Origin of the sequence: Sinomicrobium pectinilyticum (assembly GCF_003725735.1) — a bacterium.
GTDB classification, from domain to species: domain Bacteria; phylum Bacteroidota; class Bacteroidia; order Flavobacteriales; family Flavobacteriaceae; genus Sinomicrobium; species Sinomicrobium pectinilyticum.
Map to the genome: position 1 here is coordinate 288358 of NZ_RJTM01000002.1, position 51998 is coordinate 340355.

The window sequence follows — 51998 nt, forward strand, 5'->3', positions numbered from 1 at the left end:
ATAAAACCGGGTTTTAGTAAAGAATATCTGGATATCCTTCTGAAGGAAACGGGGACAGAACTTGACGGTGCCGTTGCGGACATACTCTTTAATGATGCCGATGCCAAAAAAGTAAACCTGGATGCTTCCAAAGGCCTGATAAAGGGATCGGCAATAAATTTCTACGGTGAGGACATCAGCGCGGATGAAGTAGATGCCTTCTATGCGAAGATGAAATCTCCCGACCCGGCAAAACCGCTTTCTTTCGGCCTTAATTCAAAACTGGTTAAGGAAAATGGTAAGCTGGTAGAGAAAGTCTGGAAAAGCGGCGGAATGTATGGTAAAGCCATTGACAAGATCATTTACTGGCTTGAGAAGGCTAAAGGAGTGGCAGAAAATAAAAAACAGGGAGAAGCCCTCGGTTTACTTATAGATTATTACAAAACTGGGGACCTGCGAACCTGGGATGAGTATAATGTAGCCTGGACCGAAGCCACGGAAGGCAATATCGATTATATCAACAGTTTCATAGAGGTGTACAACGATCCCAAGGGATATCGCGGTTCATATGAATCCATTGTACAAATCAAGGATTTTGAGATGTCTAAAAAGATGGAAGTTCTGGCCCATAATGCACAATGGTTTGAAGACAATTCGCCTTTAATGCCCGAACACAAAAAGGAAAATGTAGTGGGAGTGTCTTACAAAACCGTGATCGTAGCCGGTGAGGCCGGAGATGCATCTCCCAGCACTCCCATAGGGGTAAATCTTCCCAATGCAAACTGGATCCGCACAGCACATGGCTCCAAATCCGTGTCTTTGGGAAATATCATAGAGGCATATAACAATGCCGGAAGCGGGGATCGTTTAAAAGAATTTGTCAATGATGAGGAAGAACTGGAATTGGCCAGAAAGTACGGCGACCTGGGAGGAAAACTGCATACGGCCCTCCATGAAGTGATAGGACATGCTTCCGGAAAACTGAATCCGGGTGTCGGGGAAACCAAGGAAACTCTTAAAAACTATGCCTCTACGCTCGAAGAAGGAAGAGCGGACCTGGTAGGGCTGTATTATATTATGGACCCTAAAATACAGGAACTTGGCCTGGCTGATGATTATCGAAAGGTCGCCATGGCAGAATATGACGGCTACATACGCAATGGTTTGCTCACACAGCTTGTTCGCCTGGAACTTGGCAAGGATGTGGAAGAAGCACATATGCGAAACCGCCAGTGGGTAGCTGCCTGGGTCTACGAAAAAGGTAAGAAGGACAATGTCATAGAAAAGATAAACAGGGATGGTAAGACCTATTACAATATTAACGATTACGATAAACTGAGAGAATTATTCGGGGAATTGCTTCGCGAGACCCAGCGCATAAAGTCCGAAGGGGATTACGAAGCGGCCAAAGCGCTTGTGGAAGGATACGGGGTGAAGGTAGACCCGGAGGTGCACAAGGAAGTCCTGGACAGGAACAAAGTATTTAAATCGGCTCCTTACAGTGGTTTTGTAAACCCTGTGCTGGTACCGGAAACCGATGATGCCGGTGAGATTACCGCTATTAAAGTAACGCAGCCGGAGAGCTTTGAAGCACAGATGCTGGATTATTCCGAAAATTACGGATTTCTGCCGCTTAAAAATTAGGCGAAGAGATTGATAAATTGATAAGCAGGGCCTGCCGGATCATTCGTCCGGCAGGCTTTTTCTATAATGCCTTCGGGTACTTAATGCGGCAATTTATCTTTGAGCAGTCCGTATGCAAAAGTTCCGGCCAGGGCACCCACGATAACGATACCCATACTCCAGAAACCTGCCCCGAAAAGAATGTACATGGGCCCGGGACATGCCCCGGCCAGTGCCCATCCGAGCCCGAAGAGAATGCCCCCCAAAAGATAACGGGTGATACCTTTGTCCTTATCCGGAATCCGGATGATCTCCCCTTCCGTATTTTTCATCTTTTTGCGTTTGTAAACCTGTATGCCCATAACCCCGGTACCTATGGCTACCATGATAATACCGTACATGTGAAAGGACTGAAAGTGGAACATTTCATATATCCTGTACCACGAAACCGCCTCGGACTTGGTGAGTACAATTCCGAAAAAGATACCTACGAGCAAGAACTTGATAAATTTCATATAACAATTGTTTTTAGGCTGATCTCTTGTCAAAAGATAAGCGGGAGTATAAAATGGGACATCAGCAATCCGCCCAGGAAAAAACCGATAACAGCGATCACCGAGGGCAGTTGCAGGTTGCTTATGCCGCTTATGGCATGTCCGGAAGTGCATCCTCCCGCATAACGGGCCCCGAATCCCACAAGAAAACCTCCCCCCAGCAATATCAGTAGGCCTTTCGGAGTGAAAGCATTCTCCATACCGAATATGGCATCCGGTAGCAGTTTTCCTTCCGGTGCATCAATATTCATTCGGCCCAGTTGAGCAACCGTCTCCGGGTTCAGGTTTACACCGCTGCCGTCCGACAGAAAATGAACTGCGATAAATCCGCCGATCATCGCTCCCAGAACAACGAGAAGGTTCCACCGCTGGGCTTTCCAGTCAAAACGAAAAAATCCGGAATATTTACCGCCCCCGAAAACAGAACAAAGGGTACGGAGGTTCGAAGACATACCAAAATTTTTACCCATGTATATTAACAGGAGCATCACGGCTCCGATAAGCACCCCGGAGAGGTACCACGGAAATGGTTTAAAGATAAAATCCATAATCTGCATAAAATTATGGAACAAAAGTACGTACAACTTTCCGGAACTGTGTAACAGTGGTTACAGAGAAGAAAAGGCGTGCGCGTACCATCGTAGTACCTAACCTGCTTTTCTATACAAACCGTGGTTTTAGGCGGCGAATCCCTTTTAAATAAGTATCTTTGCCGCATGGAAATTCTTAGTGAACAGGAATTGCATAACCTCGCTATGAACGTTGTCGGGAAAGACCTGGAAGCAAAGGGTTTTGAGTTTATCGCTGTAAACAGCAAGCTCAAAAAAGACCCCCAGTTTGTATGCCTGAAGAACAAAAAACTGCACTTTGTGGTGGTAAAGGCCGTGCTTTATCCTGAAAACCCCAAAGAGTTCGATGTGGTATATATGGAGATTATGAGAGAGCACGCTCTTAAGTTCAAGGCGAGGACGTACTATGCCGGTGTGGGTATAGCCAATGCGGAAAATTATGAAGAACCGGTTGTAAGAGACCGTAATTATGTTATAAACTATGATGGTATCCAGGAGATTGTTTAACATAGCAGCAGTATTATTTATAACAGGTGCCGGACTTACGGGCTGCCAGCCGGCTACCAAGCCCGAAGCGGTAATTATCCGTGGAGAGGCGCAGGGGAGTACTTATAATATAAAATATATAACGGACCGTAAAGGAGAAGATCTTAAACCCGCGATAGATTCCATATTGCTGTCCATAGACATGTCCATGTCCACGTACCGGCCGGATTCGGATATATCCAAAATCAATTCCGGCGACAGTACCGTAGTGGTGGACGAGAATTTCCGGAATGTTTTCCTGGCCTCACAGAGCGTATGGGAGGAATCGGGGGGAAGCTTCGATCCTACAATAGGTACTTTGGTCAGGGCCTGGGGATTTGGTCCCGATCATCACAGGATACCTCTGGACAGCACCAAGGTGGACAGCCTGTTGCAATATTGTGGTTTTGATAAGGTGGCCCTTACTTCCCGTAATACCATTCGCAAGAAAAACAAAAACATATATTTTGATTTTAATGCCATTGCGCAGGGATATACGGTAGATGTTATCGTTGATTTTTTTCTCGACAGGGGGATTGACAATTTTATAGCCGAAGTAGGGGGTGAGCTCGCCACACGTGGCAGGAATACGGCCAAGGACAGGGAATGGGTGGTTGCCATAGATGATCCTTTACAGGAGGAGGAAGAGCGTTCTTTTATAGCTAAAATTCACCTGAAAGACATGGGAATGGCCACTTCCGGAAATTATCGCAAGACTATTACCGATACCATCACCGGTGAAAAATATGTGCATACCATAGACCCGGTCACCGGATATACCAAAAAGGGAAATGTATTAAGTACCACAATAGTTGCCAGAACCTGTATGGAGGCCGATGCCTATGCGACCACATTTATGGTGACGGGATTGGAAAAAGCTAAAGAATTGCTGAAAAAGAAACCCGACGTACATGCATTCATCCTGTATATGGATGAAAATAACAAAATGCAGAGATATATGACAGAAGGGTTTAAATCCCTTATTGTGGAGTAAAAAATTGAAAAGGTTCCGGACTTCTTCTTATTTGAAACAAACGGGAATGATTTCTCCCGGGGCCAAGACATGGCGTTGTACTGCTTCCGGAGGAAGTTGTCGGGTATAATCCACTTCTTTGACCTTAAAGCCTATGCTGCGCAGTTTGTCGAAATAATCCCGTCCGTATACCCTTACATGATCGTACTGGCCGAAAATCGCCGCCCTTTCCCTGGGATCGGTGATGGAGTTGTCCTCAAAGGTGTCTTCCCGGTTAAGGTCCTGCGGTATCTGGAAAATTCCCATTCCGCCCGGTTTCAGTACGCGATATAGCTCACGCATGGCTGTAGTGTCATCCGGAATATGTTCCAGAACATGGTTACAGAGAATAATGTCGAAACTGTTGTCCTCGAAAGGGAGATGACAGATATCCGCCTTTACATCGGCCAACGGTGATTCCAGGTCGGTGGTGGTATAATCAAGGTTCTGCTGTTTGCGGAAGCGTTTATAGAAAGCCTGCTCCGGGGCAAAATGCAATACTTTTTTCGGAGCGGTGAAAAAATCTGTCTCATGCTTCAGGTAAAGCCACAGGAGCCGGTGCCTCTCCAGGGAAAGCGTACCGGGCGACAGGACGTTTTCCCGCTGTTTTTCATATCCGTAAGGGAGAAAAGACCGGTAGCTTCTGCCGTCTATGGGATCGGTGTAAGTATTTCCACGCATGGCAACGGCCATCACAGGACTCACCCAGTAACTCGCCCGTATAAGCCAGGGCCTGGGTATAAAACGCAATATGGCTTTAAACAACCTTTTCATTACGGGGGCTTCCGGGACAAACGGGATTGGGATATTGGAAAAAAGGCATATTACAGTACGAGGGCCTCTTTCCGGAATTCGTCTTCTTCATTGCTTTGAATTCCCAGGGCCTCGTAAATATAGGCAAAAGTGGAAAGCAGTTCGGGCTTACCGTTTACAATAGCTACATCATGTTCAAAATGCGCACTGGGTTTGCCATCGGCAGTGAGGATGGTCCAGCCGTCCCTCAGTTGTTTGATGCGCTGTGTGCCCATATTTATCATCGGTTCGATAGCGACCACCATACCTTCGGCAAATTTCTTTCCCCGGCCCCGTTTGCCGTAATTGGGCATTTCCGGATCTTCGTGCATTTTAGAGCCCAGTCCGTGGCCAACCAGTTCGCGTACCACACCATAACCGTGGTTTTCACAGTATTGCTGTATGGCAAACCCCACATCACCTACCCTGTTACCGGCACGGAATTGTCTTATTCCCTCGTAGAGTGATTCTTTGGTGATACGGAGTAGATTTTTTATATCGTCACTCACTTCGCCGACTTCGAAAGTATAGGCATGGTCTCCGTAGAATCCGTTTTTCACTGCTCCGCAATCGATAGAAATAATATCGCCTTCTTCCATAGGAGTGTCGTTCGGAATACCATGAACTACCTGGGCATTGGGGCTCATACAAAGTGTATTCGGAAAGTCATACAATCCCAGGAAGCCCGGTTCGGCCCCGTGATCGCGAATGAACTCTTCCGCCAGTTTGTCGAGATATAAAGTAGTAACACCGGGTTTTACTTCTTTGGCCAGCATACCCAGTGTCCTGGATACGATCAGGGCACTTTCCCGCATCAGCTCTATTTGTTCCGGTGATTTGATCTGTATCATTTTCTTTCGGTATTATAAGTTGTTCGCCAAAAATGAGCAAACCATATGTGCCGCAAAAATAGGAATTAATATGGAAACATTGTTAGTTTGGTCTCACAGGTTCGTTACAGGGGTTTTTCTCCCGGTGCTTTGCGGATTGAAATAGCGGGGCACCTGCCGTTAACGGATAATATCCGTATCAACCGGAATATATCCCAGGTGCCTGCTCAGGGAAAGTACCTGCCCTTTATGGTGAAATTCATGGGTAATGACATGGGTGAACAGCTGTAGTGGCCGGATATTTTCGGTCTCTCCCTTTTTACGAACGGTTATGGCCTTGCTGAAGTCGGGCAGATAGCGGTTGAGAAATTCCTCCATGAGCATGTCGATGTCTTTGTAAAAAAGCCGTAATTCGTTCACCGCAGGGATGGCATGATAGGGAGTGGGCACCTTCACTTTCTGCAATGCCTGTTCCCCTATCCAGAATTCATAGGTGTTACCTGTATGTACCAGCAGGTTCCGGATGCTTCCCCTGCCAAATGTGCTGTTTTCTGCCGTAAAGTCTTTCGGGGAAATGCCGGCGCAGTAATCCAGCAATATCTCCCGCGATTGCTTTACCAGTTCGTACTGGGTGTGGATCATATTCTTCATGGGCTAAAAGGTTTGAACATGCCGTTGGTGTTTTTTTTTCTTTTTTTCCAGGTAGGCATCTGCCGAATATTTTCCTGCATGGGCAAAATATATCAGGAAGGCTACAACCAGCATATGGATAGCAGGAGCTGTTTGTATATAAGAATCTCCGTGCCACAGGTGTACCTGTATAATGGCAATGGTAAAGTTAAGCAGCATCAACAGGCTGAAAACCCTGACCTTATATCCGATGATCCAGCTTATACCTGCAAATAATTGAGTATACACGGAAATAAGGCCGCATATCAGGGGGAAGGGAAAGCCGTTTTCGAGAAGAAAATCACGGAATTCCAGCATCCGGTCCCAGTGCATGATATTATCCGATACGCCGTATATCAGTCGGAAGCCAAAAGCCAGCCGTATTGCCAGCAGGGCTATATCCATTCGTTTCTTTCGGTTCATGTGGGGAGTTTAGCGGGGTTTTCCATAAAGATAAGAATTAATAAGGAATCGCGGGGCAGGCAGAAGAAGAGGAGCGGGACTATGCGAAATTCTTTTTATCTTTAACCGTAAACCACGTTATATGGAAAAAATCAAGACTTCGCACTACAGGATAGAAGAAACTGTCCGGTTAAAAGACATCCCTACCCTGAATACGCTGGGGGCAACGGAGGAAGAGCTGGAAGAAGCCCTTTCGGGAGAACGGAAGAAACTGGCAGAGTTTCAGAACCGGATGTATGCCCACGGAAAATACGGCGTACTGATCTGTATCCAGGGAATGGACACTGCCGGAAAGGATAGCCTTATCCGCGAGGTTTTCAAGGACCTCAATGCCCGTGGTGTAGTGGTGCACAGTTTTAAAATCCCCTCAATGCTGGAATTGCGGCACGATTATCTGTGGCGGCATTATCTCGCATTGCCGGAACGCGGGAAATTCAGCGTGTTCAACCGCACTCATTACGAAAACGTACTGGTAACACGGGTCCACCCGGAGTATGTGCTGAATGAAAATATTCCCGGTATCGAAAGTGTGAACGACATAGGCCCGGAATTCTGGGACAAACGTTTTGAACAGATCAATAACTTCGAAAAGCTCGTGGCGGAGAACGGTACGCTGATCTTTAAATTTTTTCTGCATATTTCCAAGGAAGAGCAAAGGCAACGCCTGCTCCGCCGGCTGAACAAAAAGAGCAAGAACTGGAAATTTTCCCCGGGCGACCTGGAGGAACGCAAACTTTGGGATGAGTACCTGAAATATTACGAGGAAGCTATAAACCGTACTTCAACGGCGCATGCCCCCTGGTATGTGCTTCCGGCCGATAATAAAAAAGCCTGTAGGCTTATCCTCGCGGACATTCTGTATGACGAACTCAAAAAGTACAAAAACATAAAGGAGCCGCAACTGGATGAAGATACCATGGCAAACCTGGAATATTATAAAAAACAGTTGGAGGGGGAATAGGATATTGTGAGCAATAGTTCTTATTTTTGAATCGTCAGGGTAGAAAAGCAGTAAAGGTAAACACCGTTCCCGTATTTTCTCACCTTAACTGCCTTCCCGGACATCATGTTAATCCTAAACCACCTGTTTCACGTATGAGGAAATTGATCTTTTTAGTCTTTTTAATAGCTTTGGGCCCGGTTTTCGGGCAAAATAAAGATGAAAAACAAATAAGGGCCATATACGATACTGCCCTGCTGGACGCGAAGGGATATGACTGGCTGGAGTACCTGTCCAATCAGATAGGAGGAAGGCTTTCCGGTTCCCTGAATGCGGAAATGGCCGTAAACTATACCAAAAAACAACTGGATTCCCTCGGGCTGGATAACGTATGGCTGCAGCCCGTAATGGTCCCGAAATGGGTAAGAGGCACTCCCGAAATAGCATACATAGAAACATCCCCGGGAAAAACTACCAATGTCCCGGTATGTGCACTCGGAGGTTCCGTAGCCACCCCGGCCACCGGAATTAAGGCACAGGTAGTGGAGGTACAGGGGCTCGAGGACCTTGAAAAACTCGGAAGAGAAAAGGTAGAAGGAAAGATCGTTTTTTACAACCGGCCCATGCAGGCCAACCTGATACAAACTTTTGAGGCTTATGGCGGATGTGTGGACCAACGTTACTCCGGGGCTATGGAAGCCGGGAAATACGGTGCAGTCGGGGTTATCGTCCGTTCTATGAACCTGCGCCTGGACGATTATCCGCATGCCGGGGCCATGAGCTATGGAGATATGCCCGAGTCACAACGCATTCCGGCTGCGGCGATCAGCACAAACGGTGCCGAGTTGCTGAGCGGTATGCTGAAACTCAATCCGGATATACGCTTTTACCTCAAACAAACCTGCCGGCAGTACGAAGATGTAAAATCCTATAATGTAATCGGTGAGATAAAGGGAAGTGAACGTCCTGATGAGATCATGGTTGTAGGCGGACACCTGGATTCCTGGGATCTCGGTGATGGCGCTCACGATGATGGCGCGGGTTGCGTGCAAAGCATGGAAGTGCTGCGGCTTTTAAAAAAAACCGGGTATAAACCCAAACGCACCCTTCGCGTGGTATTGTTCATGAATGAAGAAAACGGACTGAGAGGAGGAAACAAATACGCCGAAGTGGCCAGAGCGAAAAACGAAAAACACGTATTTGCCCTTGAAAGTGATGCCGGAGGATTTACCCCGCGGGGGTTCAACCTGGAATGCAATGACAGCCAATACAATCTTATAAATAGCTGGAAACCTTTATTTGAGCCTTACCTGATCCATCTTTTCCGGAAAGGACATAGCGGGGCAGATATCAGGCCGCTGAAAGAAAATGATATTGTACTGGCCGGACTAATGCCTGATTCACAGCGTTATTTTGACCACCACCATGCTGCAAACGATACCTTCGAACATGTAAACAAGCGCGAATTGCAATTGGGGGCAGCGACCATGGCTTCGCTGGTTTACCTGGTGGACAAATACCTGAAATAGGAAATACGGTACGGGGACCGGAGGAATATGCAGGGTTTCCCATTGTTTACAGAAAGCCGGGACCTGTAGTTCGTAACGGTCTGGCATATAAATTCAACAATATCTAAAAACATGTCATCCGGTCGGGGTTGTGCTACAGTTCTCCGTAAGTATACTTCACAACTCCGTTCCGTATGGCGCCCTTTCCTGTAAGGGTTGTCGGGTTTGTTGCCCGGATGGAAAACTTAAAACTTAACGGGCTTCTGTTCTGTAAATCCCGGATTTTAAAACAGGTGTTTTCCACATCGTTCCCCGCTATTTTCGAAATCACCCTTTTTTCCGGTTGTTTTTCCTTTTTTCCGGACCTGTGTTTTTTGCCGGTAAACGGGAATTCGTAATACATTTCACAAACTTTACAAAATCTTTTAGAAAACCGTTATTGACAGGAAGAAAATATTTGATAGTTTTGTGAATTAGCTATTATAGCTTGTGCTTTTTATTAAAAAAATGTTTCTATTGTTGAAAAAAACAAAAATTATTAAGTACAAGCAAATTTTTATTTTATATTTGTGTAATCGATTGCATTAACCAAAAATACATTTGTTCAAATGACTACAGCAGAATTCAGATATGCGGCCAGCCCAAAGGACGCAAAAACGTATGACACACAAAAACTGAGAGATGAATTTCTAATTGACCCTGTTTTCTCGGGAGATGAAATAAAACTCACTTATTCCATGTATGACAGGTATATTGTCGGAGGTGCCATGCCGGTAAAAAAAGATCTGGTTCTGGAGACCATACCTTATCTGAAATCCGAGAATTTTCTTGATCGCAGGGAAATGGGGGTTATCAATGTAGGGGCAACCGGTAAAGTAATTGTGGACGGGGTAGAGTATACCCTGCACAAAAAAGAGGCCCTTTATATAGGTAAAGAGAGCAAGGAAGTGATCTTTTCCGCTTCTGTGGAAGGACAGCCGCTTTTCTATATAAATTCCGCGCCGGCACATAAAAAGTTCCCCACTAAAAAAGTGGGTAAGGATGAGGCTGAAATCATACCGCTCGGTGATGACAAATCCGCAAACAAAAGGATACTCAATAAGCTGATCGTAAACAGTATAGTAGAAACCTGCCAGTTGCAAATGGGGTTGACGGAACTTGTAGAGGGCAATATATGGAACACCATGCCGGCACATACACACGAAAGAAGGATGGAAGCATATTTCTATTTTGACCTGGCCGAAGGGCATGCCGTATGTCATTTTATGGGACAACCGCAGGAAACCAGGCATATATTTATGCACAACCACCAGGCAGTATTGTCGCCGGAATGGTCTATCCACTCCGGGGCAGGCACTTCCAATTACTCCTTTATCTGGGGAATGGCAGGGGAGAACCTCGATTATGGGGACATGGATGTATGCCCGCCGAACGAAATGAAATAAAAAAGAAGATAACAATGGCCGCATAAACGGAAACGCCTCCGGGAACAATCGTTCCGGGTTTCGGTTTATGTGACCGGTCTAAAAATATAATACCATATGGATTTATTCAGTTTAGCGAACAAACGCGCAATGGTTACGGGAGGGACACATGGCCTGGGAATGGCTATGGCAGAAGGTCTCGGCGAAGCGGGGGCGGAACTGGTAATCACCAGCACAACTCCTTCCAAACTGGAAAGCGCCCTGAAACATTACACTTCCAAAGGATATAAAACGTCGGGATATATTTTTGACGTAACCGATGAGAAAGCTGCTGCCGAAAATGTGGAGAAGATAGAAAGAGAAGTCGGTCCTGTCGACATCCTGGTCAACAATGCGGGAATCATCAAACGCGAACTGGCACTGGATATGGCCGTGGAAGATTTTCGAAGGGTCATAGATGTGGATCTTGTAGGGCCTTTTATAATGAGCAGACTTGTGGCAAAAGGAATGGTAGAAAGAAAAGCCGGAAAGATTATTAATATCTGCTCAATGATGAGTGAACTGGGAAGGAACAATGTAAGTGCTTATGCGGCGGCCAAAGGAGGCCTGAAAATGCTTACCCGCAACCTGGCTACGGAATGGGCCAAATACAATATCCAGGTGAATGGTATTGGTCCGGGGTATTTTGCCACGTCCCAGACGGCACCTATACGTGTGGATGGCAACCCCTTCAACGAGTTTATTATTAACCGTACCCCCACCGGCAGATGGGGCGATCCGGAAGATCTGGCCGGGACCGTGGTTTTCCTGGCATCCAGGGCGAGTGATTTTGTCAACGGACAGATCGTTTATGTGGACGGGGGTATACTGGCCACCATAGGAAAACCCGCAAATGAAAAATAGAAGAACAGGAGATAGGGGAAAACCCTAACCTGTTCACAGAGATAGAACATATTCAGATAATATCTTACCATGAGTTTTATTAAGGACGAAAGCTTTTTACTGAGCAACGATTACGCTAGGGAACTGTATTTTAACTATGCGGAAAAACAACCCATTATCGATTACCATTGCCATTTGCCTCCCGATCAGATCGCCGGGGACAAGGTTTTTGAGAACCTTACACAGATATGGATCTATGGAGATCATTACAAGTGGCGTGCCATGCGTACCCTGGGTATCGATGAGAAGTACATAACCGGGAACGGAACAGATGAGGAAAAATTCCGGGCATGGGCAGAAACAGTGCCTTACACGCTGCGCAATCCCCTTTACCACTGGACACACCTGGAGCTCAAAAGATATTTCGGTATAGAGACATTACTGAGCGAAAAAACGGCAGATGAGATATACAGGCAGGCCAATGAGAAACTGAATACGACGGCATACAGTTGTCGCGGCTTGCTGACCAAAATGAACGTGGAAGTGGTTTGTACTACGGAAGACCCTACGGATTCGCTGGAACATCACCAAAAGCTGGCAGGAAGTGACTACCCGGTGAAAGTGACCACTTCTTTCCGCCCCGATAAGGCTATTATGATCACCAACGAAGGGTTTAATGACTATGTGGAAAAACTCGGGGAAGCGGCGGGAATGGCTATAGGGAATTACAATGATCTTCTGGAAGTGCTGAAAAAAAGGATACAGTACTTCCACGATAACGGAAGCAGGGTTTCCGATCACGGATTGGAACAGATATACAGTGAAGATTATACCGAGGCGGAAGTAAAAGCTGTTTTTGAAAAGAAAAGAAACGGGAAAACAATAACTCGTGAAGAAGCTTTGAAATTCCAGAGTGCCGTATTGTACTTCCTGGCGGAAACTTATTGTGAATTTGGTTGGGTGCAGCAGTTTCACCTGGGAGCACTGAGAAATAACAACAGCAGGATGAACCGCCTTCTCGGACCTGACACCGGATGGGATTCTATTGGTGATTTTACGCAATCGGTAGCGTTGTCCCGTTTTCTGAATAAACTGGACAGTAAAAACAAGCTTGCCAAAACCATTTTGTACAACCTTAACCCTGCAGATAATGAGGTTATGGCCAGTATGATAGGTAATTTTAACGACGGCAGTGTAAAGGGAAAGGTACAGTTCGGTTCCGGATGGTGGTTCCTGGATCAGAAAGACGGAATGACCAAACAGATGAACGCCCTCTCCAATATGGGACTTATCAGTTGTTTTGTGGGCATGCTTACCGATTCGAGAAGCTTTCTGTCATTCCCGAGACATGAGTATTTCCGAAGACTGGTATGTAACCTCTTCGGGGAAGAGATCGAAAACGGGGAACTGCCCGCCGATATGGAGTGGATAGGAAAAATAGTTTCGGATATCTGCTACAATAATGCGAAAGACTATTTCGGGTTCTGATCAGGTAGTAAGATGTCGGATTTCCGCCTCTATGTTACAGGGAAGATTTAACAGTTACCTCGGGTACTTCTGTTTTGTTCCTGACGATATATTAAAACAAACAGCCGATTACCGGGTGAGATTAAACCAGGTTGATTATTCGGGATAAATAAAAAACGGTTTCGGATTCGGGACGGAACAGGGAGGAAGAAAAACCAAAGATCACTATATTGCCAATAAAAAGAATTTTATGGATAAAACGGTTACTTTCGGAGAAGTACTTATGAGGCTGTCCCCGGAAGGGTATAAAAAGATAAGCCAGAGTAATAAACTGGAATTTTACTTCGGGGGAACCGAAATGAACGTGGGAGCCTCACTGGCAAATTTCGGGAATGAAGTAAAGCATGTAACCTGTGTTTCCGATGATATCGTAGGGCAGGCGGCAATAGGTACGATGAAACGGTATGGCATAAATACTTCCGGGGTGGTAAAACGCAATGCTCCTCTGGGACTTTATTTTCTCGAAGTCGGTGCGGTTATGCGTTCCAGTACCATAGCATATAACAGGGCCCATTCCGCATTTGCCGGAATACAGCCGGAGATGGTAAACTGGGAAGAGATAATGGAGGGCGCCGGCTGGTTTCACTGGACAGGGATAACTCCCGCGATTTCCGAAGGAGCGTGGTTAACGCTGCAGGAAGGGCTGAAACAGGCCCGGAAGAACGGAATGAACGTCACGGCAGATCCTACCTACAGGAAAGACCTCTGGAATTATGGTAAAGATGCCCGCAGGATACTGACAGATATGCTGGAATATTCGACGATTTTTATCGGTGGTGTAAACGAGATCAATGAAATACTCGGAACAACCCACACAAGTGATAAAGATGGCTTTACAGAAGCAGCCAAAGAATTGTTAGAACGGTTTCCTTCCATAACAAAGGTCTTTGACAAAGTGAGGAACGGGGGCAATGCCTCCTCACAGAAAATAAGCGCCAGGGCCTGGAACGGAGAGGAATACCTGGAGACCGAAGCGCTGGAAGTTGCCCATGTAGTAGACAGGATAGGTACCGGGGATGCTTACGCTGCCGGGCTTATCTACGGATTGCAACACTTCGATGACCGGAAAACCATAGCATTTGCCAATGCCGCCTGCGCCCTGAAACATACCATTGAAGGAGACGTAAACCTCGTATCGGTAGCGGAAGTTTTAGAGGTGGTCGAAGGGAATATATCCGGTAGGATAAAACGGTAATAATAACCATACCGATGGTCATTATTTAAATAGCAGTGAACCCGATAATATAAATAACCAGATAACACAATAATAGCTTATGTCCCGATTTACAAGAATATCCGTAGCGTTAAAGATGAAAGAAACCGGTATCGTTCCGGTCTTCTATCACAAGGATGCGGAAGTATGCAAAACGGTTTTAAAGGCCTGTTATGATGGCGGTGCCAGGGTTTTTGAATTTACCAACAGGGGCGATTATGCGCACGAAGTTTTCGCCGAACTCAATAGATATGCCGAAAAAGAACTTCCGGAGATGATACTCGGAGTAGGTTCCGTAGTGGACCCCGGTACCACATCGCTTTATCTGCAATTGGGCGCAGCCTTTATAGTATCTCCCGTACTAAACCCGGAGATGGCTAAGGTATGTAACCGCAGAAAAGTAATGTGGTCTCCCGGTTGCGGTTCACTCACAGAGATTTCCCATGCCGAAGAACTGGGTGCCGAAGTCGTAAAAATATTTCCGGGAACACAGGTAGGAGGACCTGAATTTGTGAAGGCAGTGAAAGGCCCGTTTCCGTGGACAAGCATTATGCCTACCGGAGGAGTAGAACCTACGGAAGAAAATCTTTCCGCCTGGTTCGGTGCCGGAGTACACTGTGTGGGCATAGGATCTAAACTCTTCACGAAAAATGCGGACGGCAGCTATGACCCGGAGAGGATTACCGGCACGGTGAAAGAGGTCGTAGCCATAATAAATAAGGTCAGATAATAAGGCGTATGCAGTAAAGAGACCGCAAAAGACAATAATCAATCAATCTTGCCAAAAAAATGATAAAAAAACGAAGTTCGATTCAATATACCGTCCTTGCCCTGTTTTTTATGCTCTTTTCTTCCTGTCAGGAAGCCGGAAAAGTGAAAGTGATAAAACTGGGGCATGGCCTGGACGCCTCGCACCCGGTCCACGAAGCCATGACTTTTATGGCCAAACGACTCGCGGAGAAATCGGACGGCAGCATGCAGATAAAGATATATCCCAGTCAGCAGCTGGGAACGGAAAGAGAGTGCCTGGAGTTACTGCAGATAGGCAGCCTGGGAATGACTAAAGTCTCCGTAGGAGTACTCGAAAATTTTGTTCCCGATTTTAAATTGTTCGGATTGCCTTTCTTGTTCCGGGACAAGGCACACTCCCATAAAGTTATGGACGGAGAAATAGGAAAACAACTTCTGAATGCCAGTGTGGGAGTAAGATTAAAGGGGGTTGCTTTTTACGATGCGGGAAGCCGGAGTTTTTATACCAAGAAACCCGTGCGTAAACCGGAAGACCTTAGGGGGTTAAAACTCCGTGTGATGGAGAGCCAGACAGCTATAGATATGGTTAAGAGCCTGGGAGGGTCACCTACCCCGATCTCCTGGGGAGAGCTGTATACCGCTTTACAGCAAGGCATTGTGGACGGAGCGGAAAATAACCTGCCCAGCTTTTATCTGTCGCATCATTACGAAGTGTGTAAGTATTATATTGTCGATGAACACACTACCCTTCCGGATATGCTGCTGATAAGTACTACTATCTGGAATTCGCTGAGCGACCAGGAAAAGAAATGGCTGGAAGAAGCGGCCATGGAATCGGTTGTATACGAGAGGAAGATATGGGAAGAAGCGGAGAATCATGCACTCGAGGAGATCAAAAAAGCAGGAGTAGAGGTTATATATCCGGATAAAGAACCTTTCCGGGAAAAAGTTTCCGTTATGTATGAGGCTTTTAAAAAGGACAAACACCTGAAAGAGATCATAGAAGCTATTCAGGCAGAATAAACCCGGTCAATCCGGAATAAATCAAATCAATCAATTTTATTAAAAAAACCAACTTAACGGATTATGAAGAAAAAAATAGACAGGTTACTTGGAGGTTTTCTCGTGGTACTTCTCGCCATACTGGTAGTGGCTGTTTTATGGCAGGTTTTTTCCCGATACATACTTAATGCACCGAGTTCGGTAACCGAAGAAATAGCCAGGTTTTTACTCATTTGGGTAGGTATTCTGGGCGCGGCCTACTGCTCCGGACAGCAAGACCATCTTGCTATAGAAATACTGCCTCCCAGACTGAAAAAAGCAGACAGGATGAACCTCAGAATATTTATCAACTGTCTTATTATGTTATTCAGTATTCTGGTATTTATCATAGGTGGTGCCAGACTGGTATATCTCAATCATATCCTGGGGCAGAGCTCCGCAGCTTTGCACCTGCCATTGTCTTATGTGTACACTGTTATACCGTTGAGCGGTGTGGTGATACTCATATACAAGTGGATAGAAATTACGAACCCTGAAAAATATTTGATATGATTACCGAGATACTTATACTTCTGATATCGTTTGTCCTGTTACTGGCCATAGGTGTTCCGGTGGCCTGGAGCATAGGTATATCCAGCCTGGTTACCATGCTGGTTACCATAGATTCTCTTCCGGCTTTTACCACGGTGGCCCAGCGAATGGCTACCGGCCTGGATAGTTTTGCCCTGCTGGCCATTCCTTTCTTTGTACTGGCAGGCCAAATCATGAACCAGGGCGGTATAGCCGAAAGGCTTATTACATTTGCCAAGTCGCTCATAGGCTCATTGCCGGGGGGCTTGTCTTACGTAAACGTAGTTTCGGCAATGCTGTTCGGGGCTATTTCCGGTTCGGCGCTGGCCGCAACCTCCGCCATAGGCGGTATACTGGGGCCTCATATGGAAAAAGAAGGTTATTCCAGGGAGTTTGGCGCCGCACTGAATGTAACTTCTTCGACAACAGGACTGGTTATTCCGCCTTCCAACATCCTTATTGTATATTCACTGGCAAGTGGCGGGGTTTCCATAGCGGCCCTGTTTCTGGCAGGTTATATTCCCGGTATTCTGATGGGGCTTGCTCTCATGGCAGTTGCCGCGGTATGGATAAAACGAAAGAAATATCCGGCAGGAGAAAGATCTACGGTAAAGCAGGTACTTACCTCTTTTTTGAATGCATTTCCCAGTCTGTTTTTGCTGGTTGTGGTTATAGGTGGTATAGTCGCCGGGATATTCACAGCTACCGAAGCGTCGGGGATTGCCGTTTTATACAGCCTGGTACTTTCCTTTGTATACAAGGAAATGGACATGAAAAAATTGTACAGAGTATTTCTGAGTTCGGCAAGGACCAATTCTATCGTAATGCTCCTTATAGCGACTTCCATGGCCATGTCATGGGTGATGTCCTACGAAGATATACCCCAGTCCGTAAGTGCGGCTTTGCTTGGGCTCAGTGATAATAAGTATGTTATCCTGCTGATGATAAACCTCATATTGCTGGTTGTAGGGATGTTTATGGATATGACCCCGGCAGTACTGATATTTACGCCCATATTTTTGCCCGTGGTGAAAGATCTGGGGGTGGACCCGGTGCATTTCGGGATCATGATGGTAATGAATCTTTGTGTAGGACTCTGTACACCACCGGTAGGATCGGTCCTTTTTGTCGGTGTAGGCATAGCACAGACTACCATTCAAAAGGTGATAAAGCCCCTGGTGCCACTTTTCATCGCCATGTTTATAGTGCTGTTGCTGGTTACCTATATTCCGGAAATCTCTACCTGGCTGCCTGGCCTTATGGAGGATTAAGCGGGGGCGTTATGTGAGTGTTATGATGCCATGACAGGCATAGGGATACCTGTAGTGCTGATAATTAAAGTGTATTTAAAACACGAATTAAACCGGTTATAATATTAAATGCCGGAGAGAATAACCGATTAACAAAAATAAACTAACTGAAATCCGGAGAGCCGGGCTGTTGTCCGCACTTCGGAGCAAGAGAAATAAACGGATTAAAAAACAAATGAAAAAACTGGACAGGAAGAGTCAGGAACTTGAAGCGAAGTTCCCGGTAAAGGTGGTGCAATTCGGTGAAGGTAACTTTTTGAGGGCCTTTGTCGATTATGTCATAGATAAGCTGAACGAAGAAGCGGATTTTCAGGCGGGAGTCGCAGTGGTCCAGCCGCTGGAGAACGGATTGGTAAACCTTCTCAATGATCAGGACGGATTGTATACGTTGTTTATGAAAGGTGTTCAGAAGGGCGAGGAAATACAGGAAAAAAGATTAATATCCTGTATTCAGCAGGGAATTGATCCGTACGCCGGTTTTGGTGCCTACCTAGATCTGGCCGAAGAGGAAGAACTTCAGTTTGTTATTTCCAATACCACGGAAGCCGGGATAGCCTTTGAAGAGAAAGACACGCCCGATATGCAGCCACCTTCTTCTTTCCCGGGGAAACTAACGGTGCTGTTACACCGCAGGTTTAAGCATTTTAAGGGAGACCCGGCGAAAGGACTGACGATCATTCCTTGTGAACTTATCAATAACAATGCTGATGCCCTGAAGGAAATTATCCTGAAGTATGTGGAATTGTGGGAACTTGGCAGCGAATTTAAAGACTGGATAGAACAGCACAACAGTTTTCATAATACCCTGGTAGACCGTATTGTTCCCGGATATCCCAAAGATCAACTCGGGGAATTCCAGGGCCAGTTGTCTTATGAAGATAAACTGATGGTATCTGCCGAAACCTTTTTGCTGTGGGTTATAGAAGGCAAAGAGGAACTGACGGCAAAAATACCGCTGGACAAAGCCGGACTGGACATAAAAATAGTGGATAGCATACAACCTTATCGCACCCGTAAAGTGCGTATACTGAACGGAGCACATACGGCGATGGTGCCGTTTTCACTCCTGTACGGCAACGAAACCGTAAAAGAGACTATTGACGACGGGTTTACAGGCGGTTTTGTAAAGGATGTGGTATTTGATGAGATCATTCCAACACTTGATATGGATGAAACGGAACTCCGGGATTTTGCGGAACAGGTAATGGACCGCTTCCGGAACCCGTTTATAAAGCATCGGCTGGCAAGTATAGCTCTCAATTCGGTTTCCAAATTCAAGGTAAGGGTGTTGCCCAGCCTTACGGAATATTACCGGCGAAAAGGTGAACTTCCGGTAAACCTGGTATACGCCATGGCATGCCTGATCCGTTTTTACAAAGGGGAATGGAAAGGTGCCGGCCTGCCGGTACAGGACAGTAACGATATCGTAAAGGCTTTTGAAGAAGCATGGGAGCTCCCGGGATATGGAGAGACGGTAAACAGTATACTCGGCAATACGTATTTCTGGGATGAGGACCTGACAAAAACGGCCCCCGGACTTGAAGATGCCGTAGCCGCCGCCCTGGAGAATATCGAAGAACACGGTGTGGAAAAAGGCCTGGAGAAATACAGGGAAACAGCCGTGTAAATGAGGGCTGAGGTATGGGAAAACGGGTTTAAGGGCAAAGTAAAACCCCTGTCTCCCGTGCCGGATGCAGTTGTTCAGAACTAAAAAATGGATTGAAGATGAAAACGAAATTAATTAAAGTACACCCGGAGGATAATGTAGCTGTAGCCTTGTCAGATCTGAAGGCAGGCGAAACAGTGACCTTCGAAGGGAGTGATATCCGGGTGATATCCGATAGCAGGGCGAAACATAAAATAGCGCTTACGGACCTGGAAGAAGGGGACCGGATACTGATGTATGGTGTGCTTGTGGGGAAGGCCAGTGAATATATTCCCAAAGGAGGTCTTTTAACCACGGAGAACGTGAAGCACCAGAGCGGTAAAGTTTCCGGAAAAACGGAAACCACTTCCTGGAAAGCCCCGGATATAACCCGGTGGAAAGACAGGACCTTTATGGGATACCCCAGAGAGGACGGACAGGTAGGAACAGCCAATGTATGGCTCTTCTTCCCTCTGGTATTTTGTGAAAACCGGAATATAGAATTACTGAAAGATGTTTTCGAAAAAGAACTGTCCTATTACAAGACCAACAGCCAAAGGCTCCTGCTCCGTAGCCTGATAAGCGGGGATACCGGGAAAACCCCCGTTATGGAAGAAGAGCGGGACAAAGGGATCTTTGATAACATAGAAGTAAGGTTTATCACCCATCAGGGAGGTTGCGGAGGTATCCGGCAGGATTCCGTAACACTGGCCAGGCTTCTGGCAGGGTATGTGAATAATCCGAATGTAGCCGGTGCAACGGTACTCAGCCTCGGATGTCAGAACCTGCAGATAGATATTTTCCAGGCAGCGGTAAAAAAGATCAATCCCGATCTCAAAAAGCCCGTCCTTATTTACGAGCAACAGAAGATGGGCACCGTAGAGGATATGCTCAATACCATAATCAGGGAATCTTTTGAGGCCATTAAAGAAGCAGATAAGATAAAACGGATACCCGCACCTTTGTCTAAGCTTAAAGTGGGGCTGGAGTGCGGAGGTTCTGACGGATTTTCCGGGATTTCCGCCAATCCCGCACTGGGCTATGCCTCAGATCTGCTGGCTGCCCTCGGAGGATCTCCCGTACTTTCCGAATTCCCCGAGTTGTGCGGGGTAGAGCAGGAACTTGTTAACCGTTGTGTGGAAGATGAAGATGCGGAAAAATTCCTGGCCCTTATGAAAGCCTATGAGCAATCGGCCATAGATGCCGGTTCCGGTTTTGATATGAACCCTTCCCCGGGGAATATCCGCGATGGTCTCATTACCGATGCCATGAAGTCGGCAGGGGCAGCCAAAAAGGGAGGTACTTCTCCCGTAACTGCTGTTCTGGATTATACGGAATATGTAACCAAACCCGGGCTCAACCTGTTGTGTACACCCGGAAACGATGTGGAAAGTACTACTGGGCTGGCAGGTTCCGGGGCAAACATCATTGTATTTACTACCGGATTGGGGACACCTACGGGTAATCCCGTTACCCCGGTTGTCAAGGTCTCTTCCAATACCGAACTGGTACGTAAAATGCCCGATATTATCGATGTGGATACGGGAGCCGTGATACGGGGAGAGAAATCTATCGAAGAAATGGGGGAGGAAATATTAGAATTTATCGTGCGTGTGGCAAGTGGCGAAGAAAAGACAAAGGCCATGCAACTGGACCAGAATGATTTTATCCCCTGGAAAAGGGGTGTTTCCCTGTAAGGTGAGGAGCGAATTTAAAAAACTGAGGTGCCCGGATAATTATTATCCGGGCACCTCAGTTTTTACAGTTTTTTTGGATTCTGTCAGATCAGGAGCAGGAAGGCCCCGGGCCCCGGTTCAATTGTGCCTTGTGTTTGTAAATTAAAAAACCTAAACTCTAAAAGAAGTGGGATGAATTGGAAAAGCTATGCTGTTTTAGTGGTTGCCTCTGGCTTATTTCAGCATGCTAATCATATTTTGCTGCGGAAAGGTCCGTTTAAGCATTCTGCAGGTATCATTTGCCTTGCCTCGGGCTTGATTGTTTAAAGGTGCCCTGTTATTCCCTGCCTGTCCGGTTGGAAGAATCCCGGATAATAAGCTGGGGAGAAAGGACCACTTTCTTTTCGATGGCAACCGATATTTCCTCGTCTATCTGTTCAAGAAAGACCCGTGCGGACATCTTTCCCATCTTAATGGGGGTTTGGTCTACGGTTGTCATGGTAGGTTCCGTGTACTGGGTAAAAGATTCGTTACTGAAGCCGGAAATACATATATCTTCCGGTACTCTTATGCCGGTTTTTTTTAGTTCCTGTACAGCACCGAGGGCCGTAAAGTCACTGGAAGAGAAGATGGCATCCGGTGGTTCCGGAAGTTTCATGAGTTTTTTAACCGCAGCAGTACCCGATTCCACCTTACTGTTAGTCTGGACTATATAGTCTTTGCTGTAAGGGAGGTTATAATCGGTCAGCGCCTTCAGGTAACCATTATAGCGGTCTTTATAGATTTCCAGGTTTATATTCCCCATAAAATGGGCTATGCGTTTACACCCCTGCCGGATAAGATGTTCCACAGACATATATGCCCCGTTGAAGTCATCGATAGTAACAGAACTAACCCCGGGCAGGTTTTTTTTACGGTCAAAGAATATGAGGGGGATTCCCTTTTGCAACACGCGGTCTATATGCAAAGTGTCTTTGGTCGTTTTGGAAACGGACATGAAAATACCGTCAACCTGGGCATTGAGCAGTGTATTGATGTTCTGGACCTCACTTTTGGCATCGTCGCGGGTCTGGCATATAATAACATGATATCCGTGCGGATACAGCTCTTCTTCGATACCGCGGATTACGGAGGAAAAGAAACTCCGGTCCATATAAGGTACGAGTATCCCCACCGTATTGCTCTTCCCGCTTTTAAGGGCCAGGGCCAGTGTATTCTGCTCGTAATTCATTTCCGCGGCAGTCTTCATAACCAGTTCCCGCGTTTTAAGACTTATCTTCGGATTGTTATTCAGTGCCCTGGAAACTGTGGCCGCACTGATATTGAGTTTTTTGGAAATATCGTAAATGGTAACCTTGTTCATCGGTTTTGTTATCTTAATCTATATGCCCGTTCTTACCTAATTGACAGCTTATTATCAGGACAAAGATGCATAAAAAAAGTTAATTGACAGCCGGGGGCCGTGGTCTTCTCGTATTTACATTTCCGTCCGGGTATCGTACCGGTCACTTTTTTTTAAATCATCAGCAAAAAAAGTTTGTGTATATTGCGAAAAGACATAATTTAGTGTAATCGATTACAAAAATTTTCTAAATATAATGAATTCTTTCAAAATGAAGTACAGGCTCACCACAGTTTTGTTATTGTTTGGGTTTTTTTGCGCAATCCAGGCTTCGAATGACAAGGAATTTGATTTCGTGGTGGATAAAAACGGGGGCGGGGATTTTAAAACGGTAAGAGAGGCCATAAATGCCGTACCGGATTACAGGAAGAAGGAAACAAAGATATTGATAAAGAATGGCGAGTATAAAGAAAAACTCGTCTTACCGGCCTCCAAGACCAATGTTACTTTTATAGGAGAGAGTATGACATACACTATCCTCACCTATGATGATTACGCATCCAAAAAGAACATTTTCGGAGAGGAAATAGGAACTTCAGGCTCTTCTTCCTTTTTTGTTTTTGCAGATGATTTCAAAGCCAAAAATATCACATTCCGGAATAGCGCCGGACACGTGGGGCAGGCCGTAGCCATACGGATAGAAGGTGACAGGGCCATTTTTGAAAATTGTAAGTTTCTGGGCAACCAGGATACGCTTTATCTGCACGGTAAAAAAAGCAGGCAATACTATAAAAACTGTTACATCGAAGGGACTGTCGATTTTATATTCGGCTGGTCTACGGCGGTTTTTGAGAGTTGTGTGATAAACTGTAAAGGAAAAGGCTATGTCACTGCTGCCTCTACTCCGGAAGAATCCGAATACGGTTTTGTATTTCTCAACTGCAGAATCACCGGGAGGGGGAACAGTACTTTCTATCTGGGAAGGCCCTGGCGCCCGTATGCCAAAACGGTTTTTATCAACTGCTACCTCAGTAAACATGTAAAGCCAGAAGGCTGGCATAACTGGGACAAGCCGGAAACGCAACTGACGGCATTTTATGCCGAGTACAATTCTATGGGTCCCGGAGCAAATACGGAAGAGAGAGTACCGTGGTCCTGTCAGTTATCCGATACGGAGGTGGAAAATTATACTGTAGAAAACATATTAAAAGGGGAAGATGACTGGAACCCGGAAAAAATAAAATTGTAAACAGAACTAAAAACCAAAACTTTATTATATAACAATGTTTAGCATAAACCGAACGAAGTTACCGGTACTCTTTTTGGTGCCGGCAGTTATATTGGCCGTCGCAAATAAAACATTTGCCCAGAGCGCAGGGGACACGGATATCTATTCCGGTATAGAATTTAAAATGTCCGAAGTAAAAGAGCCCCGTTTTCCGGATTACAAAGTCAGTATTGAGTTTTTCGGAGCCGAAAGCGGCGGGGTCGTAAAAAATACCAGGGCATTCACCAATGCTATCGGCCATGTGTCCGAAAAAGGAGGCGGCACGGTGGTTATTCCCCGCGGAATGTGGCTTACCGGCCCGATAACGCTTAAAAGTAATGTGGAACTGCATGCGGAAGAAGGAGCACTGGTAATCTTCAGTGATGATTTTGATGATTACCCGCTGGTAAATACCAGTTTTGAAGGGCTCAACACTTACAGATGCCAATCGCCGATCAACGGACGGAACCTGGAAAATATAGCCATTACGGGAAAAGGTATATTCGACGGTAACGGAGATGCCTGGAGACCGGTAAAGTCGGGTAAAATGACTGCAGCCCAATGGAAGAAAAAAATAAAATCCGGCGGTGTGCTCAGCGATGACGGTAAAATATGGTACCCTTCCGAAAAGTCGAAAAGAGGGGACAGTAAAAATAATTTTAATGTACCGGATTTTAAAAGCAAGGCCGGGTTTGAAACAGTGAAGGATTATCTGCGCCCCGTGATGGTAAGTCTCGTAGGATGTAAAAAGGTATTGCTGGACGGGCCTACCTTTCAGAATTCACCGGCGTGGAACCTGCATCCGCTGATGTGCGAAGATCTCACCTTACGCAATCTTACCGTAAGGAACCCCTGGTATTCTCAAAACGGGGACGGACTGGACCTGGAATCCTGTAAAAATGTGGTTATCTATAACAACTCCTTTGACGTTGGAGATGATGCTATCTGTTTTAAGTCGGGGAAAGATAAGGATGGCAGGGATCGCGGCATTGCAACCGAAAATGTCATTGTTAAAAACAATGTCGTATACCACGGGCACGGGGGCTTTGTCATAGGAAGTGAGATGTCAGGCGGCGTGCGTAATGTCCATGTGAGCAATTGTACTTTTATCGGTACGGATGTGGGGCTGCGTTTTAAAAGTACACGCGGACGGGGAGGTATTGTGGAGAATATCTATATCTCCGGTATCGATATGAAAGACATTCCCACCGAGACTATCCGGTTCAACATGTTCTACGGAGGCAATTCCCCTTTGCTGGAAGAAGACCAGGATGCGGAAACAGAAGCCCGGGACGGGAATCGGGAACCGGTGACCGAGGAAACGCCGGTATTTCGGGATATCTACATGAAGAATATCACTGCGGTAAACTCGGAAACAGCGGCCTTCTTCATGGGACTACCCGAAATGAAACTGAAGAATGTACACCTGGAAAATGCTTACTTCGAAACACGAAACGGTATTACCATGATCGATACGGATAACCTTTCCCTAAAAAATGTTACCGTTACAAATAAAGAAGGAGTGCCGTTAACGATTCATAATGGGAAAAACATACAACTCCGGGAGGTAAAAGTCAACGCGGAACATAAAACATCGCTGAAAATATCCGGTAAGGAAAACGGTACCATATCCGTGGAATCAGGGAATATTACGGAAGACAGGATTACTTCTGAAGATCACAACAACACCGGGAAGGTCCTGAAGTTTAAAAAATAACAACATACCTCGTCTGCATAATCATTCCCATACAAAGGACATAGACGCGGGACTGCCCGGTTTTCCAGTGCAATTATTCCGTATTATTTGATACTGAAAGGTGATAAAAACTGAGGAAACAGGGGGTAGGTGCGGATATTTCGGCCTAAGGCAGACAAGTACTTCCGGATATAACAAAATCATTGTTTTTAAATCCGGTGACTTAGCCGCTTATTTCATAAATTTGCATTTTTGAAATTACGAGTAATGTCCGATATAAAGATTAAGATCAAAGACAGGGAAGGTGTGGTACATGAACTGGATGCACCTACCGATATGGCCATGAACATCATGGAATTGTGCAAAGCATATGAACTGCCGGTAGAAGGTACCTGCGGCGGGATGGCCATGTGCGCTTCCTGTCAGTGTTATGTCCTTTCCGGACATTCCCTGCCCGAAATGGGGCCCGATGAAGAGGCAATGCTTTTTGAGGCATTTCATGTAAAGGACAACAGTCGTCTGGGATGTCAGTTACCCATTACCGAAGATATGGACGGACTGGAGCTGGAACTTGCTCCGGAATCCTGAGTCAATGTGCTGATTAATTAATGGGACAATTAGCAAATTTGGTAATGGAAGATTATGGTAGAGGCTTGTAATTGATTCATTATCAAATTTGCTAATCGGCACATTCTAAGCCAGTGAATTTTCCCTGGCTTTTATAATTTCTTCTTCAATGGTATCCCATAAGGCGATACGCATTTGAAGGGCTGTTGATGCGGCTTCACCGGCTTCTTTCCACTTCTGCTCGTTGTCTTCGCAGAGTTCATCTACCATACGAAGTGCCATAGGGCCGTGTTCATCCTGGTCCAGTTCAATGTGGCGCCCGAAATAATACACCAGTTTGTTTATCCCGAATTCGGGGAAATTCCGTTGCATTTCCCGTAAGATGGCCGTAAACATTTCCGGTATCAGATCTTCTCTCCCAAAAGTAAAGGCAGAGGCTATCTTATGAGGTTTGCCCTCTTCGATGAGGAAAAAAGTAAAATTGAGAAAATCCTTTACGGCCTGGGGCAGTTCACTGAGTTTTATGTCTACCAGTATGTTTTTCAGGGATAGCAGGTCGGCTATGAAATTTTCTATTCTGGATGTATCCGCCTGGCATTCTTTCATGGCTTCCAGGTACATTTCGTAGTGGCTCTGGTGTTTTCCTTCCTTATTGATATCTGTTTCTTCCGCCAGAACGATCTCGTTGACGAGGTAGCGCAACTCCGGGGCACCGGTAGGTATCCACGGTGTCGTGGTACAGGTCAGTTTTTGTTGTAAGGCTTTTAATAACGACATGAAATCCCAGACGGCAAATACATGATATTCCAAAAAAAGTCTCAGGTCATCCGGTTGATTGATATTGTTGTAAAGCGAGTGGTGCAGAAGCTGGTTTCGCAGGGGGGCAATCTCGGCTTTTATATTCTCTATCATAAGATTTTTTTACAAAGTTAATAAACTCTTTGGCATAGCTGTTTTCCGGACGGTCGATTTAACGCATATTTTAACTCGAATACAATTAGTTTTTGAAAGCGGTGCCAAATACTTAATAATAAGCTGAATATGAATAATATGTAAAATGTGGACATTAAGGGAATATAAGGGGATAGTGATGGTTGAAACAATAAATTTAGTAAATTTGCGTTATGAGAAGCCAGGTTAAAGATTCACCTTTTTCAGTAAAGATAAGTTTCCATAGTTTGTTGGATTTCTATGAGGAACAAGCCCGTAGCGATGATGAATTCGTCGCTATGAAAGCCAGGAAAATACTGGAAGTCCAGAAGCCTTATCCGGAATTGCGCGAAGGTTTTACCGACGAAAAACTTCTGGACAAATATGCGGATATCATAAATATGTTGCTCCGCGATACCTTTTCTCCCGCACTTACGAATAACGAAATCAAGATAGCGGCCATACCTTTTGAAAACCTGATTTTCAATGCTACGGAGCGCTTTAAGAAGATCGTAAGGGAAGCGGGTGAAGGTTTCGACCTCAAACTGCGGAATATGAGCGAGGAGAACAAGTATATCATGGCATGTACGGTTATCCTTAAATTCTACTATAATATAAATGTCAATTTTCAGCGACCCGTTTTTTATGACATCCCGGATGCCAATAATATTATGAGGCACTACCGCGTGTTGTACAATGCGGATTATATGGATATTTTCCCTACGGAGAACGCCGGGGAAATTACGGAAGAAGATATAGAGGAACTGCTTAACAACTTCGATGACCTGAAGTTGTGGAAAGAAAAATTCCCTCCCCAAAGCTGGATACTCAAAGGTTTTGGTATATGCAATATGTACGATGCTACTGTCGATAATGTTATCTCGGACCTGAAAACCACCCTGCTCGGCATCCATACCGATAATAAGGAAGGATTTATCGATGATTTCCGGAAGATATTCAGTTCCCTTTACGGCATTCCCGATCTCACCGTCGGTTTCTGTGCCTACAATACCGATGAAGAAAAGTTCGAACGCAGTCCGGACAAGGAAATGCACAGTTTCATTATGGGAGAGGAAACGGAGATTTCCGGTGATGTTGCCCTGTGCAGGTTTTCATGCAAAAAGTTACTGCGGGAGAAAAAATACTTTGCCATAGCTGATGTGGATAAGTATTATGAAAAAAATGAAAAGGATGCTTCCTTCAAAAACCTGAAGAAACAGGGAGTTAAGAGTGTAATATTTGCCCCGATAGTGGCAGATGACAGGTCGCTCTACGGGATCATGGAACTCGGGTCGCCCCGGGCCCTGGAACTGAACAGTGTCAATGCACAAAAACTGGAAGACATCATGCCTTACCTGATCACTGCCATTTCAAGGGCAAAAACAGAAGAGGCCAATCAGGTGGAGGCCATTATACAACAGGAATATACTTCCATCCATCCCAGTGTAAAGTGGAAGTTTGAAAAAGAGGTACACCATTATCTGAAAAGACAGGCCGGAGGTATAACGGCTTCTCTCCGGGAAATTGTGTTTAATAATGTATACCCCCTTTACGGACAGATAGATATAAAAGATTCGTCAAGGGCGAGGAACGAAGCCATCCGAAAAGACCTTATCATTCAGTTGTCTCACGTAAGTAAGATACTGGAAAGTGCCATAGAAACTGAACACCTGCCTATCTATGAAGAGATCAGTTTCCGGCTGAACCAGCATTTGCAGGAAATACTGCAAGTGCTGAATGCAGGGAGCGAACAGAATGTACTCGATTTCCTCAAAGAAGAGATACACCCTTTCTTTGATCACCTGAAAAGCCTTAATACAGGTATTGCAGAGGCCATTGATGAATATCTTAACAGTCTCGATCCGGTGCATGAAGCGATATACGATCACAGGAAAAATTATGATGAATCGGTAAATCTCATCAACAAAAAACTGGCCTCCGTACTGGACAGAAAACAGGAAGAAGCACAGAGAATGTTCCCCCATTACTTCGAACGGTATAAAACCGACGGAGTGGAGCATAATATGTATATAGGGGCTTCAATCGCCCACAGACGGGGGTACAATGACATCTACCTGTATAACCTCAGGTTGTGGCAGTTGCAGATCATGTGGGAAATGGAGAACGAATACTATACCCTGCAAAAGGAACTTCCGATAAAACTCGATGTAGCTTCGCTGCTCCTGGTATACAATTCCCCGCTTTCCATCCGCTTCCGTATGGATGAAAAGCAGTTTGATGTGGACGGGACCTACAATGCCCGTTATGAGATCATCAAGAAACGCCTGGACAAGGCATTGATCCGGGATTCGGAAGACAGGGTAACCCAGAAAGGAAAGATAGCCATCGTGTATTCCGGCAGTAAGGATGAAGAAGAATACCTGAGATATATCCGTTTCCTCCAGGCCAAGAAATATTTCGGCGAAAATGTGGAAATTCTCGAACTGGAAGAACTTCAAGGGGTAACAGGACTCAAGGCACTGAGGGTGGAAGTCCTTTACAAGAGAGGAAAAGAAGACGCCCGGGTGTATACCTATGAGGACCTGATGAAAGAGATAGCTTCCTGACAGGGTCCGGATGGTACCGTTTAGTAACCGTAATTAACATAGTAGGTAGCAATACCGAAAGCCAGTACCGATACGATGATCCCGATGAGGAATATGGTATATGTAATGCGCAGTAAACGGTATTTTTTATCCAGTACCTTACCCAGGTAATACAGGTCTTTGGTCAGGGAGTTGTACAGGTATTCCTTGTCCTCCCGTACATCTTTCATGGCATCTTCGTATTCGTCAAGGCTCATTTTATGAAAATTGCCGAAGAACAGCAGGTTGACCTTTTTGTTTTTTACATCTTCCCTGGAAAACTTCCCGCTGGTTATATTGGGCCTAGTGGCCAGAACTGAAAATGCGATAGAGGCTACACTGAACCCTACGAAGAGGATAGTGGGAATAAGTAAATAGGAGTTACTTGCTTTATCCAGTTTCGGAATAAGGGTAGACAGGGCCAGTGATATGATTATGGCATTAACGGAAAGGAGAATATTGGCCTTGCTGTCGGCAATATTACTCAGGTTGGTATGATTTCTCAGGGTCACCCGGAAAAGGGTCTCCACACCCCTTTCCGGGGTTTCCGCTTTTTTCTTTTTACGTTTGAAGTCAGCCTTTTTCAACCTCTCCTTATCCTTTTTCTCCAGGAGTTTCGTAAGGTTCTTTTTAAGTTTCAGCAGGTTTTTGCTCTTTTGTGGCTGCCAGGTGGCAATGGCGTGTGCAGTGTAAAATTTATGGTGCTCCTCGAACATATGGATATTGGTTTCCACCCATTCGATATCCGTATAAGTCTGCCCGTGTAACAGGCGGAGTTCTTCCCGTAACAGGTCGGATATCTCCATATAGTTTGTGGAGGCAAAATGTGAGAAGTCAGCGTCGCAGATGATTTTTTGCAGTATGCCGGAAGGCTTGCCGTACTTTTTGGTAATCAGTATACATTCTTTTACGATGGCAATGCGGTCTTCCGGATAATTTCTTTCCCGGAGAAAATCTTCCGCGATCCCGGCGCTTTCCAATTCGTGGTCTTTAGGATTTTTGATATACCCTACATCGTGGAACCACCCTGCTATCCTAACGATTTCACTTTCCTTTTCATCCAGGTTTTCTGCAGCTATTAGTTCATTGATATGTTTAACAACCCGTTGCGTATGAGTATAGTTATGATAGAAGTAATGATTAGGGAGCTGTTCGCTCATTATTTTTAGTACGTAATCCTCAACCTGCCGGAGAATGGTATCCATAATTTACCTAAATTAGTTAAAAATTAAAATTAGTGTTTTTATTGTTATGATAAAAATTAAAAAGATTGCTTTGCTGTGTATAATTGCAGCTATCGGATACTCCTGTGCAACATATAAGCCCCGGTATAAAACAGGGACGAAAAGTACAACTGCCCCCGATCCGGCCGATGTGTCCCATACCTTTTATTTTATAGGAGATGCCGGAAATTCCCTGATGGGAGAAAAGTCCGTAGCCTTACGGGCTTTCGAAAAAGAAATGGAAAAGGCGACAAAAAACAGTACGGTTGTTTTTCTCGGGGACAATATTTATCCGTCCGGAATGCCCGACAAGGAGGAAGAAGGCAGGGAACTGGCCGAATACCGTATAGATATCCAGGCGGAAATAGGAAAAAAAATCAAGGGAAGGACCATTTTCATACCCGGTAATCACGATTGGTATTCCGATGGGTTGAAAGGATTAAGACGCCAGGAAAAACACGTGGATAACATTCTCGGGAAGAACTCGTTCCTTCCGGAAGACGGCTGCCCGTTGGAAAGAGAAAAGATCAATGATGAGGTAGACCTTTTGCTGATAGATTCCCAATGGTTTATCGAAGACTGGGACAAACATCCCACGATGAATGATGACTGTGATATCAAAACCCGGGAACAGTTTTTCGAAGAAGTTGAAAGTTATATCAATAAATCACAGGGAAAAATATTATTGATAGCTATGCACCATCCTTTGTTGAGTAATGGTGGACATGGCGGACAGTTTTCTCCGGATAAGCATTTGTACCCTGTCAGAAATACCATCCCGCTGCCAATAATAGGTTCGTTGCTGAACTTTATCCGCAAGACCAGTGGTATTTCTCCGCAGGATATTCAGAGCAAACCCTACCGGGAACTGACGGACCGGTTGTTTACCCTGGCCCAGCAAACCGACAATGTAGTATTCGTCTCCGGGCATGAGCATAATCTTCAGTATGCCGTGAGCCGTAATATTCCGCTGATAATAAGTGGCTCCGGATCTAAAATAGCGCCTTCCAGCATTAAAAAGGATGGGGTTTTTTCCTATGGAGGACAGGGGTATGTGAAAATGACCGTGTTAAGAGACGGAAGCGCCGTTGCGGAATTCTACGGCCAGGAAAATGATTTTACAGATCCGCTGTTCCGGACAGAAGTCATGCGGGGATCTTCGGATACTTTGCAGCGGGACTTCCCCCGCGATTTCCCCGAAACGGTAAGAGCCGGAATATATGAAGAAAATGAAGTGCGCAAGGGAAGCATATATTCCGCCATATGGGGAAAACATTACCGGAAGGAATATGGTAAACGCATAGAAGCCCGGACAGTGTCCCTGGATACGCTTTACGGCGGATTAACTCCCATACGGGCCGGAGGAGGCCACCAGACCAATTCCCTTCGTATGGAAAATAAGGAAGGAAAACAGTATATGATGCGGGAAGTACGTAAAGGGGCTCTCCGTTTTTTACAATCCGTGGCATTTAAGGACCAGTATATACAGGACGACCTGGAAGACTCCTATACCGAAGCGCTGGTTATGGATTTTTATACCACCGCTTTCCCTTATGCCGCGCTTACCGTAGGAGAGTTGTCCGATGTCGTAGGCGTGTTGCACGCCAATCCCGAATTGTATTATATACCGAAACAAAAAGCCCTCGGACGTTATAACGACAGGTATGGGGACGCTTTGTACCTCATCGAGGAACGTGTAACGGACAATCATGGAGATGTAGCCGGTTTTGGTTATTCTGATAAGATACTCAGCACTACGGATATGTTGAAAAAATTAAGGCGAAGGGACGAAAATACGACAGATGAACGCCTTTACATACGTTCCAGGTTGTTCGACATGCTCCTGGGAGACTGGGACAGGCATGGTGACCAGTGGCGCTGGGCCGAGGCAGGAGAGGAGAATGGAAAAATGCTTTACAAACCGGTACCGAGAGACCGGGACCAGGTGTTCTCCGATTTCGACGGGCCGTTCCTGAAACTGGTGACCAGGATGATCCCGGGAGTGCGGATGATGCAAAACTATACCCCGGAAATACGAAGCCTGAAATGGTTCAATGCAGAGCCCTTTCCGCTGGATATGGCCGTTCTTAATGCCCATACGCTTCGGGATTGGCAGGAAGAGGCGGATTATATAATGCAGCATATCGATGAAGAAACGGTAGAGAGGGCCTTTTCCTATCTTCCGAAAGAGCTGGACCGTAAAATAATAGAAAAAGTAAAGTCCGTGCTTTTGCAACGAAAAGAATTTCTGCCTCAGATAGCTGAAGAATATTATTATTTACTGAAAAAGAATCCCGTTGTATATGGTACGGATAAGGACGATTATTTTGTAATTACCCGTGAAAAAAATGGTATGACCAGGGTTGAAGCCTATCGTATTATCCAGGGAGAAAAGAAAGAAAAATTCACAGATGTTACCTTTAACCGTGAAGAAACCGGAGAAATATGGTTGTACGGCCTGGATGATAAAGATGTTTTTGAGGTTATCGGGGAAGGGAATGCGCTGATCCCGATAAAGATCATCGGGGGACAAAACAATGATACCTATAAAATAGACAACCGTAAAAAGATAAAAATTTACGATTACAAGTCCAAGAAAATCACCCTGGAATCGCCGGTAACACCAAGGCTTTCCGATAACTATGACCTGAACACCTACGACCCCAAGAAAGTAAAAACCAATGTAGGGCAGCTTTTCCCGGATTTCGGATTTAACCCGGATGACGGGGTAAAACTCGGGCTCAAATACACTTTTATCGGTAAGGGCCTGCGACAGGATCCCTATACCCAGAAACACAGTATAAAAGGAGGGTATTATTTTGCCACCAAAGGATTTGACCTGGGCTATTCGGGGGAAATACTGAACGTAACGAATAACTGGCGCTTTGCTGCCGATGCTTTTTTTACCAGTCCTCTTTTTGCAGTGAATTATTTTGGCTATGGTAACGAAAGCGAAAACCCGCAAAAAGAGCGGGACATGGATTATAACCGTGTAAGGATGAGTAGTTTCGGGCTGTCTCCAAAACTGGCGTGGGAAGGCTACCTGGGCGGGTACTTTAAAATAGGGCCGCTTTTCGAAATGATAGAAATAGAGGAAACTTCCGGAAGATATATCAATGAAGCGGCAGTGAATGCCGATATTTTTGAATGGCAAAAGTTCCTGGGGGCGGAAGTGACCTATGGGTATTCCAATTTTGACAGTAGCTCCCTGCCGACACTGGGCATGCAGTTCGACTTTACCGCCGGGTATAAGACCAACCTGGCCAATAGCAGGGATTTCCTGTATATCATTCCGCAGGTGCGTTTTACGGTCAATGTCGATACCAGGGGCAAAATAGTGTATGCCACCAAATTCAAGGCCAGGTTTAATACGGGAAATGAATTCGAATTTTACCAGGGGGCCGGTATCGGAGGTATGGACGGACTACGGGGGTTCCGCAACCAGCGGTTTATAGGGCGGACATCTTTTTATAACAACAACGACCTGAGGTTTACCCTGGCACAGTTCCGTACCGGACTTTTCCCTATGACATTCGGAACATACGGTGGGTTTGATTACGGAAGAGTATGGATAGCAGATGATAATTCGGGCAAATGGCACAACTCCGTAGGGGGAGGGCTATATCTCAATGCCATTAACATGTTCACGGCCAATGTTTCGTATTTCAACTCCAAAGACAGTAACCGTTTCGTATTCGGATTAGGATTTAATTTTTGATATCATCCAGTTTAAGCTCATAAAGGTTCCTTCCCGAGCTGCCGCTGGCCTCATCGCTGATGAGCAGGGTATGGTTGTCCGTAAAGCACAGTCCTTCCTTTTGGGAAGAATGGCCGAGTTCCACGACTTCTCTGGTGCCCACACGAAAGAAGTTGTCATCTGTAAAGCCCGAGAATAGCCATACCTTGTCATGCCCCAATAATGCCACGGTCTTTTCGTCCGGAGAAATGGCGGCGGCTGTTACCCTGCACCCTTCTTTATCCGTACAGAAGGTGTATTTGTCTATGAGCTCGGCCTTGTGGTGCCCCTTGCGGGCCGGGACCCTGTATAGAAAAGAAAGGCCGTCAAAGGGGGTGGACCGGTTTTTTGTGAACACGTAAAAATAGCCGTTCAGAAAAAAGAAAGCCTCCGCATCATAATATTTATGCTTTGCTTTGGGGGGAAAGTCTTTTTGTTCCGGGTAATGAAATGTTATTTTTTCTGCCTCGACCTCTTCTCCTTTAACCGTAGCGGGATCGGGGATTTTATAGATAGTGAGGTCTTTTCGTTTATTGTTATTGTTGCCGAAATCGCCGATGTACAGGTTGTTGTCATTGTCTTTCGTAATTTCTTCCCAGTCCGTATTCCCTGCTTTTTTTAGCTTGATTTCCCTTCGCATTTTTCCGTCAAAACCTACCTGGTAAATATGATCTTTGTTCCCCGAATCATTGACGGCCCATATTGTACTGTCGCATGCAATGATTTCTATCCCGGAGTTTTCTTTTAACTCTTTAGGTAACCTGGTAAGGAGCCTGAGTTGCCCGTAGTTCGGAGTACAGCCAACAACAAAAACATATATTAAAGGTAGAATAAGCTTTCTCATGAGGTAAAATTAATAAATTAAAGCAGTTGCTGATGTGATTTTTCGGGAAACCACGGCTATTCATGGCGAAGAAGTGCTGCTGACGGGTCAAAACAGGCAAAACAAAAACAGCCCCGGCCGAAGGAGTTAAATACGGTAGCGGATGAAGAGGGGCGATTAAAGAAACATGTTTTTAATAATGGTCCCGTATATGGCGTAACAGGGTTTCCATCCGTTTTTTGACTTCCCCCGTGGGGTGCATATAGTGATTGTTCATATAACTGAAGATCAAGACGTTTCCGGATGAGGTAATTAAATACCCGCTGAGATTGTGATTATTGCTTAATGTACCGGATTTGGCATAGAGGTAGGGAATACCGTTTTTACCTTTGTAAAACCCTTTTAATGTCCCGGATTGTCCGCCTGCGGCAAAAATGCGGAATAACCTTTCTTTCGGTTGTTCATGATACAATCTGTTAAGTACATACACTATGGACTCGGGGGTAAACAGGTTGTACCTGGAAAGCCCGGAACCGTCTACCCACCGGGGCTTTTGCGGAATGCCCGGCAGAAACCTCTCCAGGATATGGTCTATTGCCTTTTTACTGTCCAGGCTGTCCGATACGGCAGCGGCAGACATAAGCAGTATCTGTTCAGCCAGGAAATTATCACTCACATACATCATTCTTTGATAAAGGCTGTCGGAAGCAATACTGCTGTAAAGCGTTTTTTTAGTGCGGGGAAGTGCGGTCTGCGTAGTATAAATTTTCTTTTTCAGGGTGTCGGACAATAACTGACATGTGAGTTCCGGGCTCAGTATAAAAGGTATTTCCAGTGTATCCCTCAGATTTTGTGGTACGTGAAAGATGTTCCGGCGCAGGTCCCGTGGCCGTAGTATATCTGCCTGGACTTTCACGGCATCTTTGAAATACTCCGGAACGGTTTTTATTTTTCCCCGGCTTTTATAAACCGTTACTACATTGCCGTAGACGGGAAATGCATCTCTTTCGGGAGAATAGTAATACGGATAATCGCCCCAGGACCATCCGGGGCCAAACCGGTCGTCATGGAAGTTACCTGAAGATAAAGCTACCGGTTCTTCACATTCTTTCAGAAAATCGAGAACCGCCCGGTCCTTAAAATACGGGTGCAAAAAAAGAGGGTTTCCTGTACCTTCTATATATAAAGTGTCGGCAGTTTTCGAATAGTGAAGGGCGGGTACGGAATCGGAAAGAAGTTGCAGCCCGGCATAGAGGGTAAATATCTTGGTATTGGAAGCGGGGGTAAAATATTTGTCAGCCTGGCAGGCATATATCATTTTGTCCTTGCCCGGATCGTAAAGCGCAAAACCCGTAAACTGACGGTCAAAAAAATCGTCGTCGAAATATTTTTTAACCCTGATGCCCTTGGAGGCACCGCACCCCGAGAGCGTGAAAACAAGAGTGAAAAGGAATGGAAATATTTTGCGGGACATAGGCAGGCTGGTTATTTTAAAAGTGATTTGTATGGAAAGTTATGTAATTTTTTGTTTTCCCGGGTGGGACGTGCGGTAATTTTAACGGAACACTGTAATATTCCCGGTTTATCTGCCGTTTTATTACAAAGTGTTTGGTGCAACCTCATGGAAATGGCGATGATATAAAAGTTAAAGACTTAATAATTTAGGAAAGCAAACCCTTCCGAAAGCTTATATTTGTTTCGGATGAAGAGATTTGTATCCGGAACTCCTATGGAAGAGAAAATAAAGTACATTTTTATATCCCTTTTTCTTTGCCTGGCAGGGCATGTGTACGGCCAGGTAAAAGTGAGCGAATTCGTGCAGGCTTCAAGGCTTGCGGAACCGGAAGATGGGAAACTGGTATTTATCGATTTCTGGGCTACCTGGTGCAAGCCCTGTATCCATGTCAGTAAATATGTGGAAACACTGCAGAAGCAATTTCCGGATGATTTTTATGCCATCTCCCTGACTAAAGAATCGAAAGACGTGGTAACGCGTTTTATGCCCAAGCATCCTTCCCGGCTGGCCATTGCGCTGGATAAGGACGGCGAAACCTTTCTGAAACACGGTATTACCGCCCTCCCGTATGGTGTGCTGTATGATGGCAGAGGGGAGATTGTATGGAAGGGGCATCCTGCAGACCTTACTGAGAACAGGTTACGGTCTTTTATAAAACGCAACCGCCACAGGGGAGGGAAGCGTTTTTCGGATATAGTGGATGTTACCGGGGAAACGGACCGGGAAGAAAGGTCTTCGGTGATGCACCGTCCGGAACAACCCGTAGAAGTCTTTATCTCCGGAGAGAAGTCCGGACAAAGCCAGGTGTATGAGAAGGGTGAATATACTTATTTCGGAGGAAAGACGAATGAACTGGTAGCTTTACTGAAAAAAGTATCGGCAATTCAGGTAGAAATCCGTGAAGATAAGAACAACTTTACGGAAGTTTATGCCCTGACCGGGATATGGAAAAATGATCCGGAACAAATATTGAAACACGTTTATGACAAATCCGGTATTTCCGAGCATGTACTCAATAAGGAAGGAGAGGTATACCGATTGAAGGTCAACGATCCGTCCGGGTTATGGGATGCCGATCAACTGGATTGGGGAAGGGATTCCCCCAGGTTCCTGGTGGACGATATGCATATCCAGGCAGATAATGTTACTTTCGGGACCTTTCTTACCGAACTCGGCAGTGTCCTGGGGATTCCTGTGGTAAGTTCTTATGAAGATCATGTGCTGCGCGACTGGAAGCTGCAATACCGCTTTTTCGATCTTATGAAAGACCAGTTAAAAGATACCTATGGCATAGAGATTACTAAAGATACCGCCGTTTATAAGGTGATTATCCTCCGGTAGAAACGAATATTCTGGGATCATAGTCTCCTTTTATTATTGTCTTTCATTTGATTATTAGTGTCCGCTAAAAATAAATCCGGGTCCTTTTGTTGGGGACCGGTATAACCTGATGATGTTTAGGCAATCCTTTGGCTTTGTCTCACACAGTTTATATGAAGGTTGTAACCCGCATGAACACATGGCGTGCGGGCCGGTAATAAAAAAAGACCGTCTTTTCAGACAGTCTTTCGGTTATGTTATGAAGATCCTCTTTAACTAGTTCCCCAATATACGGAATTCTGTTCTTCGGTTTTTCTGATGTTCGGCTTCAGAACATTCCACACCATTGGAGCAACGGTTTACCAGTCGGGTTTCGCCGTATCCTTTGGCGATAAGCCTGCTTCTGGAAATACCTTTGCTGACCAGATAATTTACTACGGACTCGGCACGTTGCTGGGACAGGGCCATGTTGTAATCATCGTTACCCCTGGAGTCGGTATGGGACATTAATTCTATGCTTACATTCTTTTCTTTCAGGATAGGAAGCAATCTTTCGTCAATGATCCTTTTGGAATCAGGAGTGAGCCGGGCACTGTTATATTCATAGAATATGGGAAGTATGGTAGGATTGAGCAGTTTACAGTCAATTTCTTCCCAGGTGGTAATACCGCCTTTTTTCTTCAGTACGGTTTTGGTAACCGTAGTATATTCGGCAGGAACGGTAACCTTTGTAGTTGTTGCGGGTGTTTCCACAACCTGTCTTGTGATGGTTGTATATTCGGCAGGTATTTCCACTTCGTCCATTCGAGCGGGTTCCTTGATCACTTTCTTGGTATATGTAGCATTTTCTTCCGAAACCGGGATATTGGTTGTTCCCGCATCTTTAACCAATGTTGTGATAGCTACATCCTGACTTTGAGCGGGATATTCGACAAAACAGGCAGTGATACAATCTTCTTTGTTTGATGAAGGGCAATCTTCCAGGGTCTGGTATTCCCATCCGGAAGTCTGGGGATAGACTTCAAAAGTTCTGGTGTCATCCCCGAAGGAAGCAGGTACAATTTCCAGGTCGGTCCTTCCTTCCTTTTTGATATACGGAACTTCAACGGTTTCATATACGGCAGGAACATATACCAGTTTTTTACTGGCTTCCTTGACCAGTACGCGTTCTTCAACGGTTTTGTATGTAGCGGGGACCACTTCGAGCTTGGTATAAGCAGGATGGATCTCTACCGTTTCTTCCACTTCTTCAAACTCATCTTTGGTAATACATTTTACATAGCATTTACCTGGGTCCGGGTTTTCGGGCAGGCCCTGTGCGGCCGCGCCAAAAGTAGCTGTGAAAAAAACGGATAACAGGAGGAAATTTGTTTTCATGTTTAATCTTTTAATGGATTTGTTTTTGACCTATGATTGTCACCTTCTCACAAAAGTACTTGTTAAAATTAACATTTTTTTTTGATTGTCGCAAACGTGAGATATTATCGATAAAGTGTGTTATACACGGGATTAAATGCGCAAAATGAATGTATTTCCTTGTGTTTTAGGTCCATTTGAGCATTTTCACGACGAATTAATACTAAAAAATTAACCGGAAAATAACGTAATTTTAATGAAAGAAAATTATTAATCGTTCTTCCCGGTGGCGGAAAGTATTTCCCATAGGTCCGGAATACCCCCGATGTGCATTTTATTCCGGATGCTATCGGAAGGTTTTTTTGCAGTCTTTTACTGATCTTTTTGTTTTTCCGCCGGGGCCTTTCCGGCCAGTCTGGAAGCAATGATACTTATAAGGAGTATCTGCAGGCCGTGGTAAAACATAAGCGGGAGTAAAATGATCCCGGCGGTACTCATTTTGTAAAACAATACCTTGGACATGACGGTACCGTGCACAAGCGATTTCTTGGACCCGCAGAAAAGTGCGGTAATACGGTCTTCGCGGTTAAAGCGAAGCATTCCGGAGATAATGTAGATAAGTCCGTAAGCCGTAAAGAAAAGGGAAAGCACAATACCGGTCAGGAGCAGTATATCGTGCCACTGTATCTGGCTGAAGATCCCGGAGTGGAAGGATGCTGCAAAGCTTTTATAAACGATAAGCAGGATGATACTTTTGTCAAAAAAGCTGAGTTGTCTGCTATACCGGTTGGCGATCTTTCCGCCCAGGGGCTGGAGTAAGATCCCCAGGATTACCGGCATAATCACTTCCAGTGCCAGTTGCGTATATATATGCCCGAAATCCATATTGGTGTTCGTTTGTCCGAGGAAAGGTGTTACCCATAGAGGAGTGAGAAGGATTCCGATAATTCCGGATAGGCTGGCATTGAAAATCGCTGCGGGAATATTACCTTTTGCCATAGATACCATGACTACGGACGAAGAGACGGTAGAAGGAAGTGATGCCAGGAAAAAAACAGCAAGCCACAATGTATGCTGTTCGGCATTGCGCATAAGAGGATAAAAAGGCAGTACGAGCAGGGGAAACAGGACAAAAGTGGACAATTGTACCACCAGGTGCAGTTTCCAGTTGTTTAATCCCCTTTTAATCTTGTCCGGACTGAGTTTCAACCCGTAGAAAAAGAAGATAAGGGATATCCCTATGCTGCTTATGGCCTTTAGCGGAACAACACTCCCTTCGATTCCTGCTTCGGGGAAAAAGTAGGCAAGGATAACAATCAATACCAGGGCAGGCACAAATGGGTCCGTTTTAAATTTCATGACATTTTTTAATTATGTAAAAATACACTAATGTCCGCTAAAAATGAAGATGTGTTCTTCGAACTCCTTGCGCCCCTTAGCTTCCGACACTTTTTTAGGACCTGACAATTTGAATTGTACGAATGGTACTTCCCTTGCTACCTCACCAGGTACGGACAGGTTTTCAATATTCCGCCTATCTTTGGAAAACCGGGATACTCATAATAAGCGCATGTCTTTCCGTTTTAAAACCCGAAAAACAGTCATTTAAGGCATTGCGTATATGCCGGACCGGGTCCGGTATCCGGTTTACCTGTTCCCTTTTACCGCTTACCGGATTGCTTATGAAATCATATACAACTGCTTAAGCAGCTAATCGGGTTACATTTACGGTTCAAGGGAACGGGTATGAAATCGTAAAGAGTCCGGTTTACCGTATACAGAGTTCCGTTGTCCGCTTATCCTGTTGCCTGTGAAATCATACGCAATTGCTCAGGCGGCTAACCGGGCTGTGTCTGCGGCCTGAGGGATTCCGTTTGCGGCTTACACAATTCCGTTGACTGCTTACCGGGTTGCCTGTGAAATCCCCGTAATTGTTTAAGCGACTAACAGTGTTGCGTCTACGGCTTAAGGGACCGGGTAAGAAATCGTAAGGGATACGGTTTGCAGCATACGCAGTTCCGTTGACCGCTTACCCGGTTGTTTATGATATCATACACAATTGCTTAAGCGGCAAACCCATCCGGGTTCGGCATATACGCAATCCATTAAATGGCAAAAAACGGCCCCGCATTCTCCGGCCAGGAATACGATATACCGGGCCGGCGGCAAAGACAGGTATATTTTTACAGGCAGGTTACCCGTCCGGAACTTGCCAGGAGACTGACCGTGATACCATCTGTTTCACAATTATGCCCCTACCGGTATTGCGCTGGCAGAGATACTTTTCGTTATAGCCGGGGGTTTTACCGAATGTAGACTGCGAAGCCAGAGACATTGGCAATACCAGAAGAGATACATGCCGTTTCCGTATTTACACCGCCATTATAACCTGTTGCTAAGTAGCCGGTATAGGAAATAACCTGAAGTTGATCGTTCAACCTATGACATTATAAATTAAGGGTATCCCCTGCCGACTAAAACACCTGTAAAAGAGTTGTTTACGAATATGAGTTACAATAACCTCAAAGAGCGCGAATATAACCAATTGAAAATCATATGTTTTTAAGTGGATGCCAGTGGTAAAAATAGATAAATGATAATGTTTCCGGCAAATGCACAAGGGTTGTTTTGTCCTAAAGGCAAAAGTCCTATATTCGCAATTGGTTAAAAAAGTACGTATGGATATTGCATTTATAATTATAGGTTTGGTTTTACTGGTATTCGGAGGAGACTGGTTGCTTCGCGCCGCCGTAGGGATGTCATTGCGGTTGCATATTCCCCGCATGGTGATAGGTATGACCGTAGTATCTTTCGCTACTTCTGCCCCCGAACTGATTGTAAGTGTAAAATCGGCACTCGATGGCTTTTCGGATATTGCCCTGGGTAATGTGGTGGGGTCCAATATAGCCAACCTGGGGCTAGTCCTGGGGCTTACGGTTTTACTCTCTTCGATAACCGTTCAGAAAAGCTTTTATAAAATGGACTGGCCGTTTATGATGCTGGCTTCACTGGTACTTTACGGTTTTATCTTTTTTGACGGGATGATACAGCGCTGGGAAGGTATGGTGTTATTTACCCTGCTGATATTGTTTATCCTCGTAATGTTCCGTAATAAAGGCGATAATGAGGTGCCCGATGAAGTATCCGAAATGGCAGATAAAGTTCCAGGAACAGGGAAAATACTTCTTCTCCTGCTGATCGGGGGAGTTGCGTTGTGGGGTGGCTCCGAGTTATTGATACGGGGGGCCGTGGGTATGGCCGGATATTACGGAGTAAGTGAACGGGTCATTGCGGTTACCGTAGTTTCCGTGGGAACCAGTATTCCTGAACTGGCAGCCTCCATAATGGCGGTATTGCGAAAAGAAAAAGCCATATCCCTGGGAAATCTTCTGGGGTCCAATATCTTTAATATTCTGGCAGTTCTTGGTATTACAGCCATTATAACACCTGTACAGGCAAAAGATGAGAGGCTTATAAGCAGCGATCTTTATTGGATGCTGGGCTATGCCTTTATATTGTTGCCACTGGTGTTTCTGCCCAGGAAAATGAGATTGGGTAAACCCGAAGGGATCATTCTGGTCGGGTCCTATATAGCCTTTGTCTATTTTACACTGTAACCTGTAAAGAAGCAGGGGCTGAAAATTACATGTTCCGCATTACACGACCACCCAGCAGGTGAACTAGGTTTCCGGGAAGGGAAGAAGATGAATAATATAACAAAAAACGCCGGCAATCGAAGAAAGAGAGCCGGCGTTTTTAATTATACACAAAAAACAGAATTATTCACTATTGCTGTTTATACGGCAACAGCGTTATTTACTTCAACGGATTTTACCGTTTTGATGATTCTTGCTGCAATTTTATACGGGTCACCGTTCGATGCCGGTCTCCTGTCTTCCAGCCATCCTTTCCAGCCGCGCTCCACAGTTCCGATAGGAATACGTATCGAAGCACCCCGATCAGATACACCATAGCTGAAGTCCGTGATGGAAGCGGTTTCGTGCTTACCGGTCAGTCGCTGGTCATTATGTGCACCGTAAACCTCAATATGTTCCGTTACTACAGGACGGAATGCTTCACAAATGCTTTCGTAAACTCCTTTATCGCCACAAGTTCTCAATATAGAGTTGGAGAAGTTGGCATGCATACCGCTTCCGTTCCAGTCAAGTTGTCCGAGCGGTTTCGGATGCCAGTTTACTGCAATACCGTATTTTTCACAAATTCTTTCCAGGAAATAGCGGGCTACCCATATCTGGTCGCCGGCTTCTGCAGCGCCTTTGGCGAAAATCTGGAACTCCCATTGTCCGGCAGCAACCTCTGCATTGATACCTTCTACATTGAGTCCGGCCTCGAGGCATACATCCAGGTGTTCCTCCACGATTTCTCTTCCGTAAGCGTTGTTCGCACCGACAGAACAGTAATATTGTCCCTGAGGTGCCGGATAACCGTTGGCAGGGAAACCGAGAGGTTTATTAGTTTCGGGATTCCAGAGGAAATATTCCTGCTCAAAACCAAACCAGAAGTCATTATCATCATCATCTATAATAGCTCTTCCGTTAGAGACATGCGGAGTTCCGTTAGGATTCAGGACCTCGCACATTACCAGATAGGCATTCTTTCTCTGCGGATCGGGGCAAATAAAAACGGGCTTTAGCAGGCAATCGGAAGAGTTACCTTCTGCCTGTTCTGTTGAAGAACCGTCAAAAGACCACATTTCACAATCTTCCAGTCTGCCTGAAAAATCACTCACAATTTTTGTCTTACTCCTCAGGCTCTGCGTCGGTACATAACCATCTAACCAAATGTACTCAAGTTTAGCTCTGCTCATATCATTTCATAATTTAAATTGAACACTAATCTACGTCGGTATAGTGGTGTAAAAGTAATATTTTTTTTGATACTGTGTAAATTTAATAGGGGTTGTGGTATTTTTAGTCGTTTCTTTTTAGGTATACCCTATTTTTAATAGGGGGTTGTTGAATATAATTTATTTTGAAGGGTAGATTTTTGTTTAATCTTTAACGGAATTTAATTTTAAAACAAAAAAGTCTCCGATTGTGGTATTAGAGGGGTTGAAATATAACGGATAGGGTTTTTTTTGTTCAAACCGGTATTTGTGGCAGGGGGTGTTCAAAAAAAAGAGATTTTTGTTGCGGTATTTTTATATATTTGGATGCAAAATACAAAAAGCAGGGAGTGTATGTCGTCCAGGTTTTTCAGGGAAAAACAGCAGGCAGGTGGCCCGCGGAAGGTGGCGTCGGGGAAATGAAGGAAGAAAAAATTTTGTATATATAATAAAATGGTGTAAAAAACAGAACAGAAACAATAACCAACAAAGCAATATGGCAACAATCAGATTTAAGGCTATACAGGAAACTTTTGGCAGAACGGCAATTCCGGTGCAGGAGACAATAAAGCGCTCGGAGTTGTTCGGGGAAAATGTTTTCAATGAAACGGCGATGCGGCAATTTATGACGAAAGAAGCTTTTGTCAGCGTAATGAACGCCATTGAATTTGGAGAAAAAATAAACCGGAAAATTGCAAACCAGGTAGCTGCGGCGATGAAAGACTGGGCTATTTCAAAAGGAGCTACACACTATACGCACTGGTTCCAGCCCCTTACCGGAGCTACGGCGGAAAAGCACGACGCCTTCTTTGAAACCATAGGGGGAGGAATGGCCATGGAGAAATTTGACGGAAGCCAGCTGGTACAGCAGGAGCCGGATGCATCCAGTTTCCCTAACGGCGGTATCCGAAATACTTTCGAAGCCCGTGGATATACGGCATGGGACCCTACTTCTCCCGCATTCATTTACGGCGGAACACTTTGTATCCCTACAGTATTCGTTTCTTATACAGGAGAGGCCCTGGACAACAAAGCACCGCTTTTAAGGGCATTACAGGCAATAGATAACGCCGCTACCGAAGTGGCAAAATACTTTGATAAGAACGTCACCAAAGTTACGGCTACCCTTGGGTGGGAACAGGAGTATTTTCTTGTGGACAAAGCCCTTGCTTATACCAGGCCGGATCTTCTTCAGGCCGGGAGAATGTTACTGGGGCATTCTGCGGCAAAAGGCCAGCAGCTGGATGACCATTATTTCGGATCCATTCCCAACAGGGTGGTGAATTTTATGCGTGACCTGGAGATCGAGTGTATGAGGCTCGGGATTCCGGTTAAAACACGTCATAATGAAGTGGCCCCGAATCAGTTTGAGCTTGCACCCATCTTTGAAGAGGCAAGTATGGCTGTCGATCACAATTCCCTGTTAATGGATGTGATGGATAAAACTGCCGACAGGCATTACTTTAAAGTACTGTTTCACGAAAAACCGTTTTCCGGCATCAACGGTTCCGGAAAACACAATAACTGGTCATTGGCAACCAATACCGGTATCAATCTGCTGGGCCCGGGAAGTACCCCGATGAAAAACCTGCAGTTCCTTACATTCTTTATCAACACTATAAAAGCGGTAAATGAGTATGAAGAACTGATCCGCGCCTCCGTGGCTTCGGCAACAAACGACCACAGATTGGGAGCAAACGAAGCACCACCGGCCATTATGTCCGTATTTATCGGCGAGCAGCTTACCCGTGTTCTGGACGAACTGGAAGATGTATCTACCGGTAAACTGTCGCCCCAGGAAAAAACCGACCTCAAACTGAATGTAGTCGGAAAAATCCCGGAAATATTACTGGATAATACCGACCGTAACAGAACATCTCCTTTTGCTTTCACCGGAAATAAGTTTGAGCTTCGTGCCGTAGGTTCCAAAGCCAACTGCGGTAAGCCGATGACAGTGTTGAATACGATTGTGGCAAAACAACTCATGGAATTCAAAAAAGAGGTGGATGCACTGATCTCCAAAAAGAAACTGAAGAAAGACGAAGCCATATTCAACGTATTACGTGAATATATCAAATCTTCAAGAAGAATACGTTTCGAAGGTGACGGATATAGCGCCGCATGGGAAAAAGAAGCCGGGCGTCGCGGACTCAGCAACAATAAGACCACACCGTCGGCGCTTAAGGCCATGGTGTCCAAGAAAGCCATTTCCCTGTTCGAAGAAATGAAGGTAATGAGTAAAGTGGAAGTAAAGGCACGACACGAAATAGAACTGGAAGAGTACACTATGAAGGTGCAGATAGAGGGCCGGGTACTCGGAGACATTGCGCGAAACCACGTTATTCCTACTGCCATCCGTTACCAGAATATCCTTATTGACAACGTTAAGGGGCTCAAGGATGTTTTCGGTACCGATTTCAAGAAAGTTGCATCAGAACAATTAGACCTTATCGAAGAGATTTCCGAGCATATTGCCGAGATTAATTCGAAGGTAACGGCTATGATCGAAGAGCGTAAGAAAGCCAACGTGATTACCAGTGCCGAACTTAAAGCGGAAGCATACTGCGAAAAAGTGAAGCCTTATTTTGATGAAATACGATACCATTGTGATAAACTGGAACTGCTCGTGGATGACGAGTTATGGACCCTTACCAAATACAGGGAACTTCTGTTTATCAAATAATCAGGTCATAAACTTTGCCTTAAGGGGAGATTTTGCGAGAGCAGGGTCTCCCCGTTTTTTATGGGGACATGCGGATGAAATCCGCAATAAAATCGGCCGGTATCAGCCTGAAATTATGTATTTTTGCGGCAAACGACTTTATTTATGAGTTCTTCGGTAAGTAAGAGATATTCCCAGAGGGGCGTTTCGGCCTCTAAGGAAGACGTACACAATGCCATAAAAAATATCAATAAAGGACTTTTTCCCAAAGCCTTTTGCAAGATAGTTCCCGATTACCTCACCGGCGATGAAGAAAGCTGCTTGGTCATGCATGCCGACGGAGCGGGGACCAAATCATCCCTGGCGTACCTGTACTGGAAAGAAACAGGAGATATCTCCGTGTGGAAAGGGATCGCCCAGGATGCGCTTATTATGAATATAGACGATCTCTTATGTGTAGGTGCTACAGATAATATATTATTATCCTCTACCATCGGCAGGAATAAAAACCTGGTTCCCGGGGAAGTTATCTCCGCGATAATAAACGGCACGGAAGAACTCATTGCCGAACTCGGGGAATTCGGGGTTAAAATACATGCTACCGGCGGAGAAACCGCCGACGTGGGGGACCTGGTACGGACTATTATCGTAGATTCTACCGTAACAGCAAGGATACAACGGAAAAATGTTATTGATAATGCCAACATAAGAGCCGGTAATGTTATCGTGGGACTGGCTTCTTTCGGTCAGGCAAAATATGAGAAAGAATACAACGGGGGTATGGGAAGCAATGGCCTTACTTCGGCCAGGCACGATGTATTTGGCAGATATCTTGCGGAAAAATATCCCGAAAGTTTTGATCCGTCCGTTCCGGAAGACCTGGTATATTCCGGAGGTGTAAAACTTACCGACCCGGTGGAAGGTTCACCGCTGGATGCCGGAAAACTGGTTTTGTCACCCACAAGGACCTATGCGCCTGTCATCAAAAAAATATTGGAGAAATACACTCCGGAAGACATTTGCGGTATGGTGCATTGCAGTGGCGGGGCACAGACCAAAATTCTTCATTTCGTCGAAAACCTACACGTCATAAAAGACAATCTCTTTAAGGTCCCCCCGCTGTTCAGGCTTATACAGCAGCAATCCGGAACGGACTGGAAAGAAATGTACCAGGTGTTTAACTGTGGCCACAGAATGGAACTCTATGTAAATGAAGATATAGTGGAAGATATCATGGCCATATCCCGGTCTTTTGGCGTAGATGCACAGATCGTGGGAAGGGTAGAGGCCGCAGACCACAAAAAACTTACTATAGAAAGCGAATTCGGGGTGTTCGGATATTAGTCTGATAAAAATATCGTAATTTTGCCAACCGAATGAACCACAGGTTTATTGACAGTTCGTACCGGGGATGATATGCCCGAAACAGGCGGATCGTCAGTCAAAAATCGTAAATCTAAATGTTAGACAGGTTAAACATAGTAAAACAGCGTTTTGATGAGGTTTCGGACCTTATCATACAACCCGATATCATAGCCGACCAGAAGCGTTATGTACAACTCAACAAGGAGTATAAGGACCTGAAAGGTGTTGTGGATAAACGGGAGGAATATAAGACCGTACTGGACAATATTGCCGAAGCCGAAGAAATTATTGCCGATGGCAGTGATGCCGAAATGGTGGAAATGGCAAAAATGCAACTGGAGGAAGCCAGGGAGCAACTCCCGGCACTGGAAGAGGAAATAAAATACTTGCTTATCCCGAAGGACCCCGAAGACGTTAAAAATGCCATGATGGAGATCCGGGCGGGTACCGGTGGTGACGAGGCATCCATTTTTGCGGGTGATCTTTACCGTATGTATACCAAGTATTGCGAGGGGCGCGGATGGAAAGTGAATGTAGTGGATTTTAACGAAGGGACCTCCGGAGGTTTTAAAGAGGTCATATTTGAAGTCAACGGCGAAGATGTTTACGGGAACCTGAAATTTGAAGCGGGAGTACACCGCGTACAGCGTGTGCCGCAAACCGAAACCCAGGGACGGGTACACACCTCGGCAGCAACCGTAATGGTGCTTCCCGAAGCAGAAGAGTTTGATGTGGAACTGGACATGGGCGATGTAAAGATCATCCGTACGACATCCACGGGACCCGGCGGACAGTCGGTGAATACTACCTATTCCGCAATCCAGTTACAACACATTCCCACTGGGATAGAAGTACGTTGCCAGGATGAAAAATCCCAGCATAAGAATCTCGAAAAAGCGATCAAGGTATTGCGTTCCCGTTTGTATGAAAGAGAACTTGCCAAGAAACAGGAAGCTGATGCGGCAAAGCGTAAGAGTATGGTTTCCAGCGGGGACAGGAGTGCCAAAATACGAACATACAACTATCCGCAGGGAAGGGTTACCGATCACAGGATAGGCCTTACCCTTTATGACCTTCAGAATATCATAAACGGCGACATCGGTAAGATTATCGAAGAATTAAAACTCGCGGAAAATACCGAAAAACTGAAAGAAGGCGACGTATTTTAAGCAAACCGGGGAATTACCTTGAACAAGCAGGAATATAAGAATATACCAAACAGCAATGCCGCACCGCAAGTATTTTGAAGTGCGGCATTTTATTAACCATACGATACGGCATGACAACACAAGAACTGATACGACAGATACACCGGAAAAAATCCTTTCTCTGTGTAGGGCTGGATGTAGATATGCAAAAGATCCCCGCACACCTGCTGGAGGAAGAAGATCCCATATTTGCCTTTAATAAGGCCATTATCGATGCTACCAGTCATGTAACTGTTGCTTATAAACCCAATATCGCTTTTTATGAAGCTTACGGAATAAAAGGCTGGGAAGCCTTGCATAAGACCATAGGTTACCTGAACGAAAAATATCCCGAGATTTTTACCATTGCCGATGCCAAAAGAGGGGATATAGGCAATACTTCCGCCATGTATGCCAAAGCTTTTTTTGAAGATCTCGGGTTCGATTCGGTTACCGTGGCCCCGTATATGGGAAAAGATTCCGTAGAGCCCTTTCTGGAATTCGAAGACAGGCATACCATATTGCTGGCCCTCACCTCTAACCAGGGAGCTTTTGATTTTCAGACGAAAGATACGGAAGGCAGGGAATTGTACAAAAGGATACTGGAAACGTCCGGGAAGTGGAAAAACAGCCATAACCTGATGTATGTGGTAGGAGCGACCAAAGCAGAATACCTGGCAGATATCCGGCGTATTGTGCCCGATAGTTTTTTGCTGGTGCCCGGTATTGGTGCACAAGGGGGGAGCCTGGAAGAAGTATGCAAATACGGTATGAATGAAAATATCGGCTTGCTTGTAAATTCGGCAAGGGGCATCATATACGCGTCCGGCGGAATGGATTTTGCCGGGGCCGCAAAGACAGAAGCAGAGAAAATACAATCGATCATGGCTGCCGTTATGCCCGGGTAAATCCTGAAAAATCCGATTCCATTGATTATTAAAGATCAGATACAGCGCGAAATTATTCTGGAAAAAGTGCCCGGGCGCATTGTGTCCCTGGTACCCTCCCAGACAGAATTGCTGTTCGATCTGGGGTTGGAGGACAGCATAGCAGGAATTACGAAATTCTGTGTGCATCCGTACCATTTCAAATCCGTGAAAACTATTGTCGGGGGGACCAAAAAAGTAAAATATGACCGGATCAGGGAACTGCAGCCGGACATTATCCTATGCAATAAGGAAGAGAATACCCGCGAAATGGTAGAAGAACTGGAAAAGATAGCCCCCGTACATGTTTCGGATATCTTCACCATAAAAGATTCCCTGGACCTGATCCGGCAGTACGGGGAGATATTCTCCTGCCGGACGGATGCATCCCGTATTACAGATAAAATAGAACACAGACTCCGGGATTTCCGGGAATACATAGCGGATAAACCCGTGCTGAAAGCAGCCTATTTTATCTGGCGTGAACCCTGGATGGTAGCCGGAGGAAATACTTTTATAGATCATCTGCTTACCCTGAACGGTTTTGAGAATATTTACGGAAATAAAGAGCGGTACCCCGTGGTGGAATTAAAGAAAATACGCCTGGAAGGGGACCCTGACCTGGTTTTTCTCTCATCAGAACCTTATCCTTTCAAAGAAGAGCACGCATTTGAAGCAGGACGGTTTACCCACCATGCCAAAACGGTCTTTGTAGATGGAGAGATGTTCAGCTGGTACGGGTCTCGCCTTGTAAAGGCTTTCGATTATTTCAAAATGCTGAGGGAGCGGCTATAACAATGTTTGCCCCTGGAGAAGGAGGGGGCATGCCGGTGGTTTCGGTACAATTGCCTATCGGCAATCACTCAACCACCTTGTGTCGTCTGTAATTTTGTGAAAAGCAACGAACAGGGATCATCATTAAATGCTAATGTAATTCAAGCAGAGGTGGTTGAGTGTCCCGGCTTTGCCGGGATGTACCGAAACCACCGACCAACTGACCCGGCTGGTTGCTGCGAAACCGTATGAAATAAAAAAAAGGGACTTATTAAGCCCCTTTTTCTAAACTAACTAACTCAAATAATCATTAATAAAAGTTCACACGAACACTACAAAATTCAGAATTTAAATTTCTATTCGCGTTAATTTTACATTAGCAATTTATTAAATAAAATAGATATAAAATTATTAA

Annotated in this window: 42 protein-coding genes (1 of these 42 running past the window's edge); 27 read left to right on the plus strand and 15 right to left on the minus strand. The window is 45.3% G+C overall.

The genetic code is table 11. From position 1 onward, the window contains the following. Nucleotides 1–1623, plus strand: the 3' portion of a protein-coding gene (locus ED312_RS01155) for a dipeptidyl-peptidase 3 family protein (protein ID WP_123214144.1). The gene continues 414 nt to the left of window position 1, outside the view; only the last 1623 of its 2037 coding nucleotides appear in the window; its start codon lies beyond the left edge, outside the window; the stop codon is at nucleotides 1621–1623. A gap of 80 nt (nucleotides 1624–1703) precedes the next feature. Here ED312_RS01155 and ED312_RS01160 read toward each other — a convergent pair whose 3' ends face one another. Then, nucleotides 1704–2117, minus strand: a complete 414-nt coding sequence (locus ED312_RS01160) for a DUF6691 family protein (protein ID WP_123214145.1) — start codon at nucleotides 2115–2117, stop codon at nucleotides 1704–1706. A 29-nt stretch (nucleotides 2118–2146) separates the two neighbouring features. Beyond that, nucleotides 2147–2704 (minus strand): YeeE/YedE family protein, encoded by a 558-nt coding sequence (locus ED312_RS01165; protein WP_123214206.1) that lies wholly within the window; start codon nucleotides 2702–2704, stop codon nucleotides 2147–2149. Nucleotides 2705–2872: 168 nt separating this feature from the next. On the opposite strand from ED312_RS01165, the gene ED312_RS01170 reads away from it, so the two are divergent. After that, a complete protein-coding gene (locus tag ED312_RS01170; protein ID WP_123214146.1) occupies nucleotides 2873–3232 on the plus strand; it encodes a Na(+)-translocating NADH-quinone reductase subunit F in 360 nt (119 codons plus the stop codon). Continuing rightward, nucleotides 3207–4244 (plus strand): FAD:protein FMN transferase, encoded by a 1038-nt coding sequence (locus ED312_RS01175; RefSeq protein ID WP_240642977.1) that lies wholly within the window; start codon nucleotides 3207–3209, stop codon nucleotides 4242–4244. Before ED312_RS01170 ends, ED312_RS01175 begins: the two co-directional genes overlap by 26 nt. A 27-nt stretch (nucleotides 4245–4271) precedes the next feature. On the opposite strand, the gene ED312_RS01180 is transcribed toward ED312_RS01175, so the two are convergent. The 4 genes from ED312_RS01180 to ED312_RS01195 form a co-directional block, all read right to left on the minus strand. After that, complete coding sequence (locus ED312_RS01180) at nucleotides 4272–5036, minus strand: class I SAM-dependent methyltransferase (protein ID WP_123214147.1); 765 nt, start codon at nucleotides 5034–5036, stop codon at nucleotides 4272–4274. Between the two features lie 50 nt (nucleotides 5037–5086). Next, a complete protein-coding gene (gene map, locus ED312_RS01185; protein ID WP_123214148.1) occupies nucleotides 5087–5905 on the minus strand; it encodes a type I methionyl aminopeptidase in 819 nt (272 codons plus the stop codon). 159 nt (nucleotides 5906–6064) lie between these two features. After that, entirely contained in the window at nucleotides 6065–6535 is a 471-nt protein-coding gene (locus tag ED312_RS01190) for a DinB family protein (protein ID WP_123214149.1), read from the minus strand. Between the two features lie 3 nt (nucleotides 6536–6538). Beyond that, complete coding sequence (locus tag ED312_RS01195; RefSeq protein WP_123214150.1) at nucleotides 6539–6976, minus strand: DoxX family protein; 438 nt, start codon at nucleotides 6974–6976, stop codon at nucleotides 6539–6541. A gap of 121 nt (nucleotides 6977–7097) precedes the next feature. Between ED312_RS01195 and ED312_RS01200 the strand changes: the two genes are divergently transcribed. Beyond that, nucleotides 7098–7976, plus strand: coding sequence for a PPK2 family polyphosphate kinase (locus ED312_RS01200; protein ID WP_123214151.1), 879 nt, complete (start codon nucleotides 7098–7100; stop codon nucleotides 7974–7976). Between the two features lie 134 nt (nucleotides 7977–8110). Then, nucleotides 8111–9484, plus strand: a complete 1374-nt coding sequence (locus tag ED312_RS01205; protein WP_123214152.1) for a M20/M25/M40 family metallo-hydrolase — start codon at nucleotides 8111–8113, stop codon at nucleotides 9482–9484. 133 nt (nucleotides 9485–9617) lie between these two features. On the opposite strand, the gene ED312_RS01210 is transcribed toward ED312_RS01205, so the two are convergent. Continuing rightward, entirely contained in the window at nucleotides 9618–9866 is a 249-nt protein-coding gene (locus ED312_RS01210; protein WP_123214153.1) for a hypothetical protein, read from the minus strand. Between the two features lie 205 nt (nucleotides 9867–10071). On the opposite strand from ED312_RS01210, the gene kduI reads away from it, so the two are divergent. The 10 genes from kduI (at nucleotide 10072) to ED312_RS01260 (ending at nucleotide 21483) form a co-directional block, all read left to right on the plus strand. Then, complete coding sequence (gene kduI / locus ED312_RS01215) at nucleotides 10072–10908, plus strand: 5-dehydro-4-deoxy-D-glucuronate isomerase (protein WP_123214154.1); 837 nt, start codon at nucleotides 10072–10074, stop codon at nucleotides 10906–10908. A gap of 96 nt (nucleotides 10909–11004) precedes the next feature. Then, entirely contained in the window at nucleotides 11005–11790 is a 786-nt protein-coding gene (locus tag ED312_RS01220) for a gluconate 5-dehydrogenase (protein ID WP_123214155.1), read from the plus strand. A gap of 69 nt (nucleotides 11791–11859) precedes the next feature. Beyond that, nucleotides 11860–13257 (plus strand): glucuronate isomerase, encoded by a 1398-nt coding sequence (uxaC, locus tag ED312_RS01225; protein ID WP_123214156.1) that lies wholly within the window; start codon nucleotides 11860–11862, stop codon nucleotides 13255–13257. Between the two features lie 229 nt (nucleotides 13258–13486). Next, complete coding sequence (locus tag ED312_RS01230) at nucleotides 13487–14491, plus strand: sugar kinase (RefSeq protein ID WP_123214157.1); 1005 nt, start codon at nucleotides 13487–13489, stop codon at nucleotides 14489–14491. Between the two features lie 79 nt (nucleotides 14492–14570). Next, nucleotides 14571–15239 (plus strand): bifunctional 4-hydroxy-2-oxoglutarate aldolase/2-dehydro-3-deoxy-phosphogluconate aldolase, encoded by a 669-nt coding sequence (locus tag ED312_RS01235; RefSeq protein WP_123214158.1) that lies wholly within the window; start codon nucleotides 14571–14573, stop codon nucleotides 15237–15239. 59 nt (nucleotides 15240–15298) lie between these two features. Next, on the plus strand, nucleotides 15299–16282 hold the full coding sequence (locus ED312_RS01240; protein ID WP_123214159.1) for a TRAP transporter substrate-binding protein: 984 nt from the start codon (nucleotides 15299–15301) through the stop codon (nucleotides 16280–16282). A 63-nt stretch (nucleotides 16283–16345) separates the two neighbouring features. Continuing rightward, a complete protein-coding gene (locus ED312_RS01245; protein ID WP_123214160.1) occupies nucleotides 16346–16813 on the plus strand; it encodes a TRAP transporter small permease in 468 nt (155 codons plus the stop codon). Next, on the plus strand, nucleotides 16810–18102 hold the full coding sequence (locus tag ED312_RS01250) for a TRAP transporter large permease (protein WP_123214161.1): 1293 nt from the start codon (nucleotides 16810–16812) through the stop codon (nucleotides 18100–18102). Before ED312_RS01245 ends, ED312_RS01250 begins: the two co-directional genes overlap by 4 nt. A gap of 214 nt (nucleotides 18103–18316) precedes the next feature. Further along, a complete protein-coding gene (locus tag ED312_RS01255; protein ID WP_123214162.1) occupies nucleotides 18317–19768 on the plus strand; it encodes a tagaturonate reductase in 1452 nt (483 codons plus the stop codon). Between the two features lie 98 nt (nucleotides 19769–19866). Next, nucleotides 19867–21483 (plus strand): UxaA family hydrolase, encoded by a 1617-nt coding sequence (locus tag ED312_RS01260; protein ID WP_123214163.1) that lies wholly within the window; start codon nucleotides 19867–19869, stop codon nucleotides 21481–21483. Nucleotides 21484–21799: 316 nt separating this feature from the next. Here ED312_RS01260 and ED312_RS01265 read toward each other — a convergent pair whose 3' ends face one another. After that, complete coding sequence (locus tag ED312_RS01265) at nucleotides 21800–22825, minus strand: LacI family DNA-binding transcriptional regulator (protein WP_123214164.1); 1026 nt, start codon at nucleotides 22823–22825, stop codon at nucleotides 21800–21802. Between the two features lie 235 nt (nucleotides 22826–23060). Between ED312_RS01265 and ED312_RS01270 the strand changes: the two genes are divergently transcribed. The 3 genes from ED312_RS01270 (at nucleotide 23061) to ED312_RS01280 (ending at nucleotide 26355) form a co-directional block, all read left to right on the plus strand. After that, nucleotides 23061–24053, plus strand: coding sequence for a pectinesterase family protein (locus tag ED312_RS01270; RefSeq protein WP_206363187.1), 993 nt, complete (start codon nucleotides 23061–23063; stop codon nucleotides 24051–24053). Between the two features lie 34 nt (nucleotides 24054–24087). Continuing rightward, complete coding sequence (locus ED312_RS01275) at nucleotides 24088–25788, plus strand: glycoside hydrolase family 28 protein (RefSeq protein WP_123214165.1); 1701 nt, start codon at nucleotides 24088–24090, stop codon at nucleotides 25786–25788. Between the two features lie 246 nt (nucleotides 25789–26034). Continuing rightward, the gene (locus tag ED312_RS01280) at nucleotides 26035–26355 is read left to right on the plus strand and encodes a 2Fe-2S iron-sulfur cluster-binding family protein (RefSeq protein ID WP_123214166.1); all 321 of its coding nucleotides are present in this window, start codon (nucleotides 26035–26037) and stop codon (nucleotides 26353–26355) included. Nucleotides 26356–26460: 105 nt separating this feature from the next. Here the strand turns inward: ED312_RS01280 and ED312_RS01285 are convergent, their stop codons facing one another. Next, a complete protein-coding gene (locus ED312_RS01285; RefSeq protein ID WP_123214167.1) occupies nucleotides 26461–27246 on the minus strand; it encodes a DUF3050 domain-containing protein in 786 nt (261 codons plus the stop codon). 212 nt (nucleotides 27247–27458) lie between these two features. On the opposite strand from ED312_RS01285, the gene ED312_RS01290 reads away from it, so the two are divergent. After that, nucleotides 27459–29831 carry a GAF domain-containing protein gene (locus tag ED312_RS01290; RefSeq protein WP_123214168.1) on the plus strand — a complete coding sequence of 791 codons (2373 nt, stop codon included), beginning with the start codon at nucleotides 27459–27461 and terminating at the stop codon, nucleotides 29829–29831. A gap of 20 nt (nucleotides 29832–29851) precedes the next feature. On the opposite strand, the gene ED312_RS01295 is transcribed toward ED312_RS01290, so the two are convergent. Continuing rightward, nucleotides 29852–31054 carry a Pycsar system effector family protein gene (locus tag ED312_RS01295; protein WP_123214169.1) on the minus strand — a complete coding sequence of 401 codons (1203 nt, stop codon included), beginning with the start codon at nucleotides 31052–31054 and terminating at the stop codon, nucleotides 29852–29854. Between the two features lie 70 nt (nucleotides 31055–31124). On the opposite strand from ED312_RS01295, the gene ED312_RS01300 reads away from it, so the two are divergent. After that, a complete protein-coding gene (locus tag ED312_RS01300) occupies nucleotides 31125–34790 on the plus strand; it encodes a metallophosphoesterase (RefSeq protein WP_170164422.1) in 3666 nt (1221 codons plus the stop codon). On the opposite strand, the gene ED312_RS01305 is transcribed toward ED312_RS01300, so the two are convergent. Together ED312_RS01305 and ED312_RS01310 are read right to left on the minus strand one after the other, a co-directional pair. After that, nucleotides 34780–35652: a hypothetical protein gene (locus ED312_RS01305; RefSeq protein WP_123214171.1), complete on the minus strand. Its 873-nt coding sequence runs from the start codon at nucleotides 35650–35652 to the stop codon at nucleotides 34780–34782. The genes ED312_RS01300 and ED312_RS01305 overlap by 11 nt on opposite strands. Nucleotides 35653–35824: 172 nt before the next feature. Beyond that, on the minus strand, nucleotides 35825–37105 hold the full coding sequence (locus ED312_RS01310; protein ID WP_123214172.1) for a D-alanyl-D-alanine carboxypeptidase: 1281 nt from the start codon (nucleotides 37103–37105) through the stop codon (nucleotides 35825–35827). A 228-nt stretch (nucleotides 37106–37333) separates the two neighbouring features. On the opposite strand from ED312_RS01310, the gene ED312_RS01315 reads away from it, so the two are divergent. Next, nucleotides 37334–38488 (plus strand): TlpA family protein disulfide reductase, encoded by a 1155-nt coding sequence (locus ED312_RS01315; RefSeq protein WP_123214173.1) that lies wholly within the window; start codon nucleotides 37334–37336, stop codon nucleotides 38486–38488. A 255-nt stretch (nucleotides 38489–38743) separates the two neighbouring features. Here the strand turns inward: ED312_RS01315 and ED312_RS01320 are convergent, their stop codons facing one another. Together ED312_RS01320 and ED312_RS01325 are read right to left on the minus strand one after the other, a co-directional pair. Further along, entirely contained in the window at nucleotides 38744–39844 is a 1101-nt protein-coding gene (locus tag ED312_RS01320; protein WP_123214174.1) for an OmpA family protein, read from the minus strand. A 351-nt stretch (nucleotides 39845–40195) separates the two neighbouring features. Further along, nucleotides 40196–41182, minus strand: a complete 987-nt coding sequence (locus tag ED312_RS01325; RefSeq protein WP_123214175.1) for a bile acid:sodium symporter family protein — start codon at nucleotides 41180–41182, stop codon at nucleotides 40196–40198. Between the two features lie 1319 nt (nucleotides 41183–42501). Here ED312_RS01325 and ED312_RS01335 point away from each other — a divergent pair. After that, nucleotides 42502–43440 (plus strand): calcium/sodium antiporter, encoded by a 939-nt coding sequence (locus tag ED312_RS01335; RefSeq protein WP_123214177.1) that lies wholly within the window; start codon nucleotides 42502–42504, stop codon nucleotides 43438–43440. 179 nt (nucleotides 43441–43619) lie between these two features. On the opposite strand, the gene ED312_RS01340 is transcribed toward ED312_RS01335, so the two are convergent. After that, nucleotides 43620–44651 carry a glutamine synthetase beta-grasp domain-containing protein gene (locus tag ED312_RS01340; protein ID WP_123214178.1) on the minus strand — a complete coding sequence of 344 codons (1032 nt, stop codon included), beginning with the start codon at nucleotides 44649–44651 and terminating at the stop codon, nucleotides 43620–43622. Between the two features lie 514 nt (nucleotides 44652–45165). Between ED312_RS01340 and ED312_RS01345 the strand changes: the two genes are divergently transcribed. The 5 genes from ED312_RS01345 (at nucleotide 45166) to ED312_RS01365 (ending at nucleotide 51604) form a co-directional block, all read left to right on the plus strand. Next, complete coding sequence (locus tag ED312_RS01345; RefSeq protein WP_123214209.1) at nucleotides 45166–47352, plus strand: glutamine synthetase III family protein; 2187 nt, start codon at nucleotides 45166–45168, stop codon at nucleotides 47350–47352. A 144-nt stretch (nucleotides 47353–47496) separates the two neighbouring features. Next, complete coding sequence (locus tag ED312_RS01350) at nucleotides 47497–48675, plus strand: AIR synthase related protein (protein ID WP_123214179.1); 1179 nt, start codon at nucleotides 47497–47499, stop codon at nucleotides 48673–48675. Between the two features lie 116 nt (nucleotides 48676–48791). Next, entirely contained in the window at nucleotides 48792–49865 is a 1074-nt protein-coding gene (prfA, locus tag ED312_RS01355) for a peptide chain release factor 1 (protein WP_123214180.1), read from the plus strand. 110 nt (nucleotides 49866–49975) lie between these two features. Next, nucleotides 49976–50791: an orotidine-5'-phosphate decarboxylase gene (gene pyrF, locus ED312_RS01360; protein ID WP_123214181.1), complete on the plus strand. Its 816-nt coding sequence runs from the start codon at nucleotides 49976–49978 to the stop codon at nucleotides 50789–50791. Nucleotides 50792–50812: 21 nt separating this feature from the next. Next, nucleotides 50813–51604, plus strand: coding sequence for an ABC transporter substrate-binding protein (locus tag ED312_RS01365; RefSeq protein ID WP_123214182.1), 792 nt, complete (start codon nucleotides 50813–50815; stop codon nucleotides 51602–51604). Nucleotides 51605–51998 lie beyond the last annotated feature (394 nt).

Coding starts and splice junctions, on each gene's coding strand:
- ED312_RS01160 (WP_123214145.1), bottom strand. CDS start 2,117: ATGAAATTTATCAAGTTCTTGCTCGTAGGTATCTTTTTCGGAATTGTA.
- ED312_RS01165 (WP_123214206.1), bottom strand. CDS start 2,704: ATGGATTTTATCTTTAAACCATTTCCGTGGTACCTCTCCGGGGTGCTT.
- ED312_RS01170 (WP_123214146.1), top strand. CDS start 2,873: ATGGAAATTCTTAGTGAACAGGAATTGCATAACCTCGCTATGAACGTT.
- ED312_RS01175 (WP_240642977.1), top strand. CDS start 3,207: ATGATGGTATCCAGGAGATTGTTTAACATAGCAGCAGTATTATTTATA.
- ED312_RS01180 (WP_123214147.1), bottom strand. CDS start 5,036: ATGAAAAGGTTGTTTAAAGCCATATTGCGTTTTATACCCAGGCCCTGG.
- map (WP_123214148.1), bottom strand. CDS start 5,905: ATGATACAGATCAAATCACCGGAACAAATAGAGCTGATGCGGGAAAGT.
- ED312_RS01190 (WP_123214149.1), bottom strand. CDS start 6,535: ATGAAGAATATGATCCACACCCAGTACGAACTGGTAAAGCAATCGCGG.
- ED312_RS01195 (WP_123214150.1), bottom strand. CDS start 6,976: ATGAACCGAAAGAAACGAATGGATATAGCCCTGCTGGCAATACGGCTG.
- ED312_RS01200 (WP_123214151.1), top strand. CDS start 7,098: ATGGAAAAAATCAAGACTTCGCACTACAGGATAGAAGAAACTGTCCGG.
- ED312_RS01205 (WP_123214152.1), top strand. CDS start 8,111: ATGAGGAAATTGATCTTTTTAGTCTTTTTAATAGCTTTGGGCCCGGTT.
- ED312_RS01210 (WP_123214153.1), bottom strand. CDS start 9,866: ATGTATTACGAATTCCCGTTTACCGGCAAAAAACACAGGTCCGGAAAA.
- kduI (WP_123214154.1), top strand. CDS start 10,072: ATGACTACAGCAGAATTCAGATATGCGGCCAGCCCAAAGGACGCAAAA.
- ED312_RS01220 (WP_123214155.1), top strand. CDS start 11,005: ATGGATTTATTCAGTTTAGCGAACAAACGCGCAATGGTTACGGGAGGG.
- uxaC (WP_123214156.1), top strand. CDS start 11,860: ATGAGTTTTATTAAGGACGAAAGCTTTTTACTGAGCAACGATTACGCT.
- ED312_RS01230 (WP_123214157.1), top strand. CDS start 13,487: ATGGATAAAACGGTTACTTTCGGAGAAGTACTTATGAGGCTGTCCCCG.
- ED312_RS01235 (WP_123214158.1), top strand. CDS start 14,571: ATGTCCCGATTTACAAGAATATCCGTAGCGTTAAAGATGAAAGAAACC.
- ED312_RS01240 (WP_123214159.1), top strand. CDS start 15,299: ATGATAAAAAAACGAAGTTCGATTCAATATACCGTCCTTGCCCTGTTT.
- ED312_RS01245 (WP_123214160.1), top strand. CDS start 16,346: ATGAAGAAAAAAATAGACAGGTTACTTGGAGGTTTTCTCGTGGTACTT.
- ED312_RS01250 (WP_123214161.1), top strand. CDS start 16,810: ATGATTACCGAGATACTTATACTTCTGATATCGTTTGTCCTGTTACTG.
- ED312_RS01255 (WP_123214162.1), top strand. CDS start 18,317: ATGAAAAAACTGGACAGGAAGAGTCAGGAACTTGAAGCGAAGTTCCCG.
- ED312_RS01260 (WP_123214163.1), top strand. CDS start 19,867: ATGAAAACGAAATTAATTAAAGTACACCCGGAGGATAATGTAGCTGTA.
- ED312_RS01265 (WP_123214164.1), bottom strand. CDS start 22,825: ATGAACAAGGTTACCATTTACGATATTTCCAAAAAACTCAATATCAGT.
- ED312_RS01270 (WP_206363187.1), top strand. CDS start 23,061: ATGAATTCTTTCAAAATGAAGTACAGGCTCACCACAGTTTTGTTATTG.
- ED312_RS01275 (WP_123214165.1), top strand. CDS start 24,088: ATGTTTAGCATAAACCGAACGAAGTTACCGGTACTCTTTTTGGTGCCG.
- ED312_RS01280 (WP_123214166.1), top strand. CDS start 26,035: ATGTCCGATATAAAGATTAAGATCAAAGACAGGGAAGGTGTGGTACAT.
- ED312_RS01285 (WP_123214167.1), bottom strand. CDS start 27,246: ATGATAGAGAATATAAAAGCCGAGATTGCCCCCCTGCGAAACCAGCTT.
- ED312_RS01290 (WP_123214168.1), top strand. CDS start 27,459: ATGAGAAGCCAGGTTAAAGATTCACCTTTTTCAGTAAAGATAAGTTTC.
- ED312_RS01295 (WP_123214169.1), bottom strand. CDS start 31,054: ATGGATACCATTCTCCGGCAGGTTGAGGATTACGTACTAAAAATAATG.
- ED312_RS01305 (WP_123214171.1), bottom strand. CDS start 35,652: ATGAGAAAGCTTATTCTACCTTTAATATATGTTTTTGTTGTTGGCTGT.
- ED312_RS01310 (WP_123214172.1), bottom strand. CDS start 37,105: ATGTCCCGCAAAATATTTCCATTCCTTTTCACTCTTGTTTTCACGCTC.
- ED312_RS01315 (WP_123214173.1), top strand. CDS start 37,334: ATGAAGAGATTTGTATCCGGAACTCCTATGGAAGAGAAAATAAAGTAC.
- ED312_RS01320 (WP_123214174.1), bottom strand. CDS start 39,844: ATGAAAACAAATTTCCTCCTGTTATCCGTTTTTTTCACAGCTACTTTT.
- ED312_RS01325 (WP_123214175.1), bottom strand. CDS start 41,182: ATGAAATTTAAAACGGACCCATTTGTGCCTGCCCTGGTATTGATTGTT.
- ED312_RS01335 (WP_123214177.1), top strand. CDS start 42,502: ATGGATATTGCATTTATAATTATAGGTTTGGTTTTACTGGTATTCGGA.
- ED312_RS01340 (WP_123214178.1), bottom strand. CDS start 44,651: ATGAGCAGAGCTAAACTTGAGTACATTTGGTTAGATGGTTATGTACCG.
- ED312_RS01345 (WP_123214209.1), top strand. CDS start 45,166: ATGGCAACAATCAGATTTAAGGCTATACAGGAAACTTTTGGCAGAACG.
- ED312_RS01350 (WP_123214179.1), top strand. CDS start 47,497: ATGAGTTCTTCGGTAAGTAAGAGATATTCCCAGAGGGGCGTTTCGGCC.
- prfA (WP_123214180.1), top strand. CDS start 48,792: ATGTTAGACAGGTTAAACATAGTAAAACAGCGTTTTGATGAGGTTTCG.
- pyrF (WP_123214181.1), top strand. CDS start 49,976: ATGACAACACAAGAACTGATACGACAGATACACCGGAAAAAATCCTTT.